This window comes from Streptomyces sp. NPDC058619, assembly GCF_042717785.1.
Taxonomy (GTDB): Bacteria; Actinomycetota; Actinomycetes; order Streptomycetales; family Streptomycetaceae; genus Streptomyces.
In genome coordinates this window covers 1-54,458 of sequence record NZ_JBHXQN010000042.1, presented here as the reverse complement: position 1 = coordinate 54,458, position 54,458 = coordinate 1, and the positions used below count along the sequence as shown (strand labels likewise).

The following is a 54,458-nucleotide window of genomic DNA, read 5'->3' as shown; positions in this document are numbered from 1 at the left end:
GCCCGGGCGCGGGCCGCCCGGGCGCGGGCCGCCCGGGCGCGGGCCGCCCGGGCGCGGGCCGCCCGGGTGGCTGGGTGGGCGCCGTGCCGGGCGGTGTTCTCTTTCGTTGTGGCCGTTCGCGCCGGAAGTGCGATGCGGGCGCGGGCCCCGACTCCTACCGTCGGTGCATGACGTCTTCACCCTGCTCCTCTTCCTCCCCTTCCTCCTCGTCCGGCAGCTCACCGGCGGCCTTCCTGGGCGGGCTCGGCGCGCTGCTCCTCGTCGCGGGCGGCACCGGGCTCCTCCACGAGTGGTTCGGCTTCGTCCGCTTCCTGGGGTTCCTGCGCTTCCTCATCCCCGACGGCCACGAGGTCCTCGGCTACGCCGTCGTGACCGGCCTCGGCTGTGCGGCCCTCGTGGCCGCCGGGTTCGCCCGTGTCCGGGGCGGTCGCTGACCGCGCCGGCCCGCCCCGGACGGCAACCCCCCGGCGTCCGCCCCTGTGCATCTGGCTTCCGCCGCCCTAGCATGACGGACCGTCAGATACGGGGAGGAGCCCGACGATGGATGCCGCCTTCACCGCGGAGCAGGAAGAGATACGCCGCACCCTGCGCGAAATCCTGGGCAAACGCTGCGGCCCGGACGAGGTCAAGGCCGCCGTCCGCACCGCCGCCGGACACGACCGCGAGCTGTGGCAGCAGCTCGCCCAGCGGCTCGGGCTGCCCGGTCTCGCCGTCGCCGAGGAGTACGGCGGCGTCGGCTGTACCCCCGCCGACCTGGCCCTGGCCTGTGAGGAGGCCGGGCGGGTGCTGCTGCCCTCGCCGCTGTTCGCCACCGCCGGGCTCTGCGTACCGCTGATCACCGCGCTCGGCACCGGGGCGCAGCGCTCCGCGCTGCTGCCGCCGCTCGTCGCAGGCGGGCTGACGGCCGCCCTCGCCGTACCCGGCCCGGTGCTCGCCACCGCCCTCGGGCTGACCGGCGACAACACCGACGGCGAGTGGGCCGGCGGCGGCCGGGCGGGCGGGGTCCAGGCCCGCGCCGACACCGACGGCGGCTGGCGGCTGTACGGGGAGGCGGCCCAGGTGCTCGACGGCCACAGCGCGTCGGTGCTGCTGGTCGCCGCCCACACCGGCGGCTTTTCGCGCGCCCGTACGCTGCTGTTCCTCGTACGGGAGGACGCGCCCGGCCTCGTACGCGCGCGGCAGGCCGTGCTCGACGAGACCCGGCCGCAGGCCGCCGTCCAGCTGCGGGACGTCCCGGCGCAGCTGCTCGGCGACGAGGGGGCCGACGTCGCGGCGGCCCTCGCCGCAACCGGGCGCACGGCCGCCGCGGTGCTCGCCGCCGAGGCGGTCGGCGCGGCCGGCCAGGCCCTCGCCCGGACCGTGGAGCACGTGCGCGGGCGCGAGCAGTTCGGCCGTGCGATCGGCTCCTTCCAGGCGGTCAAGCACCGGCTCGCCGACCTCTACGTCCAGGTGCAGGCGGCCCGCTCGGCCGCCTACTACGCCGCCTGGGACCCGGCGCAGGGCGGACTCGCCCTCGCCCAGGCCCTGGAGGCCCTGCGGGTGACCGCCGGCGAGTCCATCCAGCTTCACGGGGGCATCGGCTTCACCTGGGAGCACGACGCACACCTGTACTTCAAGCGGGCGGCGGCCGACGAGCTGCTGTTCGGCCCGGTCCACCGGCTGCGGGCGCACGCCGCGCACCGGGCCGGTCTCTTCAACCCGCCCGCGGGGGCGGAACCCGAGAAGGAGAAGGTGGCCGTCTGATGGCTGTGGATCCCGGAGTCGGCGTCAAGCTGATGCAGAAGGTCTCCTCGACCAGGCTGTTCGCCAAGGTCGCACCGCACTTCATCCCCGCCGTGGACAAGGCGGTGCACAAACTGACCCGCGGCAGGGTCATCCTCAGCGCGCAGATGCTGCCGGGCGTGATCCTCACCGCCAAGGGGGCCAGGACGGGGGCGCCGCGGACCACCCCGCTGGCCTGCATGCCGGAGGACGGCGGGGCGACCTGGCTGCTGATCGGTTCCAACTTCGGCCGGCCCGGGCACCCGGCGTGGACCGGGAACCTGCTCAAGCACCCGGACGCGGACGTGAGTTGGAAGGGCCAGGACATCGCGGTACGGGCCCGGCTGCTGGCGGGGGAGGAGCGGGCGGAGGCGTGGCGGGCCGCCCTGGTGTTCTGGCCGCCGTACGCGGCGTACCAGGCGCGCATCGAGCGCGAGATCCGGCTGTTCCGCCTGGAGCGTCGCTGATCACAGGCGTGCGGCGGCACGAGACCGCCCCGGGACGGCGGACCCTGGAGGGTCCGCCGTTACTTGGTGGGCTTCTTGCCCGTGATGCCGAGGTGGACGAGCAGTGCCAGGTTCGGCTTGAGCTCGGTCTGCTTGACGCCCCAGGTCTGGAACCCCTTCTGGTGCGAGGCGACCGCGGCCAGCATCGCGACGAGGGAGCCGGCCATCGCCGCGGGGCTGACGTCCTTGTCGACCTTGCCCTTGGCCTGGAGGTCCTTCACCGACTCCGTCAGGGAGTTGGTGACGGAGTTCAGGATCTTCATGCGGATCTTGTAGAAGCGCTTGTCGCCCTCGGCCGCGCCGAGGTCGACGACCCGCAGGATCGCGTCGTTGCGCCGCCAGAAGTCCAGGAAGCCCTCGACCAGTTCCTCAGCCGCCGACCACCCGGCCTTGCCGACCCAGGTGCGGCCCTCGACGAGCGACGTCAACTGGGCGCCCTCGGTGGCCATGTGCTCGGCGATCTCCAGGACGGCGCCCTCGACGTCCGGGAAGTACTGGTAGAAGGTCGCGGGGGAGGTGCCGGCCTTGCGGGCGACGTCGATCACCTTGACGTCGCGGTACGGCGAGGAGCTGAGCATCTCGCTGAGGCAGTCGAGCAGCTTCTGCCGCGTCGCCTGGCCGCGCCGGCCGGCGACACGCCCGTCGACGGTGCGTACTTGTCCTGTCATGCCGTCAGCTTACCGAGGGGTGATCGGGGCGCTATTCGGCCGCCTGCAAATGGGGTGACGAGGCCTCCGGCCAGGGCTGGAGCCGGTCCTGAGAGGCCGTGGGGCCGGGTTTCGGCCCGAGGTGGCGGCCCCGGAGGGCCGCAGCGGCCCCCGTGCCGCCCGTGCCCGCCCGTGCGAACCGGTACGGGTCCTGCGCACAGCCGGCGCCCGCCGGTTACCCGCCGGTGTCCCCCGAATAGTCTTATCAACAGGCTGTGGACAAGTTTTCGGGCGGATCATGGCGGGGAGGGGCGAAGAGGGCACGAACCGCCGCACAACGGAAGGAAACGGGCTCATGGCCGCATTCGCGGAAGGCGCACCCTGCTGGGTCGACGCCTCGCTTCCGGACGTCGAGGCGGGCAAGCGCTTCTACGGTGAGCTCTTCGGGTGGACCTTCGCCGCCGGCGCCGGCGCCCGGTACGGCCACTACACGCAGGCCTACAGCCGCGGCCGCAACGTCGCCGCCCTCGCCCCCAAGCCCGACGGCCGCATGCCCACCGTCTGGGGGATCTACCTCTACACGACCGACGCCCACGCCTGTGCCCAGCGCATCCGCGCCGCCGGCGGCCAGATGGTGATGGACCCGATGCCCGTCGGCCCGTACGGGACCGCCGCCCTGGCCGCCGACCCCGGCGGCGCCGTCTTCGGGTTGTGGCAGCCGGGTACCCACCACGGCTTCGACGTGCAGCAGGAGCCGTACACGTACTGCTGGACCGAGGTCTACACGCGGGCCCGCGACGCCGTGGACGTCTTCTACGCCAAGGTCTTCGGCTACGTCCCCCAGGACCAGGACGACGCGGGCGTCGAGTACCGCATCTGGTCCCCGCCCGGCAGCGCGCCCGGCACGCACACCGCCGTGATGGGGCGCAGCCTGATCACCGACGCCTTCCCGGAGGTCATGCCGGCGCACTTCCTCGCCTACTTCGCCGTACCGGACTGCGACGCCTCCGTGGCCGCGGTGCAGCGGCTGGGCGGCCGGGTCACCGCCGATCCGTTCGACACCCCGTACGGGAGGATCGCGGTCGTCGCCGACAATCAGGGGGCGGTCTTCGGGCTGCTCTCGGAGCCGCGCACCCGGTCCGCGGGTTAGCCGCGCGGCGCCCCGGGGCCGTCCCGGGGCCGGACCGGGCGCGGGCCTGACAGAATCGGGGTTGCGCGACCCCGGGCGGCGCCCGGGGGTGAGACGCTGCACGGGGCCCGGCCCCGGGCCGGGCTCGCGCGCGCTGGTGGAAGCGGACCCGGCGAGGGCCCGTACGGGGAGGTGTGGAGGCGAGTGGTGGAGCAGCTGACGCAGCACGACCCGAGACGGATCGGCCCCTTCGAGGTGCTGGGACGGCTCGGCGCCGGCGGCATGGGGCTGGTCTATCTCGCGCGGTCCGCGTCCGGACGGCGGGTCGCGATCAAGACGGTGCGCACCGAGCTCGCCGAGGACCAGCTGTTCCGGGTGCGCTTCACCCGCGAGGTCGAGGCCGCCCGCGCCGTCTCCGGGTTCTACACCGCCGCCGTCGTCGACGCCGACCCGCGCGCCGCCGTGCCGTGGCTGGCCACCGCCTACGTTCCGGCGCCCTCCCTGGAGGAGATCGTCAACGAGTGCGGGCCGATGCCCGCCCAGGGCGTGCGCTGGCTCGCCGCCGGGATCGCCGAGGCGCTCCAGTCCATCCACGGCGCCGGCCTCGTCCACCGCGACCTCAAGCCGTCGAACGTGCTCGTCGTCGAGGACGGGCCGCGCGTGATCGACTTCGGCATCGCGAGCGGCGTCTCCAACACCCGGCTGACGATGACGAACGTCGCCGTCGGCACCCCGGCGTACATGTCGCCGGAGCAGGCGAAGGACTCGCGCAGCGTCCGGGGCGCCAGCGACGTGTTCTCGCTCGGCTCCACCCTCGTCTTCGCCGCGACCGGGCACCCGCCGTACCACGGGGCGAACCCGGTGGAGACGGTCTTCATGCTGCTGCGCGAGGGCCCCAACCTGGAGGGGCTGCCCGACGAGCTGCGGCCGCTCATCGACTCCTGCATGCAGATGGACGCCACCCAGCGGCCGACCCCCGCCGACCTCCAGGCGCAGCTCGCCCCGCACCTCTTCGACGGCGGTGACGACAGCGGCACCGCCTCGGCGTGGCTGCCCGAGCGGGTCGTCGCGATGATCGAGGCCCGCCGGTCGGGCAACCGCACGCCCCCCGCCGCCGTGGTCCGCGCCCCCGCGCCCCGCCCCGGCGGCTCCCGCGGCCCGGATTCCGGGGCCGCTACGCACCGCCGGCCGCGCGGCGCCGAGCCGTGGGTGGACCCGCGCACCGGGCACGCCGTCCCGCAGCGCCCCCACCACCCGCCGATGGCCCCGGTGCCGTCCGGTGAGCCCGTACGGCTCGGCGGGTCCCCGGTGCCGATCGGGCCCGGGCCGCGCGCGACCGCGGCGGCCCCCGCCCGGCAGGCCGGTGCCGCGGACTCGGCCACCGGCTGGATCCGCCCGCCCGGCGGCGCCACCGCGGCCCCCTCCGTGGTGGGAGCCGTGCCGAACCCCGCTCCGGCCCCGGACAGCGGCCGCTGGCGCCCGTGGCGCTTCCGCATGTCCAACGAGGTGTGGGGCACCCCCACCGTGGCGGGCGACCTGCTGTACGTGACCTCCTTCGAGGTCCACGCCCTGGACGTGGCCAGCGGCCGCCGCCAGTTCAAGACCCGCGACGTGGCCTGGTCCATGGCCGTCTCCGAGGGCCGCATCCACGCCTCCGACGGCCCCTCCCTGTACGCGCTCGACGCCACCGACGGCTCGGAGCGGTGGCGGCTGTCCACCGAGGCCTGGGTGTACGCCCTGAGCGCGGAGCGCGGCACCGTCGTCACCGCCACGCGCGGCGGCGGCGTACAGGGCTGGGAGGCGTCCACCGGGCAGCGGCTGTGGGAGCTGTCCGGCGCCCAGACCGACTTCGAGACCCCGGAGGCGGCCCCCGTCCTCCACGACGGCACCGTGTACGTGTGGCAGGACGCCCGGCTGCGCGCCGTGGACGCCCGCAGCGGCCGTGAGTCCTGGTCGTACCCCGTCGGCGACGCGGCCGCCTGCGGGAACGTGCCCGTACGGGTCACCCCCGCCCCCGACGGCAACGTCTACGTCAGCGCCGGCACCCGGGTGCTGTCCGTGGACCGGTCCTCGGGGCGGGTCCGCTGGCACTTCGAGGCCCCGGCGGTGTTCCTGGCCGCCCCCGCGTTCGCGCCGGGGCCCGCGGTGACCGGCGGCGGCGTCTACCTCGCCGACTACCTCGGCACCGTCTACGCCCTCGACGCGGCCACCGGCAAGGACCGCTGGCGGATCGCGACGGAGTCACGGTCCTCCGCGGACCCGGTGCTGGTGGCGAACGGCAACGTGCACCTCGGGGCGGGCAGCGCGCTGTACACCCTCGACGCGGTCACCGGCACCCCGAAGTGGCGCTTCGCGGCGGGTGGCGAGATCACCGGCCTCCCGGCGGTCGCGGACGGCCGGGTGCACTTCGGATCGGCCGACCACTGCCTCTACACACTGGACGCGGCGGGCGGCCAGCTCCGCTGGAAACTGGCCACGGGCGGCGAGATCACGGGCGCCCCGGTGGCGGAGGCGGGCGTGGTCTACGCGTGCAGCAAGGACCGCTGTGTGTACGCCCTTGACGCGGCGAAGGGCACCGGAACCCGTACGGCGGGCTGACGCGACTCGGCCCCCTCCCGGTAGCGGAACGCACCGGGAGTGACAGGATGGACCCCATGAGCAACGTTTTCTTCGACATCACCATCAACGGCGCCCCCGCGGGCCGCATCGTCTTCAACCTCTTCGACGAGGTCGTCCCGAAGACCGCGCGCAACTTCCGCGAGCTGGCCACCGGCCAGAACGGCTACGGCTACGAGGGCTCCGGCTTCCACCGCGTCATCCCCCAGTTCATGCTGCAGGGCGGTGACTTCACCAACCACAACGGCACCGGCGGCAAGAGCATCTACGGCGAGAAGTTCGAGGACGAGAACTTCACGCTGAAGCACGACCGCCCGTACCTGCTGTCGATGGCGAACGCCGGCCGCAACACCAACGGCTCGCAGTTCTTCATCACCACCGTCGTCACCTCCTGGCTCGACAACAAGCACGTCGTCTTCGGCGAGGTCGTCGAGGGCCAGGCGCTGGTCGACCAGATCGAGGCCCTGGGCTCCCAGTCCGGTGCCCCCAAGGGCAAGGTCGAGATCGCGGCCTCGGGCGTCGTCGACGCCGCCTGACCCCCGCACCCCCGTGCCGGCCGGCCCCGCCCCCTCACGGGGGGCGGGGCCGCCGCCGTTACCGGCGCGGGGTGGCGGGGCGGGGCTCATGGGGGCGGGGCGGACGGGTTTACGGCTGCTGGTCCTTGGGAGGTCTCGGGCCCCAGCCGGTGGGGCCTGTGGGGCCTGAGGGGTCTGCCGGGCCCGTGGAGCCTCTGGTGTCCGTGGGTTCCGGCGGGTAGGTCTCGCGCGGGGAGCCGTCCGGGTCCTGGTGGGCGGGCGGGTACGCGCGCGGGTCCTGGTGGGACGGCGGGTACGGGGTTCCGTTCGGTGCCTCGTCCCGGCCGGCGGGCGCGTCCGCGTGGCGACGGCGGCGGGAGGGGCGGCCGCTCATCACGGCCGCGCCCAGGAGCAGCAGCGCGCCTCCGCCGAAGGCGTTGGCGAGGCCGTCCCCGAGGCCCTGCCCGTCACCGCCGACGGAGAGGCCGTCCTGGGCCTGGCCCTGGCGGACCATCCACAGCACGGCGAACCCGAGGACGACGACCCCCGCCAGCCCCATGAGCAGCCGCGACCGGAGCACGACCGCGACCAGCGCGAGGAGGGCGGCGATGAGGAAGGGCAGCAGGATCGACCCGAACAGCGGGGCCCCGTCGTCGGTGATGCCGGCGCCGGAGAACAACTCCTCGACGCGGTAGTCGCGCCCCTGGCGGCTTCCGTACCAGGCACGGAACGGGCTCCAGACGGCGGCGGCCGCGCCGATCAGCCCCAGCAGCGAACCGAGTGCGTTGCGGATCATGCCAGGCCCTTCCGGAGAGCGGCCCCGTACCGACGCTACGCCCGGGCAGCCACCGCCGCACGCGGGCGGAGCGGGGCGCCGGGGTTGCGGAGATGCCGTGCGGACGGTCTGCGCCGGGCGGGTGGCTGGTACCGTGACCCGCCGTTGTCCAGGGGGAGGGGTTTGGCCATGATGGCTGGACGTCGTACGCGGCTCACGGCCGTGCTCATCACCGTCGTCTTCGCGCTGACCGGTTTCTCGTCGACCGGCGGGAGCGGCAGCAGCGGGAAGAGCAAGAGCAGTGGTGGCGGCTGCTCCAGTTCCAAGAGCAGCAAGAAGAAGACGCACAGCGGGAGCGGAAGCGGTGGCAGCGGCAGCTCCGCGAGCGCCACGCCGTCCGCGAGCCCGAGCGGCGACCCGGCCACGGCCGTGGTCGTCTCCTGCGCCGCCGCGACCCCGCCGATCACCACGGTCAGGGTGACCTCCCGGCTCGAGCGCCGAGCCACCTTCGAGGTGGAGCTGTACCGGGAGACCGCCTCCGGCTCCGTCCTGGAGGCGAGCACCGCCCGGGTGACCCTGGAGGCACGCGCGAGCGGCACGGTCGACGTCGCCCTCAAGGAGCCGGCGCGCGCCGCCGAGGTCAAGACCTGCCGGACCGGCTCGGTCTCCGTCGTGTCCTCCTCGGCGTCCGCCACCGGCAGCCCCGCGCCCACCTCGTCCTCGGGCGGCTCCACGAGCGGGTCCACGTCGAAGCCCAAGCCGAGGGCCACCAAGCGGCGCTCCTGAACCCCGGAAGGCCCGGCCCCACTCGGCCCGGCCCGGCCCCACTCGGCCCGGCCCTGCCGTGCCCGTGCCGGCGGTCAGCGCAGCCGGTACTCCCCTCCCGGCCGCCGGGAGGCGAACAGCTCCGCCTGCCGCTCCGGCGCCAGGTTCCCGAGCGTGATCAGCGCCGGCGCCTGGTCCAGGGCCTGCCGGAGCGCGGCCCGCTTCGCGGACCACAGCGCCCGTACGGTGCCCTGCACGGCCTCCGTCGGGAAGCCGGCCAGGGTCTGCGCCGACCGGAGCGCCGCCGGAAGCAGCTCCTCGGGCGCCGTCAGCTCCGAGACGAGGCCGATCTCGTACGCCCGCCGGGCGGAGAGCCGTTCGGCCGTGCCCATCAGGGACATCCGGGCGGCCTCCCCGAAGGGCATCCGCTGCGCCATGTAGACGGCCTCGTACGCGCTGACCATGCCGTAGGCGGTGTGCGGGTCGAAGAACGTCGCGCTCTCGGAGGAGACGATGAACTCCGATTCGCCCAGCAGGTAGAAGGCCCCGCCGCACGCCATGCCGTTGACGGCGGCGACCACCGGTTTCCACAGGTCGCCCGCCTTGGGGCCGATCGCCACCAGGGGATCGTCCACCGAGTACGGGGACCCCGGCTGCGGCACGTCCACGCCCCGGTCGATGCCGGTGCAGAACGCGGCCGTCCCCGCGCCCGTCAGCACGACGGCCCGGACCGCGTCGTCGAAGCGGAACTCCTGCCACACCGCGGTCAGTTCGGCGGCCGTCTCCAGGTCGACGGCGTTGTGCCGGCGCTCCCGGTCCAGGGTGACGACCGCGACCCCGGTGGACGCGTCGCGCTCCACCCGCAGCGTCACGGCTTCTCCAGGACCCAGCGCGGCACGGCCATCGCGCCCGTCCCGGTGAACACCACCTGGACGCGCGCCCCGATGCGCAGCCGCGCCGGGTCCACCGAGTCCAGCGGGGCGTCGGCGGAGGTGACGAGGTTGCCGGCCAGCCGGATGTGCGGGGCGTCGGCGAGCTCCACGAGGATCACGTTGTACGGGGCCTGCGCGGCGTACGCGGGCAGCAGCGGCGGGTACGGGCGTACGTAGGACCAGATGCGGCCGCGGCCGCTCATCGGCCGCCACTCGCTCGCGAAGGACCGGCAGTGCGGGCAGCAGGGGCGGGGCGGGAAGCGGAGCCTTCCGCAGTCGGCGCAGGCCTGGACGCGGAGCTCGCCCCGGGCGGCGTACTCCCAGAAGGGCGCGCCGTCCTCGTCGGGCACGGGGAGCAGCAGCGCGTCGGCGGCCGGGGCGGGCGGGGTGGGCAGAGCGGGCGGGGAGCCCGTTCCCGGCACGGGCGTGGTCACGGGGGTGGTCTGGGGCGCGGTCATGGGTCGGCTCCTTCAGGCTCTCAGCAGGATCGCGGACGTCGGGACACCCTCGCCCGCCGTCACCAGGCAGGTCGCGGCGTCCGGCACCTGGGCGGTGGAGGTGCCGCGCAGCTGCTTGACGCCCTCGTTGATCAGGTTGAAGCCGTGGACGTAGGCCTCGCTCAGCCCGCCGCCCCCGGTGTTGATCGGGAGCCGGCCGCCCATCTCCAGCGCGCTGCCCTCGGTGAAGGCGGCGCCCTCGCCGCGCCCGCAGAAGCCGTAGCCCTCCAGGGAGAGCGGGATGAGCGGGGTGAAGGCGTCGTAGATCTGGGCGACGTCCACGTCCTGCGGGCCGAAGTCGGCCTGCTTCCACAGGTGCCGGGCGGCCGTCCAGGCGGGCCCGGTCAGCGGGTCGTCGTTCCAGTAGTTGACCATCCCGTGGTGCTGGGCGGGCAGGCCCTGGGCGGCGGAGTGGACGTAGACGGGCTTCTGGCGGCAGTCACGGGCGCGTTCGGCGGAGACGATCACGCAGGCCAGCGCGCCGTCGGTCTCCAGGCAGTTGTCGAAGAGGCAGAGCGGGTCGCTGATCATGCGGGAGGTCATGTACATCTCGCGGGTCAGCGGGCGCTCGTACATCATCGCGGCCGGGTTCTCGTTGGCCCGGTTGCGGCAGGCCATCGCCACGTTGAAGAGGTGGTCGCGGGTGGCGCCGTACTCGTGCATGTAGCGGCGGGCCAGCATGCCGATCTCGTCGGCGGGGCGCAGCAGGCCGAAGGGCCGGGTCCACTGCCCGGGGGTGGGCAGCTGGACGGCGGTGTTCTTCCAGGGGCGCGGCCCGGAGCCGCGCTTGCGCGAGCGCCAGGCGACGCCGACGGAGGCCTGGCCGGTGGCGACGGCGGCCGCGAGGTGGCCGACGGTGGCGCAGGAACCGCCGCCGCCGTAGCCGATCTTGGAGAAGAAGGTGACGTCACCGGCGCCGATGGCCTTGGCCACCTCGACCTCGTCGGTCTCCTCCATGGTGTACGAGGAGAACGCGTCGACCTCGGCGGGATCCATGCCCGCGTCGGCCAGTGCCGCCAGAATGGCCCGGCAGGCCAGTTCCTTCTCGGACTGCGGCAGTTGTCTGGCAAAGGCGGTCTGGCCGATGCCGACTATCGCCGTAGCGTCCTTGAGCGTTGCCGCCATCGCCACCTCCGGGTGCACCAGTACTGACAGCCGCGAAGGCTACAGCTAATCTGACGGATAGTCAGCTACTGGTGTCGGGGAGGGCGGACGATGGACGAGGGCGCGAACGAAGAGCTGCACGGGGGCCCGAGCGACGGCCTGCGTGACGGCCCGCGCGACGGCCTGCGCGAAGACCGGTACGAAGACCCGGGCGCGCCCCCGCGCGGACCCGCCGCCCGGGACCCCCGCGCGGGACTGGCTCGGCCCACCCGGCCCACCGGGGCCACCGGCGGCCGGGGCGAGGCCGGCGCGGGTCCGGGCCGCGACAACGGGGGCTCGGGCGAGGCCGCCGCAGGTCCTGACGGGCACGACGGCGGCCCCGGCGGGGATCCGCGGGGCGACCTGCGCTGGGGCAGCATCGCGCGGCTGGTCAGGGAGTCCGCCGCCCGGTACGCCGACCGCGAGGCCGTCGTCGACGGCCGCACGCGGATCAGCTACGCCCAGCTCGGCGAACGCGTCGAGCGCGCCGCGGCCGCCTGCGCCGCCGCCGGGGTCGAGCCCGGCGACCGGGTCGCCGTCTGGGCGCCCAACACCCTCGAATGGATCGTCTCCGCCCTCGGTGCCGTCTCGGCGGGCGCCGTGCTCGTCCCCCTGAACACCCGCTTCAAGGGCGCCGAAGCCGCGTACGTCCTCCGGCGCAGCCGCGCCCGGCTGCTCTTCGTCACCGGCACCTTCCTCGGCACCTCGTACGTCGCCTCCCTGCGCCGCGCCGCCGCCGACGGCCCCGGCGCCGGGCCGCTGCCCGGGCTGCCGCACCTGGAACAGGTCGTGGTCCTCGCCGACGACGCCCCCGACTCCTTCCGCACCTGGAAGGACTTCCTCGCGGGCGGGGACACCGTGAGCGCCGAAGCCGTCCGCGAGCGCGCCGAGGCAATCCCCTCCGACGCCCCCTCCGACATCATCTTCACCTCCGGCACCACCGGCAGCCCCAAGGGCGCCGTCATCACCCACGCCCAGTCCCTGCGCTGCTACGCCGTCTGGAGCGAGCTCGCCGGACTGCGCGAGGGCGACCGCTATCTGATCGTGAACCCCTTCTTCCACACCTTCGGCTACAAGGCCGGGATCATCGCCTGCCTGATGCGTGGGGCCACGATGATCCCGCAGCCCGTCTTCAACGTGGACACCGTCCTCGCCAACGTCGCCGCCGAGCGGATATCCGTGCTCCCCGGGCCGCCCACCCTCCACCAGTCGCTCCTCGACCACCCCCAGCGCGACCACCACGACCTGTCCGCCCTGCGCCTCGTCGTCACCGGAGCGGCCGTGGTCCCGCTCCAGCTCGTCGAACGGCTCCGCGGCGAGCTGCACATCGCCACCGTCCTCACCGCCTACGGGCTCTCCGAGGCCAGCGGCATCGTCACCATGTGCCGCCGCGCCGACCCGGCCCGCGTCATCGCCGAAACCTCCGGCCGGCCCATCCCCGGCACCGAGCTGCGCATCGCCGGCCCCGACGGCACGCCGCAGCCCGCCGGGACGGCGGGTGAGGTGTGGGTACGCGGACACCACGTCATGCGGGGCTACTTCGAGGACGCCGCCGAGACGGCGGCGGCCGTCACCCCCGAGGGCTGGCTGCGCACCGGCGACGTCGGAGTCCTGGACAGGGGCGGGAACCTGCGCATCACCGACCGGATCAAGGACATGTTCATCGTCGGCGGCTTCAACGCCTACCCCGCCGAGATCGAGCAGCTCCTCGGCCTCCACCCGGACATCGCGGACGTCGCGGTGGTCGGCGTGCCCGACCCGCGCCTCGGCGAGGTCGGCAAGGCGTACGCCGTCCGCCGCCCCGGCTCCACCCTCACCTCCGACGACCTGATCGCCTGGTCCCGGCGCGAGATGGCCAACTACAAGGTCCCGCGCGCCGTGGAGTTCGTCGCCGAACTGCCCCGCAACGCGAGCGGCAAGGTCCTCAAACGGGAACTCCGCACCCGCCGGGACCCGGGGGCGGCGGTCTAGGGGTGTGGTGACAGTGCTGCTCCCAGGGGCCCGGCGTGCTCCACCGTCCGCTACGCGGCCGTGTGCCAGGGGCATCCGGACGGGTGAAAGCGTCGACGGTTTCGTGGGGTCGTCGCGGGCGCCGCCGCCCTCTCCGGTCCCACCCGTCCGCACCATCCGCACGGGATTGCGGCATACTCTGCGTGTCCACATGGACACTCACTGTGATTGCCCGACGGAAGGACCCGTCCATGAGCGAGCCGCAGGCCACCGAGCAGCAGATCCGCGAGGCCTTCTCCGCCGCCGCGCCCATCATCCTGGCCCCCGGTCCCAAGGAGCCGCCCACCCAGACCCCGCCAACCCCGAACGACATCTGGGAGCTGCCGGGCGGTACCGCCTGGGTGTACTACGCCGAGGGCAGCAACCGGCTGACCAGGCCCGTGATCGCCGCCGACGGCTTCAACGTGGGGCCGAGCAGCATCGAGATGCTGTGGCAGGGCCTGGACTGGGGGCAGTACGCCTTCTTCAGTGAGCTGCGCCGCCGCGGGCACGACCTGATCGTCCTCGGCTTCCACGAGCGCAGCGCCGCGATCCAGCGGAACGCGGACACCGTGATCGCAGCGATCCTCCAGGCCGTCGCCACGCGGGAGGGTGACCACCGGCTCGCCGTCGGCGGCTTCAGCATGGGCGGCCTCGTCACCCGCTACGCCCTCACCAAGATGGAGCACGAGCGGATCGACCACCAGACCGGCCTCTACTGGTCGTACGACACCCCGCACCGCGGCGCCTGGATCCCCCTCGGCCTCCAGGCGTTCGCGCACTACTCGCGGAAGCTCAACGACGGCTTCTCGAACCAGATCAACAGCCCGGCCGCCCGGCAGCTGCTGGCCCTCCACATCGAGGAGTGGGACGGCAAGCCCCGCCAGGACGAACTGCGCGAACAGCTCCTCGCCGAGCTGGACCGGATGGGCAACTGGCCCGCGATCCCCCTGAAGATCGGCGTCGCCAACGGCGTCGCGACCGGTCAGGGCAACGGCATCAAGCCCGGCGGCCACGCGGTCGAGGGCAAGGGCCTGACCATCCTGGGAACCCACCTCTACGCGCAGCGCAGCGGCGACAACCAGCTCGTCGCGAACCTGCGGCTGGTGACCCCGCCGCCGGCCAAGGAGGTGCGGACCGACGGCCTGCCCGAGATCGACGGGGCCCCCGGCGGCACTCTGGAGGGCTTCGGCATCCTGGCCGACAAGCTCAACGAGCTGCCCCCGTTCCTCGGGTTCAAGACCAACGCCCCCATCCGGCACCACGCGTTCGTGCCCTCCGTCAGTGCCGTCGCCGTCCGCGACGTGACCACCGACGCCGACCTGTACGTCGACATCCACGGCCTCGCGCCGGAGTCGAGCGAACTCGACGACTTCCGGCTCGCCTCGCAGAACCAGCCGCACACCCTGATGACCGCGGAACTCGGTGGCTGGATCGTCGAGCAGATCGAGAACCTCGGCTAAGGCCACGATGCCGGTGCCCGCGGACCGCGTCCGCAACCGGAGCGGGCCCGGCGACCGTGGTCGCGACCGTGCTGGTCGCCGCCTTCATCTAGGGGTGGTGACCAGCGCTTTCACCACACCCCCGGCCGGCCGGTTTCCGGGCCAGGACGAGGCGCCAGCGCGGGGCGCCGCCGGGGAGGCGGCCGAAGGGTTCCAGCGGGGCCGTCTCCACGGTGAAGCCCGCCGCCTCCAGGTCGGCGCGGACCGGGCCCAGGGGGAACGTCCGGTAGTACATGACGAACGGCGGCCGCCAAAGGGCGTTGCGCACCCGCATCGCCGCGTCGAAGCCCGCCAGCGCCCACCACGCGGGGTGGCGGAGCGGGATCGGCGCGCCGATCGGGAAGGCGAACAGGCCGCCCGGGCGGAGCGCGCCGTGCACCCCGGCGAAGAGAGCCGGCCGCTCGGCCGGCAGGAAGTGTCCGAAGGCCCCGAAGCTCACCGCCAGGTCGTACGCGTCCCCGAGCCCTGACGGCAGCGCCAGCGCGTCGGCCCGTACGAAGTCCACCCGCTCGTCCGGATGCGCCCGCCGGGCCTGCGCCAGCATGCCCGCACTGAGGTCGACCCCGGTCACCCGCTCCCGGCAGAGCCGGCGCAGCATGCCGATCGCGGCGCCTGTCCCGCAGCAGAGGTCCAGCCCGGCGCCGAAGGAGCCCTCCCGCGCGGCGAGGGCCTCCTCGACGGCGTCGAGCATCCGGTCGGGGGTGCGGAAGGGGGTGTGGTCGAACTTCGGCGCGAGGAGGTCGTAACCGCGCTCGACGGAGGAAAACGCCTGCACGGCGAGTTCGCGGACGCTCGGCCCCTGGGAGGTGAACACCCCCCCAGCGTAGTGACCGGCCCTGCCCGGCGGGTCCTGTGACCCGGACCGGCGCCGTCCGTACGCGGGATGCCGCCGGCCGCCCGCATCCGGGTCCGGACATGGGCGTGCGGCGGTCGCGATGGCTCCCCCTCCGGGCCACCGCGACCGCCGTCCCCCCCCGTTGTCCCCCGTAAGTCCTCTTAAGCTCTCGTGCCGCGTGCCGTGTCCGCCCGGGTTACGGGCGGGGGCCGGACGCGTGGTTGTCCAGCGTCTGGATCTGCTCCTCCGCGGGCTGGCTACCGTCGAGCGGTACCTCCGCGGGCTGTGCCGCGGGCCTCTCCAGCGGCTTGATCTCGACGCCCGAGGCGTGGTTGTCGAGCGGCACGATGTTCTCGTTCGTCGTCATCGGATCTCCTGATGGGTGGGTAGGGCCCGTTCGGCGATTCCCCCGCGGACCGCCGAACGGGTGGTCCTCCAACCGACCCTCCAGTCCCCCCGGCGCGGCGGGTCGATGCACTAATCGTGCCGGGCGGCGATAAACGAACGATGAACGTCCCGTTCATCGCCCGGCGGCGCAGGTCAGGGCCGCTTCCGGGCGTACGGGTCCGGCGCCGGACCGGTCAGGCGCCGGCCCGGTCAGGCGGCGATCTCGGGGTCCAGCAGCGCCCGTACCTCGGACAGCTCCGCGGAGTCCAGCTGTTCGAAGACCGCCTCGGCGTCCCGCCAGCAGGCCCGCGCCCGGTCCGACTGGCCCAGCCGCAGCAGCGCCTTGCCCAGCACCGTCAGCACGGTGGCCCGGCGCCACTCCCCGCCGATCCCGCGCAGCGCGATGGCCTGCTCGGCGTGCGAGGCGGCCAGCGTCGGCCGGCGCGCGGCCAGATGGGCCTCGGCGAGCCGGAAGTGCGTCACGCCCTCCCACAGGGGCTGGCGGTTGTCGTGGAACAGCGACAGTGCCTCGGTGAGCTGTGCCAGGGCCTCGCCGAGCCGGCCCGCCTGGGTGAGCGCGATGCCCAGCGCGTAGCGGCCGTTGGCCAGGCGCAGGGTCAGGCCCATCCGGTCGTAGACGGCGATGCCCTGCCGGGCGAGGTCGATCGCGCTCGTCAGGCGGCCCAGCTCCACGTGGATGCGGGAGAGGTTGCACAGGGCGCTCGCCTCGCCGATGTGGTTGCCGTCGGCGCGGAAGTTCTCTATGGCCTCCAGCAGGTAGCGCTCGCCGTCCGCGTGGCGGCCCTGGTAGAGGGCGATGATCCCGCGGTCGTTGGGCGCCCAGCAGCTGGGCAGCGGGTCGCCGGCCGCGCGGGCGAGCGCGGTGGCCTGCCGGGCCTCCTCGTCCGCCTCGGCGAACCGGCCGGCGACGAGGTGGGTGTTGGTGAGGGTGGTGCGGGCCCGGCCCTCGGCGCGGGGGTCGCCGGCGCCGTGCGCGGCGTCGCGCAGGGCGGTCGCGGCCGACTCGTACTGCTTGGAGTTGGCGCCGGACTCGGCGAGGTCCTTGGCCGCCCACAGCAGGTCCACGGCCCGGCGCAGGACCCGCGTCCCGTCGCGGTCCTGGCGTACGGCGCCCTGCCGGACGCAGGCCAGCAGCGGGTCGGCCTCGGCGTACAGCCAGTCCAGCGCGGCGCGCGGATCGGTGAAGACCAGCCCGGGGTGGCGGGTGGCGGACAGGTGCGCGGGCAGCCGGTCGCCGGGGCGCTCCAGGGCGTACACCCCGGAGGCGGTGGCCAGGTAGAAGTCCAGCAGCCGGTCGAGGGCGGCCTCGCGTCCGCTCGGGGGCTGCTCGTCGCGCTCGGCGCACGCACGCGCGTAGAGGCGTACGAGGTCGTGGAAGCGGTAGCGGCCGGGAGCGGCGGATTCGAGCAGGGAGCAGTCGACTAAAGCCTCCAGGAGGTCCTCGGTGTCCTGCTCGGGCAGGTCGAGGACGGCGGCGGAGGCGGCGAGGGAGATGTCGGGGCCGTCGGCGAGGCCCAGGAGGCGGAAGGCGCGCTGCTGGGCGGGCTCCAGCTGGCCGTAGCCCAGCTCGAACGTGGCCTTGACGGCGAGGTCGCCGGCCTGGAGCTCGTCGAGGCGGCGGCGCTCGTCGGCGAGCTTCGCGGCGAGGACGGACACGGTCCAGGTGCGGCGGGCGGCGAGCCGGGAGGCCGCGATGCGGATGGCGAGCGGCAGGAAGCCGCAGGCGCCGACCACGTCGAGGGCGGCCTGGCGTTCGGCGCCGACGCGCTCGGCGCCGACGATCCGGGTGAACAGCTGGAGGGCCTCCTCGGGGCTCATCACGTCGAGGTCGACGAGGTGGGCTCCGGCGAGGCCCGCCATGCGGACGCGGCTGGTGACGAGCGCGGCGCAGCCCGCGGTGCCGGGCAGCAGCGGGCGGACCTGGGCTGCGTCGCGGGCGTTGTCGAGGAGGACCAGGACGCGGCGGCCGTCGAGGGTCGAGCGGTAGAGCGCGGCCCGCTCGGCGGGGGAGTCGGGGATGGCGGTGTCGGGGGTGCCGAGCGCGCGCAGGAAGGAGCCGAGGACGGCGACGGGTTCGGCGGGGCGCGGCTCGGTGCCCTGGAGGTCGACGTACAGCTGGCCGTCGGGGAAGTGCGGGCGGGCGGCGTGGGCCACGTGCACGGCGAGGGTGGTCTTGCCGACGCCGCCGATCCCGGCGAGCGCGGAGACGGCCATGACCTGGCCCGCGCCGGCGGTGCCGGACAGGATGCTGCCGAGTTCGTCGACGAAGCTGCTGCGGCCGGTGAAGTCGGCGACGGTGGCGGGCAACTGGGCGGGCCTTACCTGGACGGACGCCGCTGCGGGCGCCGGGTCCTCGGCGCGGGCGAGGTCGGCGTCGGCGTTGAGGATGCGCTGCTGGAGCGCGGAGAGCTCGGAGCAGGGGTCGACGCCGAGCTCGTCGGCGAGGAGCCGGCGGGTGTCGGCGTACACGGCGAGGGCCTCGGCCTGGCGGCCGCTGCGGTAGAGGGCGAGCATCAGCAGCTCGCGCAGGCGCTCGCGCAGCGGGTGCGCGGCGGTCAGCGCGGTGAGCTCGGACACCGCCTCGGCGTGCTGGCCGACCTCTAGGTCGAGGTCGAGCCGGGTCTCCACGAGCTGGAGCCGCCATTCCGCGAGCCGGGTCCGCTCGGTCTCCGCGTGCGGCCCGGGGACCGCGGCGAGGGGCTCGCCGTCCCACAGGTCCAGGGCGCGGGCCAGCAGCGTACGGGCGAGGCCGCGGTCCCCGGCGGTACGGGCCGTCTCGGCTTCGGCGGCCAGGGCGCGGGCCACGCCGAGGTCGAGGGTGGCGGTGGAGCGCAGGCGGATGGCGTAGCCGCCGGACTCGGTGACGAGCAGCCCGGGGTCGAGGACCTTGCGGAGGCGGGAGGCGTACGTACGGATGGTGGCGAGGGCCTGCTGGGGCGGGTCATCGCCCCAGATGGCGTCGATCAGCTCGGGCGCGGTGGCGGTGCGGCCGTCGCGGAGCAGGAGCGCGGCGAGCAGGGCGCGCTGCTGGGGGGTACCGGAGGGCAGCGCCTCGGCGCCGCGCCAGGCCCGGACGGGGCCGAGGACGGCGAACCGGGACCCGGGGACAGGGGTTGGGGGGGCCTCGGGAGCGGCGGCGCCGGTTCCGGGGGCGGTGGCGGCGTGGGCGGCGGGGCCTCCGGCGGGCGTGGCGGGGCCCGCTCCGGCCGTCGCGGGGCCGGAACCGGCGGGGCGGGCTCTGCCGACTGCGGGCCGGGTGGCTTGGGAACGGGCGGCGGCGTGGGTGGCGGCGGCCGTGGTCCCGGCGCCGACGGCCGTGGCCCCGGCGCCGGTGGCCGCGGGGCTGGTGCCCGCGGAGCCGGTCCGGGCCGCCTCGGGGTGGTTCCGCGGCTGCGGGATGGCCGGTACGCCGTCCATCTGTCGTCCCCCCTGCCTTCCGTGGTTGTAAGGGCCAGTCTGCCCTGTGTCGCGCGCACACGTCAGCCCGTCACGTGCCGATCCGCGTCCAACTAGCTGACGGTTCGTCAGATGGGCGCTACCGTATGAGTCATGGAGACCTTCCCGAAGATCATCTCGGTGGACGACCACACGGTTGAGCCCCCCCACGTCTGGCGGGACCGGCTCCCGTCCAAGTACCAGGACGCCGGCCCCCGGGTCGTCCGCGCCCCGCTGAAGGAAATGACCTTCCTCGGCGGGAAGTTCGCCCCCGTCATGGGGGCCAGGGGCGACGACGGCCCGATCGGCGACTGGTGGGTGTACGAGGACCTGCACCGCCCGCTCACCCGGCTGGACACGGCCGTCGGGTACGACCGCGACGAGATCAAACTGGAAGTCATCACCTACGAGCAGATGCGCCCGGGGTCCTTCTCGGTTCCCGAACGGCTCGCGGACATGGACGTCAACCACGTCCAGTCGGCGCTCTGCTTCCCCACCTTCCCGCGCTTCTGCGGCCAGACCTTCACCGAGGCCAAGGACCGGGAGCTGGGACTCCTCGGCGTACGGGCCTACAACGACTGGATGGTGGAGGAGTGGTGCGGCCCCGACGCCCACGGCCGGCTCATCCCCCTCACCCTGGTCCCGCTGTGGGACGCCCGCCTCGCCGCCGCGGAGGTCCGCCGCAACGCCGCCCGGGGCGTGCGTGCCGTCGCCTTCTCCGAGATACCCCCGCACCTGGGCCTGCCGTCCATCCACACGGACGACTGGGACCCCTTCCTGGAGGCGTGCAACGAGACCGGCACGGTCATCGCCATGCACATCGGCTCCTCCTCCCGCATGCCGTCCACCTCGGCGGACGCCCCGCCGGCGGTCGGGTCCACCATCACCTTCGCCAACTGCTGCTTCTCGATGGTCGACTGGCTGATGAGCGGCAAGTTCGAGCGCTTCCCCAACCTGAAGATCATGTACGCGGAGGGCCAGATCGGCTGGATCCCGTACATCCTGGAGCGCGCGAACGTGGTCTGGGAGGAGAACCGCGGCTGGGGCGGGGTCGCCGACAAGGTCCTGCGCCCGCCGTCGGAGCTCTTCGCCGAGCACGTCTTCGGCTGCTTCTTCGACGACGCCTTCGGCCTGAAGAACCTGGACGCGATCGGCGTCGGCAACGTCCTGTACGAGACGGACTACCCGCACTCGGACTCGACGTGGCCCAAGTCCCGCGAGGTCGGCGAGGCCCAGATGGGCCACCTCGCCCCGGACGTGGTGGACCGCATCGTCCGCGGCAACGCGATCGACCTCCTGTCCCTCACCCAGGACGGCCTGTGGCCGGGGCCGGGGGCGTGAGACGGGCCTGATCCCGGGCAACGCCCGACCGCTGCCCGCGCAGGCGCCCGAGCGGGCTGCGGGTCTCGATACCGCCTCCCGCGGTGGGGACCGGACGGCGCGCACGGTGGACCTCGCCGGCCTGCCTCCCTGTCGCGGAGGCGGCTGGTCGTGCACGGGGAGCCGGAGTTGGCGGCGTTGCCGCTGCGGGCGCTGACGAGCGGGTCGTGTTGGAGGGCCCGCTCCTGCTACGGTCACCCGTTCGCCGAGGAGGTCATGATGACTGCTTCCCTGCCTGTCGCTGCCCGCGTGGACCTGCGCCGTCATCCGGTCGAAGACGTGCTGGGGCGCGTGGAGCAGGCCCTGCACGTGCGATTGGATCGGCAGGCGCTGGTACGTAAGCGCCGTTCTTTGGGCGGCCGAACGGAGCGGGATACGTGGGTGCGTATCGAGCGGCGGGGATTCGAGCGGATCGGCCCGCAGGGCTGGAACGGGACGGAGGCCGCCGCCGTCCTGCAAGGGGTCGCGATGCCCGAGTGGTACCAGGGCGTGGCGTGGCGCGAGCCGGGCGAACCGGTGATGTGGCGGGCGGATGAGCTGGAGCTGCTTGCATCGCAGCCTGTCGCCAAGGGCGCCCTGGTGCTCGAAGATCCGGGTCTGCCGGATACGTGGTGGGAGGCGCTGAACGGCTCTCTGGACGCCCTTGCCGGACAACGGACACCGCGGATCGCGACGCCGGACACGGTGACGATCACCCAGGAGCAGGTGACGCAGAAACTCGGCGAGGTCTTCCCCGTTGTCACCGATACGCGGATCGAGCGGTGGGCGCCGGCTCATGCGGATCTGACCTGGGCCAACGTCATGGGACCGGAGTTCTCCGTCATCGACTGGGAGGACTGGGGCGTGGCGCCCCGGGGCCTGGACGCCGCGACGCTGTGGGGCAATGCGCTGGCCGTCCCGGCGCTCGCGGACCGCGTCCACCAGGAGCGGCGTGCGGACTTGGAAGGCCGGGACGGCAAGCTGATGTCGCTGTTCTTCCTGTCGAAGATCGTCGGACCCCACGCGTACGAGGAGGATCCGCTGCTGGTGCCGGCCCGGAAGGAGGCCGAGCGTCTGGTGGCCCAGCTTCAGCTCTGAGGGTGCCCGTGGAGGGCGCGCAGGTACTGACTGACGGCAGTGGTGTCCACCTCCGCGCCCAGGGCCTGGACCAGCTGGGCCAGGTGGCCGGGGTTGTCGGTGCCGACGGCCACCGCGGCAGCACTCGGCAGGTGGAACGCCGTACGGAACGCTGCCTGCACGCGGGACAGGCCATCGTGGGGCGGTCGGAGGAACGGGCGAGGGTCGAAGTCCTCCCAGACCTTTACGTTGCCACCCCCGAAGGGACTCATGCCCCAGGTCTCGCCCGCCTGCCAGGCATGGCGCAGGACCGCCGTGGAGTCGAGGAGGTCGATGCCCACGAGGAACCCGGCCCGGATCATGAGGACGTCCGGAGACGGCAGGTCGTCCACCCTGGCCGTGCCGAGCGGCCGGGTGTCCCAGGAAGACACACCCCATGTGTGGCACAGGCCGTCGCGGGCCGCGTCGACCAGGGCGGTGCAGGCGCTGCCGAGGAGGGCGTGGGCATCGGCCGGGGACAGGCTCGTGAGGCTCCGTTCGGGGTTGTGGAGGAGCACGGTGTCAGGTTCCCTGCCGAGTTCTCGGGCCGCCTTCTCGATGGCCGGGCGCAGCCTGCTCGGATCGAGGGAGTGCTCAACCCCTCCGGCGCCCGGGAAGAAGCCCACTTTCGTGGAGAGGGCGAACTTCGGCAGCAGATCAGCGGCCGTCTCGGCCAGTACCGCGTGTGAGCGGAAGCCGAGGTAGGCAATCGCGGTGTCCAGGGCGGTGACGCCGAGGTCGAGTGCGGCCGTCAGGATGTCGCGGTGGTGACGAGACCGGTGTAGGCCGAGGACAAGGCGGGGGTCAGCTCCGTGCACAGTTCCTCCCTCAGCAGGATCTCGGCGAGCTGTTCCACGTCCAGGCCGGTCTTCTCGGCGGCGTCGGCGATATCGACGGGGTGGCCGCTCAGCAGCAGGGCGAGCGCGGGGTACGCCTTGCCGGAGAAGGAGAGGCTCTTGCCCGCGGCGAGGACATCCACGGTGTCGCGGTGCTGCTCGATCACGGGCTCGAAGTCGGTGACGCACACGACGGCCGCGGGCTTGCCGAACAGGCCGGTGGCCGGGACGTGCCGGGCGGCCAGGCGTTCCCGCTCGCGGGCATCGAAGAAGTCCTGCGGGGTCAGCTTCGTGGCCATCTCGGCGACGGCGTCGGCCAGGAGCCGCTGCTGCCCCTCCCACTGGCCGGGGGAGTTCCATCGGTCCAGGTCGTACCGGAACAGCTCCTGCGTGCGGGCTCGGTCGGCGAGCCAGGCCAGCCAGTTCACTCCGACACGCTTCACGATGCCGAAGGTGGCGTGCAGGCTGTAGCCATCGCCCTGGTCATCCCGGGTGGCCTGGTGCCAGAAGCCGCGGGGGATGTGCATCACGTCGCCGGGCTCCATGACGCCCTGCCACACGATCTCGTCGCTGGGCTCGGAGTTGGGGGCGGAGTCGCGGTACATCGGCGCCTTGCGCGAGGTCTCGCGGACTCCCCAGCTCTTGCGGCCTGCGAGCTGGACGATCACGACGTCGTGGTCGTCCCAGTGGAGCTTGAAGCCGCTGGCGTCCTGCGTGGTCAGATAGGCGTTCACCTGCACCAGCTCACGGGCCCACCACTGGAGCGCGCGGCACGTGGCTTCCATGGCCGGGTCGAAGAAGTCGACCTCGTCCAGAACCATGGTGCAGCCCTCGCGCATCAGCCCACCGACGCGGCGCATGTCGGCCATGGGGATGGCCTGTCCCCGCCGGGTGACGGAGGGGTGGATGTAGCGGCCGGGGTGCAGTTCGGCCCCGTCCTGGAAGATGCGGAACTGGGGCGTGGTGACGCTGCGGCGCATCACCAGGTCCAGCAGCTTCCTGGGGTTGAGCAGGCGATCGAGCAGATCGAGATCTTCGATCGTTCCCCGGGCGAAAGCGGCTCCGAGTTCCCTGGGGCCGTCCCAGCCGAGGGCTTTCTCCATCGCGGTGACGAAGTGGTGCTCCACGTGTTCCTCCGGTCTGCGTCGTAGGCGTGAAGGCCGGGGGCCCGCCGTGGATGACGAGCCCCCGGTTGGTGCTGTGGCGTGCTGGTGGCGCTACTCCTGCGGGAGGTTCAGGCCGTCGCGGTTCTCGCCGTCGTCGCCCGCGGAGGTGCCCGTGGAGTCGGACTCCGCCGCCGCGGCGGTGAAGCGGTCCTGGACCTTGATCAGGCTCTCGACGTCGATCAGCAGGTCCTCCTTCTGCGCTGCCATGTGTGTCTCCGTTTCCTGGAAGTCCAGGGCCGACGGGTGCCGGCCCAGCCCCCGATGGGGCGTGCCCCACCCGCCCTGTTGTGTGCGGGCGGGTGAGGAGCAGGGGTGGCATGAGGCCACGGATCGAGCGACCTCGGGACTGTGCCGGAAGCGGGTTGCTCGTCAGAGGCCGGGATCACCGGCGATGGCCAGGGTGACCACCAGGACGATGACGGCAGCGGCGCAGGGGAGCACCGCGATGTGTTGGCGCCAGCCCCAGGGAGCTCGGCCACGTACCCGGGAATCCCGCTCTCAAGGGGTTTTCACCGTCGGGAAGTGGTCACCGCGCCGTCCCCGGCGTGATGGATGCCGGCCGAAGGGCACCGGCCGACGAGGACGTACCGCCACAGCGGGGGCACTCGCACGGGGGGTAGCGGCCGCGGGTGGAGAGGATGTCGAACGGGTCGCCTTCCAGGACCCGCGTGCTCGGCGACCACGTCCGGCCCGAGTCCCTCGACACCCGGATGCTCATCAGGACGCGGGGTTCTAAGCCCAGGTCAGGGGATCTCCCGAGGGCCGTTCGCTCTGTGTCAGGAGTGCTCGCCCCATGGTTCAAGGTGGTCGTCCTCGGTCGCTTCGCCATGTCCAGAAGCATCGCGATCAGCGCGACGGGGCAGAAAGGCCCAGCGGATTACCCAACTTGGGTAACATCACAGTCGGTTGAGTCCTTGAAGCGATCCGTAGTCTTCCTCCGGAGCGTGCCTGATGCCCGAGTCACGTCGGACGAAGGAGCTACCGGCACGTCTGCTCACTGATCCCGAGATGATCGACGCGTGCCGCGCGCGCGATTGCGCGAGCGTCTTTCGCCTGGTCAAGGGACGCGCAGGCATCTATCCGTCGATGATCGCGCGCCAGTGTGAGCTGACGCCGAGCCGGGTGGGGGAGGTGATCGCGGGCCGGCGGCAGCTCCTCCACATGGACGTGGTCGAGCGGATTGCCGATGGGTTGCGCATCCCGGGGCACATGCTCGGGCTTGCCCGACGGGAGTGGGAGACGCCGGTCGCGCTCGCCGTGGCAGAGCGAGAGCCACCGGAGTCGGTGCACCCGCCTGCCGGGCTCAGGCCGTTTGCAGCCTTACCCGGGGTGGAGGTCGACAGCATCCTTGCCCTGGCTGCCGGGACCAAGCCGAGCCCTTCCACTCTTCAGGCGCTCCGGTCCGCGATCGAGGACTACTGGCGACGCGACGACGAGCACGGAGGGGAGACCCTTCGACCGGCCGTCGTCGGCCAGCTGCGCTACGTCGAAGGGCTTCTGAAGGGCCAGCGGCCGACGCCGATACAGAACGGCCTCTACGGCATCGCGGCGGAGCTGGCGCGGCTGACGGGTTGGACGTACTTCGATGCCCGCCAGTACCAGCAGGCCCGCGCGTACTTCTCGGAGGCTCTGCAACTGGCCAGAGAGACTGACGACCAGCCGTTCATGGCCAACGTGCTGGCCTGCATGAGTCTGCAAGCGACCTACCAGGACAAGCCGGCGGACGCGCTGGCACTGGTGTCTGCCGCCCAGGACCAGGCCCGTACCGCCGGCGGGGCGACGCCGAGAGTGCGGGCGATGCTGGCCATGCGCGAGGCCTTCGCCCACGCGACCTTGGGGGACCGGAAGGCGACGCACAACGCGATCTCCGAGGCCCACAGTCAGTTCGAGCGCATCCACGAGGGCGCCCCGGACCCGGCATGGGTGACGTACTTCGATGAGCCGAAGCTCATCGTGGACACCGGCATTGCGCACGGCCGTCTTGGCGAGGCAGCGATTGCCGAACCGCTGATCGCGGATGCGCTGGCGCGGGAGGATCCCGCGAACCAGCGTGGCCGGGCGTTCCATGCCTTCTGGCTGGCCCGCACGCAGCTCCAGCGGGGCAAGCTCGACCAGGCGTGCCACACGGCGATAGAGGCCCTGGTGCCTGCCGCAGCGGTGTCGTCCGAGCGGGTGGCCGGGCACCTTCGCGAGTTCTACGAGCAGCTTGCGCCCTATCGCGAGGTGCCGGCCGCAGTTGCCTTCGAGGCAAGGCCCATGGGCAGTTCCCAGGCCCACGCGTCCGTGATGAAGCGGTGGCGCCACATCATCAGGACCTCTTGGCGGTCGTTGAGCACGGCGGCCACGGCCAGGTGGCGGAGCTTGACGACGTGGTGTTCCCAGCGGTGGCCGTCCGGCGTCTCGATGTCGGTGAGCCACAGGTTCACCCACTTGTTTTCGTAGATCGGACGTTCCCCGTGGATCTTCCACTGCATCGCTGCGGCCCCTCTCGATCGGCCTCCAGCATCGCAGAGCCAGGCTGAACTCCGGTGGGGTTCAAGCAAATTCGCGTCACAGTGACGAATATGGTGCGGGACGCGCGGAGGGCCGGAGCGACGGGCCACACCCGCTGCGCCCGTGAGGGAATGCCAGGAACATCCCTCGTCCGAGTCGTCGGACGAGGGATGTTGATGTCAGGACGCCGCAGTGGTGGAGGCATCTGACCAGCACCGCATTGGCGTTTCGGCTCGCGAGGATGTGCTCCGGTGTGACCGCACGTGACGGGAGGTGACCCCGTCTTCGCCCAGTGGCTCACCTTGCACCGGGCGGGGGGTGCGGGGCATGCTTCGCCGGGGCAAAGGGGAGTGATCATCGTGCCGGTTGACAAGCGGTCCGTGGTGACGGCGGTGTTGTGTGCCGTGGCGGCGTTGGGTGCCTCCGCCGTCGTGGCCGAGCTGGCGCCGCCGCCCGAGGGGGCCGCTCCCGTACGGGCGAAGGCCGCGCCGACCGCTACCGCCGGGGACTCGTCACGATCGCAAGCGGCGAAGCCGCAGCTCTCGACCCCGCCGACGTTGACCCTGCCGCCCGCCGTGGTGCCGAAGCCGGGCGGGCCCGCGGCGTTCACCGGAGCCCTGTTCACGAAGGGCCTGGACGGCGACCACTTCTGCACCGCGACCGTCGTGCAGAGCCCCGGCCGCAACCTCGTCATCACCGCCGGGCACTGCCTGCTCGACGGGGAGCAGGGTGAGGGCGGTGCCGTCTTCGCACCCGCGTACGCGAACGGTGTCGCGCCGTACGGCACGTGGAAGCTGGAGCGGGTCTTCGAGGACGACCGCTGGTCGGAGGGCACCGACGACGCCTACGACCTGGCCTTCGCCCGCCTCGCCCCCGACGACCGGGGCCGGGCCGTCGAGGACGTGACCGGCGCCGCGCCGCTGGACACCAGCGGCCGGGTCGGCGAGGAGGTCACCGTCACCGGCTACCCCGCCGACCGCAAGGTGCCCCGTACCTGCACGGCGGTCGCGGTCCGCGAGAGCGCCACCGAGCAGCGCTTCGACTGCGCGGACTTCCCCGGCGGTACCAGCGGCAGCGCCTGGATCGCCCGCGACGGGAAGATCATCGGCATCCTGACGGGCGGCGACACCGACGACGTGTCGACCAGCACCGTCCTGGGGCCGTACGCGGCCTCGCTGTACGCCAAGGCCACCGCCGGCCGGTAGTGCGGCAGCGGGGCAGCGCGGCAGCGGGCGCGCCGGGGCTCAGGCCGGCAGGCCCAGGTGGACCGGTTCCGCGGGGGTGTCCGCGAGGAGCTCCGGGAGGCGCGGGGGCCACAGCGGTTCGCCGAGGGCGGCCAGGTGCTCCGGGGAGAGCCACTGCCAGTGGATGCCGGGGGACTCCAGGACCGGTTCGCGCCGCGGGCCGGTGGTGACGTAGATGTGCTCGTGCTGGCGGACCGGGACGCCCTGGTGCAGGGCGAGGGTCGGCGAGAGGCGGGCGGTGCGGACCGCGGGGTAGAGGCCGGCCACCGTGCCGATCGCCAGGGTGGCGGCGAAGCCGCCCGTACCGCCCAGAGGGGGACCACCCAGGGGAGGTCGCCCGCCGCGGCGTACACGGCCGTGGCCGCGCCGCCCAGGGCGATGCCGGCAAGGCCGCCCAGCCCGGACAGGATCAGGATTGAGCAGGTGTGGGAGGACGGCACGAGCTACTCCACCAACGCCGTCCGGGTCACCCTCAGCAAGCTCCGCGTGAAGCTGGGCGAGCCGCCGCTGATCGAGACCGTGTCCGGCGCGGGCTACCGGATCGCCCGGTGAGGCGCCGGCCCCGCCTCCTGCCGCGGACCGAGCGCGGCCGCCTCACCGCCCTGTACGGGTCGCTGCTGCTCCTCGCGGGCGGCGGCCTGGTGGCGCTGGTCTACGTCCTGGTCGGGCAGGGCCTGTACTCCAGCGTCACCGGCGTCGTCCGCACGGTGAGCCCCGCCTACCAGGACCTCACCAAGGGCGCCGCGGTGGAACCGGCGGGGGCGTGGGCACCGGCGCAGAGGCTCCCCCCGGGCGCGGCCCCCACCGCCGACCAGCTGAAGAGCTACGCCTTCACGCGCAACGTCTCGGACGCCGTCACCGACGCCACGCAGCACCGGCTGCTGGTCGTCTCGCTCCTCGCCCTCGCCGTCTTCGCGGTGCTGTCGATCTGGCTCGCCTGGTGGATGGCCGGCCGGGTGCTGCGCCCCGTCGGGGTGATCACCGAGACCGCACGCCGCCTCTGCGGCGAGAACCTCGACGAGCGGATCTCCCTCGACGCGCCGCCCGGCGAGCTCAAGGAACTCGCCGACACCTTCGACGCGATGCTGGGCCGGATGGAGCACCTGGTCTCCGCCCAGCGGCGGTTCGCGGCGAACGCGGCGCACGAGCTGCGCACGCCGCTGGCGGTGCAGCGGGCGGCCGCCGAGATCGGGCTGGCCGGGGACCCGCCGCCGGAGAAGGCCGCCCGCATCCGGGACCGGCTCATCGGCGTCGCCGAATCCGGCGAGCACCTCGTCGAGTCGCTGCTGCTCCTCGCGGTGTCGCAGGAGGGGCTGGAGTCCACCGGTCCGGTGGACCTGGCGGATCTGGCCGCGGCCGAGCTGGCGGCCTGCCCGCGGGAGGGCCTGACCGTCGTAGGGACCCTCGCGCCGCTGACCGTACGGGGCGACCGGGCCCTGCTGGGCCACCTGGTGCGCAACCTCGTCGGTAATGCGGTGCGTCACAACCGCCCGGACGGCCGGATCGTCCCGGAGGTTTCCGGAGAGGGGGAACTGACGGTGTCGAACACGGGTCCGGTGGTGGATCCGGCGGACGTCCCGCGGCTGCTGGAGCCGTTCCGACGGGGCGCCGAGCGGCGGCACACCGCAGGTGAGGGGGCCGGTCTGGGGCTGTCGATCGTCGCCTCGGTCGCCCGGGCGCACGGGGCCGAACTGGTGGCGCGGGCCAACCCGGAGCCGGAGGGCGGGCTGACGGTCCGCGTCCGGTTCCCGGTGTTCCGGGCCACGGGGGGCGGCGGTTCAGCGCCGCTGAAGACCGGCTGCTGTACGGTCGGTTCAATGAGCAAGCACGCCCGGGCCCGCTCCCGCCGACCCCGTACGTCCCGCGCCTCCCGCCGGGTGGTGCTGGCCGCCACCCTCGGCCTGCTGGCCTCCGGGGCCTGCTGGGTTTACCTCGCCCAGGGCCCGGACAAGGCGGCCGCCGCGGCCACCACCCGTTCGGACGCCCGCCCGCAGGCCGCCGGCCGCGCCGCGCGCGACGCCCAGCGGGACCTCCTCCAGGGCCTGTCCGGCATCAGCGAGGAGACCCGCAACCGCATCCCGGCCGACTCCCGCCAGCTCATCCTGGTCACCGGTAAGGGCCGCGACTCCTCGGAGTCCACGGCCGCCCTGTACACCCGTCCGGCGGCCGGCGCCGACTGGGTCCGGGCCGAGAGCTGGCCGGCCCGCAACGGCGCCAAGGGCTGGTCCACGGAACGCACGTACGGCGATCTGACGTCCCCGCAGGGCGTCTTCGCGCTCACCGACGCGGGCGGCCTGCTGGCCGCCCCGGCCGGCACCCGCCTCCCGTACGACAAGGACGCCTCCTTCGTGGCCTCGGGCCGCGGGGTGAACGGCGAGTCCCTGGCGGGCTCCTTCGACTACGTGGTGGCGATCGACTTCAACCGCAGGCCGGGCACCTCGCCGCTGGACCCGTCCAAGCCGGAGGGCGAGGAGAAGGGCGGCAACATCTGGCTCCACGTGGACCACGACGGCCCCTCGCAGGGCTGCGTCGGCATCCCCAAGGAGGCCATGAAGAAGGTCCTGGAGACCCTCGATCCGGCGGCGAAGCCCTTCATCGTGATGGGGCCGGAAGGGTTCTGACCCGGCCCCGCCCGGCGGCCGAGGCCGCCCGGTCCCGGAGCAGCAGCCCGATGTAGGCGAGGTCGAAGACCGAGCACGGGACGCCGAGCCCGAGGATGAACGGCGCGTCCTCGACCACGCCGAACAGCACGGTCGGCGCGAGGGTGCCGAGCCATTTGGCTACGGCGATGAGCAGCGACCGGCCGTGCGCGCCGCCGCGGCTCGCGAAGAGGGCGATGAACAGGCCCGACATCAGCAGGTTCTGCAGGAACGCCGAGTACCGGGTCGCGTCGTGCGTCCCGAAGTGCGCCAGGAACAGCCATTGGACGGCGAACGCGCTGCCGAACACCAGTGCCGTCCAGGTGGCGAACACCGGCCGGGTGACGAAGCCGGCAGCTCGGCGCGGCCGAACCGCACCCAGGCGCGCCCGGCCCGCGGGGTGCACGGGGTGCGCGGGATCGGGCCGCCGGGCCACCGTGGTCGGCCGTACCCCTTGCCTGACGGACCGTCAGCTACGACGATGGCCCGGCACCGGTATGGCGAATCGGCGGACGAATCGGCAGACGAAGGCGAGGCGGGTCCGGCATGGCGCGCGTGTTTCCGGAAGGTCGGCTGGTCTACGGGATGCAGCTCCCGATCCAGTCGCAGAGCACCATCTACGCCGAACCCTGGGAGGCGTCGGCCACCGCCCTCGACCTCGCCGAGGTGGCCCGGGCCGCCGACCGGGCCGGCTTCGGGTACCTGGCCACCTGTGACCACGTGGCCATCCCGCGGCGGCTCGCGGGGCCCATGAGCACGGTTTGGTACGACCCGGTCGCCACCCTCTCCTTCCTCGCCGGGATCACCGGGCACGTGCGCCTGCTCAGCCACGTCGCGATCCTCGGCCTGCGCCACCCCCTGATCAGCGCCAAGCAGTACGCGACGCTCGACCACCTCTCCGGCGGCCGGCTGATCCTCGGGGTGGGCGCCGGGCACGTCCAGGAGGAGTTCGAGATCCTCGGCGTGGACTTCGCGCGGCGCGGCGCCGTCCTCGACGAGACCCTCGACGCGCTGCGGGTGGCGCTCGGGCCGGAGGAGTACCCCGAGTTCGAGGGCGAGCTGTTCTCGTTCAAGGACCTGGGCCAGCTGCCCCGCCCGGTACAGCGGCGGATCCCCGTCTGGGTCGGCGGCTCCTCGGGCCCCGCCGTGCGCCGGGCCGCCGTCCGCGGCGACGGCTGGCTCCCGCAGGGCGACCCGCGCCACGCGCTGCCGGCGCAGATCGCCCGGATCAGGGAACTGCGCGCCGCGGCGGGGATCGGGGAGCCGATCGAGATCGGCGCGATCACCGAGGCGCTGTACGTGGGCGAACCCGGCTGGGACACCGGCCGCCGGACCCTGACCGGCAAGGCGGAGGCGCTCGCCGAGTCGCTGCGGGAGTACAAGGCACTCGGCGTGGACCAGATCCAGGTCCGCTTCCGCAGTCGCGACCGGGCCGAACTGACGGACCAGATGGCCGCGTTCGGCGCCGACGTCGCGCCGCACCTCAACGACTAGCGCCGACGGCCAGCGCCAACGAGCAGCACCAACGACCACCACCTCAAAACCACCACCCCAACGACCAGGGAGACACCGGCATGGGCAAGCTGGACGGGCGCGTCGTCATCATCACCGGTGCGGCACGCGGCCAGGGCGAGCAGGAGGCCCGCCTGTTCGCCGCCGAGGGCGCCCGGGTGCTGCTCGGCGACGTACTGGACGACCAGGGCGCGGCCGTGGCCAAGGAGATCGGCGAGGACCGGGCCCGGTACGTACGGATGGACGTGAGCCGGGAGGAGGACTGGGCGGCCGCGATCGCCGCCGCCAAGGAGTCCTTCGGCCCGGTCGACGGACTGGTCAACAACGCGGGCATCCTGCGCTTCAACGAGCTGACCGGGACCCCGCTGGAGGAGTTCCGCCAGGTGGTCGAGGTCAACCAGGTGGGCGCCTTCCTCGGCATCAAGTCGGTGGCCCCGGAGATCGAGGCGGCCGGCGGCGGCACCATCGTCAACACCTCCTCGTACACCGGGCTGACGGGCATGGCGTACGTGGGCGCGTACGCCGCGACCAAGGCGGCGATCCTGGGGCTGACGCGCGTCGCCGCCATGGAGCTGGCGGGCAAGGGGATCCGGGTCAACGCGATGTGCCCGGGCGCCGTGGACACCCCGATGGCCAACCCGGGGCTGCTGGACCCGGCCGGGATGACCGGCGAGGCCCGGGAGGCGATGGCCGAGCTGTACCGGCGGGTCGTGCCGATGGGGCGGGTCGGGCGGCCGGAGGAGGTCGCGAAGCTGGCCCTCTTCCTGACCGGCGAGGACTCCTCGTACATCACCGGCCAGCCGTTCGTCATCGACGGCGGCTGGATGGCCGGCGTCAGCATCGCCTGAGGCCCCGGCAAGTGATCTGATGGGGCGTCAGGTATTGACGCTCCGGCCCTGGCGGTGGAACAGTCGGGGCATTCAATCTGACGGTACGTCAGAAATCAAAGGACGGTGAACCCCCTTGGAATTCGGGCTCTTCGTGCAGGGATACGTGGCCGAGTCACGGTCCAAGGTCGACCCCGAGGCAGAGCACAAGGCGCTGATCGAGGAGACCGAGTACGTCATCCAGGCCGACAAGTCGGGCTTCAAGTACGCCTGGGCCTCCGAGCACCACTTCCTGGAGGAGTACTCGCACCTCTCGGCGAACGAGGTGTTCCTCGGCTACCTGGCCCACGCCACCGAGCGCATCCACCTCGGCTCCGGCATCTTCAACCCCCTCGCCCCGGTGAACCACCCGGTGAAGGTGGCGGAGAAGGTCGCCATGCTCGACCACCTCTCCAAGGGCCGCTTCGAGTTCGGCACCGGGCGCGGTGCGGGCAGCCACGAGATCCTCGGCTTCCTCCCGGGCATCGAGGACATGAACGGCACCAAGGAGATCTGGGAGGAGACCATCGCGGAGTTCCCCAAGATGTTCCTCCAGGAGGAGTACGAGGGGTTCCAGGGCAAGCACTGGTCCCTTCCGCCGCGCAAGATCTTCCCCAAGCCGTACGGCAAGGCCCACCCGGCCATGTGGTACGCCGCCGGTTCCCCCTCCTCGTACGCGATGGCGGCGAAGAAGGGCCTGGGCGTGCTGGGCTTCAGCGTGCAGAAGGTCTCCGACATGGAGTGGGTGCTGGAGCAGTACAAGACGGCGATCCAGGAGGCGAAGGCCATCGGCGCCTTCGTCAACGACAACGTCATGGTCACCTCGACCGCGATCTGCGCCGAGACCCACGACAAGGCGGTGGAGATCGCCGTCAACGCCAACATGAACCGCTTCCAGTCGCTGGTCTTCCGCTACCACGACACCTTCCCGCGGCCCGAGGCGATCCCGCAGTGGCCCGAGCTGCTGCCCGAGTACAACGCGGAGATCATCGAGCTGCTGATCGCCGAGGAGCTGATGATCTGCGGCGACCCGTCCGAGGTGCGCGCCCAGTGCAAGCGGTGGGAGCAGGCCGGCGCCGACCAGCTGTCCTTCGGACTGCCGACCGGGGTCTCGCCCGAGGACACGCTGAACACCATCAAGCTCATCGGTGAACACGTCATCCCGCACATCGACACGGACCCGGTCCACCGCACGACCCGCTTCCGCCAGGCCGTCTGACCCGGCGGGGAAACAGGGGCGGCGTCTTCCCGGACCGCCGTCCCGCACGTGCCCCGGCCGGGCGGCCTCCGGCCGGGGCACGCGGGGGCTCCGCGGGGGCTCCGCGGGGGCTCCGCGGGGGCTCCGCCCCCGTACCCCGGGGTCCGGGGCGGAGCCCCAGAACACGGCCCGCACCGCGAAATCCGGCAGAAGGGACGTCATGCTCGACCACCTGATCAAGGGCGCGACCGTCGTCGACGGGACCGGCGCACCCGCGCGCGTCGCCGACGTCGGCATCCGGGACGGCCGGATCGTCGCCGTCGGCGACCCCGGCACCGTCACCGAAGAGGCCCGTACCGGCGAGGACGCCACGGGCCTCGTCCTGACGCCCGGCTTCGTCGACCCCCACACGCACTACGACGCCCAGCTGTTCTGGGACCCGTACGCCACCCCCTCCATGAACCACGGCGTCACCACCGTCGCCGGAGGCAACTGCGGCTTCACCCTGGCGCCCCTGCACCCGGACCGCCCCGAGGACGCCGACTACACCCGCCGCATGATGAGCAAGGTCGAGGGGATGGCCCTCAAGGCCCTCGAAGAGGGCGTCGACTGGACCTGGTCCACCTTCGGCGAGTACCTCGACGCCCTCGACGGCCGCATCGCCGTGAACGCCGGCTTCATGGTCGGCCACTGCGCCCTGCGCCGCCACGTGATGGGCGAGGCGGCCGTCGGCGGACAGCCCACCCCCGAGCAGCTGGACGAGATGCTCGCCCTCTTCCACGACGCCATGGACGCCGGCGCGTGGGGCCTGTCGACCACCCAGTCCTCCACCCACTCCGACGGCGCAGGCTCCCCGGTCGCCTCCCGGCACGCGAAGCCGGAGGAGCTCCTCGCCCTGTCCCGGGCCGTCTCCGAACACGAGGGCACCCAGCTCGAAGCCATCGTCGCGGGCTGCCTCGACCAGTTCTCCGACGACGAGATCGACCTCTTCGTCGACATGAGCGCGGCCGCCGGCCGGCCCCTGAACTGGAACGTCCTCACCATCGACGCCTCCGTCCCCGAGCGCGTCCCGCGCCAGCTGATCCCCAGCGAGCGGGCCCGCAAGGCCGGCGGCCGGATCGTCGCGCTCACCATGCCGATCCTCACCCCCATGAACATGTCGCTCGGCACCTTCTGCGCGCTCAACCTCATTCCCGGCTGGGGCGAGATCCTCTCCCTGCCCGTCCCCGAACGGATCGAGAAGCTCCGCGACGCCGACGTCCGGGCGCGGATGCTGCGCCGCGCCGACAGCAAGGAGGCCGGCGTCTTCCGCCGCCTCGCCCGCTTCGGGCGGTACGTCATCGGCGACACGTACAGCAAGGAGAACGAGGGCCTCTCCGGCCGGGTCGTCGACGACATCGCCGCCGAGCGCGGCCAGGACGCCTTCCACTGCCTGGTCGAGATATGCGCCAACGACGACCTGCGCACCGTCCTGTGGCCGATGCCCACCGACAACGACCCCGCCAGCTGGGCCCTGCGCCGGGAGACCTGGCAGCACGAGGACGTCATGCTCGGCGGGTCCGACGCGGGCGCGCACCTGGACCGCATGTGCGGGGCCCCGTACACCACCCGCTTCCTCGGCGACTGCCTGCGCGGGCGCCGGCTCGTCCCGCTGGAGCAGGCGGTGAAGATGCTGACGGACGACCCGGCGCAGCTGTTCGGGCTGCGCGAGCGCGGCCGGATCGCCGAGGGGTACCACGCCGACCTGGTCCTCTTCGACCCGGAGCGGATCGAGGCCGGCCCGGCGACGCTCGTCCACGACCTGCCGGGCGACAGCCCGCGCCTGGACGCGCGGGCCATCGGCATCGTGTCCGTACGGGTCAACGGGGTGGAGACCATCCGCGACGACGAGGTGACGGGCGCGATCCCCGGGATCGTGCTCCGCTCGGGCCGGGACACGAGGACGGTGAGCACCCGTTGAGCGCGCAGCAGCCCGGCGGCCCCCAGCGGCTCTACATCGGCGGCGCCTGGGTGGAGCCCGACGGCGGCCACTACGAGGTGGTCAACCCGGCCGACGAGTCGGTGGTCGGGCTCGCGCCCGAGGCCTCCCGCGGCCAGGTCGAGGAGGCGGCGCGGGCCGCGGCCGACGCGTTCGCGTCCTGGTCCCGCACGGCGCCCGAGGAGCGGGCGGCGATCCTGGACCGGGCCGCCGACATCATCCAGCGGGAGTACGAGCCCTGGTCCGAGCTCGCCCGGGCGGAGACGGGCGCGCCGACCGGGATCGCCCGCGGCATGCAGGTCGGCGTCGGGGTCGCCCGCTTCCGGCGGTACGCGAAGGGCGCCCTGGAACCGGTCGAGCGGGGCCTGCCCCCGCAGGTGACGGACGCCGGACCGATGGGGCGGGCGAGCATGCTGGGCGCGCTGGAGGTGCGCCAGCCGGTCGGCGTGGTCACCTGCATCACCTCGTACAACAACCCGTGGGCGAACCCGGCGGGCAAGGTGGCCCCGGCCCTGGCCATGGGCAACACGGTGGTGGTCAAGCCCGCCCCGCAGGACCCGCTGTCGGTGTTCCGGATGGCGCAGGCGCTCGACGAGGCCGGGGTCCCGGCGGGCGTGGTGAACGTGGTCTCGGGCACCTCGGTCGAGGTGGGTGAGGCGGCCGTGGACTCGCCCCAGGTCGACATGGTGTCCTTCACCGGCTCCACGGGCGTCGGCCAGCGCATCGCCGAGGTGTGCGGCCGGACGATGAAGCGGCAGCTGATGGAGCTCGGCGGCAAGGGCGCGGCGATCGTCCTGGAGGACGCCGACCTGGACGCGGCCGTGATGGGGATCGGGACGACGTTCGCCTTCTACTCGGGGCAGATCTGCACGGCCCCGACCCGGGTGATCGCGCACCGGTCGGTCTACGACCGGCTGGTCGAGAAGCTCACCGGCTACCTGGCCTTCATGCAGGTGGGGGACCCGGCGGAACGCGGCACGGTGGTGGGCCCGGTGATCTCGGCGGCGCACCGCGACCGCGTGGAGTCGTACGTCGAGCTGGGGCGCAAGGAGGGCGCGCGGATCGCGTACGGCGGTGAACGCCCGGTGGTGGGCGGCGGCCGCGGCTTCTACGTGGCGCCGACCCTGCTGGTGGACTGCACCAACGACATGCGGGTGGTCCGGGAGGAGATCTTCGGCCCGGTGGTCGTGGTCGTCCCCTTCGACGGCGGCGAGGACGAGGCCGTGGCGCTGGCCAACGACAGCGACTACGGCCTGATCAGCTACGTCTGGTCCGGGGACTCGGCGCGCGCGTTCCGCGTGGCGCGGCGGCTGCGGGCGGGCGGCGTGGGCGTGAACACCGTCGGCCGGAACATGGAGGCGCCGTTCGGGGGCTTCAAGCGGTCCGGCGTGGGCCGGGACGTCGGGTCGTACGCCCTGCACGCGTACAGCGAGGTGCAGTCGATCGTCTGGACGGGCTGACCCCGGGCCGGCCGGTGCCCCGTCCCCCGCCCCGCCGGGGGGCGGGGGTACGGGTGCACGGGGCGGGCTCAGGGGGTGGCGTCGAGGGTGAAGGCGGCCTCGCCCCGCACCCGGCCGTTGACCTGGAGCTGCACCAGGTGCTCGCCGGAGTGGTAGCGGCGGGTGGTGATCGGTTTGAAGGAGTGCCGCTTGGTGCCGGTGAGGGTCTCGCCGGGGGCCATGCTGCGGGTCGTGAGCTTGAAGACCTTCGGGGTGCGGGCGCCGTTGGCCTTGACGTGCTGGACCACGTAGTCGACGACCAGTCCGGCGGGGAGCGCGCCGGTGTGGGTGACCGCGTAGTCGAAGACCAGGTACTCCCCGACGACGACGTGCGGGGTGGTGACGACGGGGCCGGTCACCGTGACCTCGACGTCGGGGGAGTGGCCGAGCAGGGTGAGCGCGTCGGGCCGGCCGGCCTTGATCAGGGTGCGCAGTCCGTGCCGGACGACGCGATCCGTCGTGGGGGCGGGGTCCGTGCGCCACTTCGCGGCGATCTCCACGGCGAGCGCGGGGTGGTCGCGGCTGATGTCGTTGAGGTGGTTGGCCACGGAGCGGCGGACGTACTCGGACCCGTCGCGGTGCAGGGCGTCGAGCAGGGGCACGGCCGGCCGGGGGTCGGCGATGAACGCGGGCAGCTGCGGCGCCCACGGCAGGCGCGGCCGGGTGCCCTCGCTGACCAGGCGCCGCACGTGCGGGTCGGGGTCCCCGGTCCAGCCCTCGACCACGGCGAGGGCGCGGGCGGGATCGGCGCGCAGGAAGGGGCGTACGGCGGATTCGGCGGTCAGCCGGGGCGTGAGGTCGCGCAGGAGCGCCAGGCCCGGCTCGAAGGCCGCGAGCCCGCGGACGCCGACGGCCTCGTTCACGGGGAACGTCATCCAGCCGGTGAAGCCGGGGTCCTCCAGGGCGGTGCGCAGGACGGCCTCGAAGGCGGGCCAGTCCTCCGGGAGGTCGGCGAGGACGGCGTCGCGGACGGCGGCGACGCGTCCGCTGAAGGCGAGGCCGCCGAGGGTCGCGGCGCGGGCGCGAAGCGCCGGGGAGTCGGGTCTGCGGGCCGCGCGGGCGAGCAACCGGGCCAGGTTACTGACGGTATCCGCGCTGAGAAGCTCGTCGGCTGTGGGCATGGGGCCAGTCTGGCGGACAGGGCCCGGGTTTCGGGGGCCCTTGAAATTGGCACGGGAAACTTTTGAATGGTGCAAAACGGACACGCCTGCGGTTTCCGTATGCCGGAAGCTTTGGTCTCAGGCCTTCCGAACCGTGAATGGATGCCTAAGTGAACCTTGTATTGCGGGAGTGTGAACACATTCGGCCTCGGGATTCCAAGGATTTTAGCCCTGTGAAGTATCGGACTTAAGCCCTCCGTATGAGGAAACCGCACCCTCTAACGTCCTGACCCATGACTCAGCTGGACGTCCGGCCTCAGGTCGGAGACACGGTAAGCGGCGTCGCCGAGGGCGATGTTCGCGGTAAGGGCCTCGGCAAGGGGTCCGTCGGACTGGTGGGAAGTGCCGTCATCGGCATCTCCACGGTCGCCCCCGTCTATTGCCTGACCTCGACCCTCGGCTCGACCGCGGGCGAGGTCGGCGTCCAGATGCCGGCGGTCTTCCTCGCCGGGTTCCTCCCGATGCTCTTGGTCGCATTCGCCTACCGCGAGCTCAACAAGGCGATGCCGGACTGCGGCACCTCCTTCACCTGGACCGTCAAGGCCTTCGGCCCGCGGATCGGCTGGATGTGCGGCTGGGGCCTGGTGATCGCCACGATCATCGTGCTCTCCAACCTGGCCGGCGTCGCCACCTCCTACTTCTGGCTCCTGGCGGGCGAGATCACCGGCAACGGGTCGATCGCCGCCCTGGACGACAACAAGTTCGTCCACATCGCCACCTGCCTCACCCTGATCGCCGTCGCGACCGCCATCAGCTACCGCGGCATGACCGCCACCAAGGGCGTCCAGTACGCCCTCGTCGGCCTCCAGCTCGTGGTCCTCGCCCTCTTCGTCGCGATGGCCTTCCAGAAGGCCTCCGCCGGCAGCTTCGACACCGGCCTGGACTTCTCCTGGTCCTGGATGAACCCCTTCGCGGTCGAGTCCATGGCGGCCTTCACCGCCGGACTCTCGCTCTCGATCTTCATGTACTGGGGCTGGGACGCCTGCCTGGCGACCAACGAGGAGACCACCGGGTCCACGAAGACCCCCGGCCGCGCCTCGCTCATCGCCATGATCGTCCTCGTCGGCTCCTACCTGGCCACCGGCATCGCCGCCCAGATGGCAGTCGGCTCCGGCGCCACGGGCCTCGGCCTCGCCAACCCGGAGACCTCCGACAACGTCTTCGCCGCCCTCGCCGGCCCGGTCATGGGCCCGATGCTCGGCATCCTGCTCTTCGTCGCGGTCCTGGCCTCCGCCACCGCGTCCCTCCAGACCACCTTCATCCCGGTGGCCCGCACGGTCCTCGCCATGTCGGCGTACGAGGCCCTGCCGCCCTCGTACGCCAAGGTCCACCCGAAGTTCAAGACCCCGGGCCGCGCCACCGTGATGGCGGGCGTCGCGACCGGCGCCTTCTACACCGTGATGACCCTGCTCAGCGAGAACGTCCTCACCGACACGATCTTCGCGCTCGGCCTGATGATCTGCTTCTACTACTCGCTGACCGCCTTCGCCTGCGCCTGGTACTTCCGCGGCGAACTGCGCCGCTCGGCGCGCGACCTGTTCTTCAAGGGCGTCTTCCCGGTCCTCGGCGGCCTGCTGCTCGCGGCGGTCTTCTGCAAGACCCTGATCGACATGTGGGACCCGTCCTACGGATCCGGCTCCACGGTGCTCGGCGTCGGCAGCGTCTTCGTCATCGGCGTCGGCCTGCTGGCCCTCGGCCTGGTCGTCATGTTCGTCACCGAACGCCGCAGCCCGGCCTTCTTCCGCGGCGAGGTCCTGACGAAGTCCACCCCGGCCCTGGTGGTCGAGAACTGACCCCACCCGCCCCGCCCCACGGCTGAGTCGCCCCCGGGCCACCCCCCCCGGCCCCGGATCGAACCCCGATCCGGGGCCGCGGCCGTTGCGGGCCCCTTCGGCTGCGGGGCACGGTCGGCGAGTGGCAGGGTTGGTATCGCAGGGCGATCCCCGTCGCCGAGCAGAAGGGCACACCGTGAGCCAGCACCAGGGCCCGGCGCCGGGCGGCCGAGCCAAGGCCGCAGCCCGCTGGGACGACCTCGTCGAGGAGTTCGAGTTCTCCCCCGCCGAGCAGGCCGAGATCGACCGCGGTGCGGCGGAGATGATCGCGGCGGTCCGCGCCCACCGCCTGGCGGAGGTCCGCAAGCGACAGCACACGACCCAGGTACAGGTGGCCGAAGCCATGGGAGTCACCCAAGCGCCCGTCTCCCGGATCGAGAACGGCGAACTGGAGCGCAGCGAGGTCGAAACGCTGGCCGCCTACGTCCGCGCCCTCGGCGGCAAGCTGAAGATCGTTGCCGAGTTCGGGGACGAACAGTACGTACTGGGCTGACCGTTCCCGCGCCGCCGTGCTGCGATGGCGCGCTGGTGAGAGGAGGGCGCGATGCCGCGTACGCGCGTGCTCGCGGAGGCAACGCGTCTGACGCCGGCCGAGGCGGCGGAGGTGCTGGGTCTGTCCCGGCCGTTCACGGTTCGCCTGCTGGACTCGGGCGACATCCCGTCGGACCGTCCGCCGGGCAGTCGCCGTCGCCTCGTACGGCTCGCGGACGTCCTTGCCTTCCCGGAGCGGCGCAACCGCCGAAGGGAAGGACGCCGACGCATCGCCGACGCATCGCCGAAGCTGCGGAAGAGGCCGGGCTGCCGTACTTAGGGCGCGGCCGGGGCCGGTGTGGGCCGTTCGCGGAATGCGGGGCCGACCGGTGACCCGGGGAGCGGGCGGGTCGTTGGGCGGGGCATGAACGCCATGAAGCGCACCCTGTCCGCCCTGGTCCTCACCGGCGGCGCCGCCCTCGCCCTCACCCCCCGTCGCCGCCCACGCCGCCGACGAGCCCGCCGTCCAGGGGCCGCCGATCACGCAGCGCGTCACCGACATCGTCGACCACCCCGGACAGGCGATCCAGGACACGAAGACGGCCGTCGAGGTCACCGGCTCCGCGGCCGGTTCCGCCACGGGTGCCATGGACAGCTCCCTCGCCGGCGCCCTCGCGGGGGGCCTCCCGAAGGCCCCCAAGGTCGGCTGACCGCCCTAAGACTTGTCTGATAATTGATCTTGTGGCAGGTCGAGGTGAGTTGACGGACGCGGCGTGGGAGCGGATAGAGCCCTTGTTGCCGCAGGTGGACGGGCGTGGTCGGCCGTGGCGTGATCATCGGCAGGTGGTCAATGGTGTGCTGTGGCGGTTGCGGACCGGGGCTCCGTGGTGTGACCTGCCGGGGCGGTATGGGCCGTGGCAGACCGTCTACGATCGGTTCGCCCGCTGGGAAGCGGATGGCACGTGGGCAAGGCTGTTGGAGCATGTGCAGGTTCGTGACGACGCGGTGGGCCGGGTGGAGTGGACCGTCGCCGTCGACTCCACGGTCAACCGGGCCCACCAGCACGCCGCCGGGGGCACCCGCCTTCGGCAAGGAGGTCTACCGCGACCGCAACGTGGTCGAACGATGCTTCGCACGCCTCAAGGAGTTCCGCGCGTTCGCGATCAGGTTCGACAAGCTCGCTGACCGCTACCGCGCCGGCGTCGTCCTGGCCTCGCCGATCCTCTGGCTCCGCGAACCAGCCACATGATCACTTGTCAGGCAGGCCCTAGCCCCAGGTGCGGGAGCACAGTACGAGGCGGTAGCCGTCGGGGTCGGCGACCGTGACCCCGTGCTCGTCCCAGTACGGGTTGTGGGAGGCGACGCGGGTCCCGCCGTGCTCCACGAGCCGCCGGACGAGGGCCTCGTCGGGCACCTCGCCGAGGTACACCACGAACAGGTCGTCCACGGTGGGCGCGGGCGCCACCGGGTTCTCCGCGTCCCGGGTCAGCTCGAAGTGCCACCCGCCCCCGGCCGGACCCGCCATCAGCAGGTCGTGCTCCCCGGGGCCGCTGTCGGTGCTGCGCCACTGCACGTCGAGCCCGAGCCCGTGCACGTAGAACCGCTCGGCGGCGTCCAGGTCGAGGGACGGGCGGGCGACGCGGATGTGGGTACCGGCATTGATGATCATGGGGGCAGCGTAGGCGCGGGCCCCCGCGTCGCGGCAGTCGCGGAAAGTCCGGCGAAGGCGCGGGAAACGACAAAGGCAAGGAGAAGCCCTCTCCTTGCCACGTTCAACTTATAGCCCGTCGGGGGGCTTGCCGCAAGGCCCGGGCCCTGGCGCAGAATCATCGGCCTGTGCCACCACCTGCGGAAAACGGGGCTTCACCATGCTTGAGCAGTACGTGCTGGACCTGCACGAGGTCGACGCGACACAGGTCGCGCTCGTCGGCGGCAAGGGCGCGCACCTGGGCGGGCTCACGCGGATCGAGGGCGTCCGCGTGCCGGGCGGCTTCTGCGTGACGACGGACGCCTTCCGGCGGGTCCTGGAGGGGGCGCCGTCGGTCGACGGCCTGCTCGACCGGCTGTCGCGCGTGGTCCCGGACGACCGGGAGGCCGTCCGCACGCTCAGCGCGCAGCTCCGCCGGACCGTCGAGGCGATCCCCGTCCCGGACGGCCTCGCGGCGGCGATCACCGGCGCGCTCGCCCGCCTCGGCGACCGGACCGCCTGCGCCGTCCGCTCCAGCGCGACGGCGGAGGACCTGCCCACGGCCTCGTTCGCCGGCCAGCAGGACACGTACCTGAACGTCGTGGGGCCGGCGGAGGTCCTCCGGCACGTCAGCCGCTGCTGGGCCTCGCTGTTCACCGAGCGGGCCGTGGTCTACCGGCGGCGCAACGGCATCGACGACCGTACGGTCCACATGGCCGTCATCGTCCAGGAGATGGTCTTCCCGGACGCGGCCGGCATCCTGTTCACGGCCGACCCCGTCACCGGCAACCGGAAGCTCGCCACCGTGGACGCCGGCTTCGGCCTCGGCGAGGCCCTCGTCTCCGGCCTGGTGAATCCGGACGTCTTCACGGTGCGCGGCGGCGAGGTCGTCGCCAGGGCGATCGCCGCCAAACAGCGTGCCGTTCACGCCCTGCCGGACGGCGGTACGCGGGAGGTGGCGGTCGACGCGGGGAGGCAGGAGGAGCCGGCGCTGACGGATGCGCAGGCCGTACGGCTCGTGGAGCTCGGGCGGCGGATCGAAGCGCACTTCGGCCGCCCGCAGGACATCGAATGGTGCCTGGCCGACGACGGCTTCCAGATCGTCCAGAGCCGGCCGATCACCACACTGTTCCCCGTGCCCGTGCCCGAGACCGGCGACCACGGGAACCGCGTCTACGTCTCCGTGGGCCACGGGCAGATGATGACCGACCCCATGAGGCCCCTGGGGCTCTCCATGTGGCAGCTGACGGCCATGGTGCCGATGCAGGAGGCCGGCGGGAGGCTGTTCGTCGACGTCACCGCGCGCCTCGCCTCGCCCGTCGCCCGCGCCGGTTTCCTGGACGCCATGGGGAAGGCCGACCCGCTGGTCAGGGACGCCCTGGAGACCGTCCTCGACCGCGACGGCTTCGTCCCGTCGCCCCCGGACGCGGGCCCCGACGGGCCCCCGGCCGCCGCCCCGCCCGCCCCGCCCGCGCCTCTCACCACGGATCCGGCCGTCGTCACCGCGCTGATCGAGCGCAGCCGTACGTCCGTCGCCGCCCTGGAGCGCGACATCCGGACGAAGAGCGGACCGGCGCTGTTCGACTTCCTGCTGGAGGCCTTCGAGGAGCACAAGCGGGTCCTTTCCGACCCGCTGAACCTCCAGGCGATCATGGCGGGGATGGAGGCCACCTGGTGGCTCAACGACACGCTGCGGGAGTGGCTGGGCGAGAAGAACGCGGCCGACACGCTCACGCTGTCCGCCCCCGACAACATCACCTCCGAGATGGGACTGGAGCTGCTCGACGTCGCGGACGTGGTCCGCCGGCACCCGGAGGCGGTGGCGTTCCTCCAGGGCGTCGAGGACGACACCTTCCTGGACGGCCTGGCGAAGGTCGAGGGCGGGACCGAGGCGCGCGACGCCATCGAGGGCTACCTCGACCGGTACGGCATGCGCTGCGTCGGCGAGATCGACATCACGCGGCCGCGCTGGCGCGAGCGCCCCACGACGCTCGTGCCCGTGATCCTCGACCACGTCAGGAACTTCGGACCGGGCGCCGCACGGCGCCGCTTCGAGCAGGGCCGGCAGAAGGCCCAGCAGAAGGAACAGGACGTGCTGTCCCGCCTGCGGGCCCTGCCGGACGGGGACCGCAAGGCCGACGAGACCCAGCGGATGATCGACCGCGTCCGGACCTTCATCGGGTACCGGGAGTACCCGAAGTACGGCATCGTCAGCCGCACTTTCGTCTACAAGAAGGCCTTGCTGGAGGAGGCCGAACGTCTCGTGCGGGCCGGCGTGCTCGCCGAGCGGGAGGACGCCTTCTACCTCACGTTCCAGGAACTCCACGACGCCGTGCGCTCGCACCGGGTGGACGAGCGGCTCGTCCGGGAGCGCAGGGAAGCGTTCCGGTCGTACCACGCGCTCACCCCGCCCCGGGTGCTCACCTCGGACGGCGAGGCCGTCACCGGGGCGTACCGGCGCGACGACGTGCCGGAGGGCGCCCTGACCGGCGTACCGGTCTCCGCCGGGACCGTCGAGGGACGCGCCCGCGTCGTCCTCGACATGGCGGACGCCGACCTCGAAGCGGGCGACATCCTGGTCACGGCCTTCACCGACCCCAGCTGGTCACCGCTGTTCGTCGGCATCGCGGGCCTGGTGACGGAGGTGGGCGGCCTGATGACCCACGGGGCGGTGATCGCCCGGGAGTACGGCTTGCCGGCCGTCGTGGGCGTGGAGCAGGCCACCCGGCTGATCCGGGACGGGCAGCGGATCCGCGTGCACGGAACCGACGGGTACATCGAGATCCTGTCCTGACCGGTCAGCCCCTGCCGGACGCGACCCCGCTCACGAAGGCGGTCCAGGTACGGGGGGCCACCGCCAGCTCGGGGCCCGCCGTCACCTTGGAGTCCCGGACGTGGACGGCGTCGGCGCAGGCGGCGACCTCGACGCAGTTGTCGCCCTGGCTGCTGCTGTAGCTGCTCTTGAACCACCGCATGGGGGAGCTGTTCACAGGGAACCTCGCATTCGCATCAACAGGCCCACGCTGTCCGTGGGATTGAGGGCCTGGATGCGAAGTTTGGCATATTGCTGGTGAAGATCGCTGACAGCTTTCGGGTCTGAGATGACCTGGCCCGTCTGAGGTCCTTCGGTGTAGCCCATCCACTCGTGTTCCTCGGTTTCCAGGAGGCAGAAGGGGCCATCGGTGCCGGCATGCTCCGAACAGACCGTCGGCATGATCTGGAGGTCGACGTTCGGCAGTCTCGCGCACTCCAGCAGGTGGTCGATCAGCTCCCGCGTCACCTCTGGTCCGCCCGTCTGCCGTTCAATCACCGACTGCTCGATGATGAAACTGAAGGCAACGAACGGCGTCTTGGCCAGGACGGACTGGCGGGCCAGCCGCCGGGTTACGCGCGCATCCGCGTCCTCCGGGGTGGCCACCGGCGGTACGCCTCGGATCTGGGACCGGGCGTAGGTCTCCGTCTGTAACAGTCCCGGAACCGACCTGCACTCGTACGTGTCGAGTGCGATCGCTTGTTGCTCCAGCTCTGCCCACCGGCGGAACCACCTCGCTAGCCCGCGCCTCCGCGTCATCCGCTTCGCCGCGATCTCGATCACGCCGAAGGTCTTGAGCTGCTGCTCCGCCCTGGTGATGAAGACGGCCGACGGATGACGTCGGCCTTGCTCGACCGAACCGATGTACTGGATGGAGTACTTCACCAGCGGGGCCAACTGCTCCTGTGTCAGGCCAGCTCGCTTGCGCGAGGCCGCCACCACCTCGCCGAACTCCTTGAGGTCCGGATCCGGCTCCGTGTCGCCGGGCACGCTCTCATCGGTACTCGCCATGGGCGATCACCTCCCGGGGCCATCCTCACGATCGGTGACCGCGCCTGTCCAGAGAGTGGACTCGTACAGAAAATGAGTAGCGGTTCGTGTGCTGGGAACTCCCTGCTCAAGGCCGGACGTTGGCGTCATGACCGCACCCTTCGGGCCGCCCGCGGCCCTCGTACGTCTGTTCACTCAGCGTTTCAGCGCCACCCGTCGCGGTGCCCGCCTCGCGCGCACGCTCGCCCTCCACGAGCTGCACGACTGGGGGTACCCGCCCTCGGCCCCGCTCGCCGCCGACGCCGGGCTGCTCATCGGGGAGCTGGCCGCCAACGCCGTCCTGCACGGCCGGGTTCCCGGGCGGGACTTCGAGCTGCGGCTGGTCCTCCTGGACGCCGTGCTGCGGATCGAGGTGTCCGACGCGCGGGCCGACCGGCGGCCCGCCGTGGGGCCGTACACCGACCAGGCCGAGTCGGGGCACGGCCTGCGCATCGTCGCCGCCCTCGCCGCCGGCTGGGGGGTCGTGGACCGGCTGGTCGGCAAGACGGTCTGGGCCGAACTGCCGCTCGCGGGCCGGTCAGCCGGGCAGGTCCCGCCGGCGGGGGGCCTCGTAGCCGGGATGGTCGGGGGCCACGTACCGCCCGTGGACGATCAACTGGGCGTCCTGGAGGACGTACCCGTCGACCTGGGCGCGGATGTCCGCCGGGAGCGCGTGCCGGACGGCGGTCACGATCCGGCCCGGGGGGACGGGGCGGAGGCGCCGACGAGGTAGGCGACCCCGTCGAGCAGGCGGCCGTACGGATTTCTTCCCGCGCGGCGCGGCGCGGGGCCGTCGGGACGGGTCAGGGGTTCAGAGGTACTGGGCGAACGCGTCCAGGGTGCGCAGGATCTCCGGCTCCGGCGCCGAGGGCAGCTGGAGGACGACCTCCTCGATGCCGAGGTCGGCGTAGTGGCTCATCTTGCCGGGGCTCGGCTGGACGGCGTACGGGACCACCTGGAGGGTCTTCGGGTCGCGCCCGGCGGTCTCCCATACCTGGCGCAGCACCGGGAGCGACTCGGTGAGGCCGCCCCCGCCGATCGGGAGCCAGCCGTCGGCGTGGTCGGCGATGGCGGTGAAGAGCTTCGGGCCGGCCTGGCCGCCGATCAGGGTCCGGGGGCCGTACAGGGGGACGCCGGGGGCCAGTTCGCGTGGCGCCTGCACCGGCTTGGGGTGGGCGGCGCTGGCCCGGACGGAGGAGAACGCGCCGACGTACGCCGTGGGTTCGGGCGCCCACAGGGCACGCATCAGGGCCATCCGGTCCCGGACCAGGTCGCGGCGGGTGCGCCACTCGACGCCGTGGTCGGCGGCCTCCTCGACGTTCCAGCCGTAGCCGATGCCGAGGGTGACGCGGCCGCCGGAGAGGTGGTCGAGGGTGGCCACCTGCTTCGCGAGGCCGATCGGGTCGTGCTGGGCGACCAGGGTGATGCCGGTGCCGAGGTGGAGCCGCTCGGTGACGGCGGAGGCCTGGCCGAGGGCCACGAAGGGGTCGAGGGTGCGCCCGTACATCTCGGGGAGCTCGCCGCCCATGGGCGCGGGGGTGTCCCGGGCGGACGGGATGTGGGTGTGCTCCGGGAGGTAGAGCCCGGAGAACCCGCGCTCCTCCAGGCTGCGTGCGAGGCGGACGGGCGAGATGGTGCGGTCGGTGAGGAAGACGGTCGTGGCGATCCGCATGGGCGCTGGCACCTCCGAGTCGTGGGAACGGCCACGGTACGGGCTCGGGGCACGAATGTTGAGGGGGTGTCAGGTGGGCGGCGCGCGCGATGGCCGAGTACGGCACGGTCGTGCGTACGGGCGGGCGTACGGGCGGGCGGGCGCGCGGGGGTCAGCCGCGGGGGTAGCGGGCCAGCCAGCCGGGGGCCGAGCCGGCGGGGCCGTGCAGGGACGGGCCCTGGGTCATCTCCAGGGAGAAGTCGTCGGCGAGTTCCAGGATCGTGGCGCGGCCCTCCAGCTCGGTGAGCCAGGCGGCCGGGAGGGCCGTCTCGCCGTGCTGGGCGCCGAGGAGGGCCCCGCACAGGGCGCCGGTGGCGGCGGAGTCGCCGCCGTGGTTCACGGCGAGGCGCAGGCCGTGCGGGACGTCCTCGGCGACCAGGGCGCAGTAGACGGCGACGGCGAGGGCGGTCGCGGCGTCGTCGGTGCCGCCGGCGAGGGCGGTGAGGGTCTCGGGGCCGGGCTGGCCCTGGGTGACGGCCGCCGTGGCGCGCTGGAGGGCGTCCGTGACGGGCTGGTGCCCCGGGCGGGCGCCGAGCAGGCCGAGGGCGCGCTGGACGGCGGAGTCGAGGGAGTCGCCGCGCGTCAGGCCGTGCACGATGACGGCGCACGCCCCGGCCGCGAGGTAGCCGGTGGGGTGGCCGTGGCTCTGCGCGGCGCACTCGACGGCGAGTTGGAGGACGAGGGCGGGCTCCCAGCCGACCAGCAGCCCGAAGGGGGCCGAGCGGGTGGCGGCGGCCGCGGTCCGGGCGGTCGGGTTCTTGGGCTGCTCCAGCGTGGCGAGGACGCCGTCGGCGAAGCCGGTCAGGCAGGCGCGGTCGGGGCCGCGGCGGGCGTAGAGCCACTCCTCCTGCGCGAGCCAGCCGTTGTCCTTGCGGCGCTCGTCCGGGCCCCAGTCGCTCTGCGTGGCGGCCCAGCGGAGGTAGGCGCGGTGGACGTCGGTGGGCGGGTGCCAGGCGCCGGTGTCGCGGCGCACGTGGGCGCGTACGAGGCCGTCCACCGTGAAGAGGGTGAGCTGGGTGCGGGCGGTGACCGTGCCGCGACGCCCGTGCGCGGAGGCGGGCGCGGGGGCGGGCGCGAGCAGGCCGGCCGGGCCGTGGGCCTCGCGGATGCCGTCGAGGGAGAGCCCGGCCACGGGGGCGCCGAGGGCGTCGCCGATCGCGGCGCCGAGGAGGGTCCCGCGGACCCGGCTGCGGAAGTCCTGCTGCTCGGCGCGGCCCCACAGCCCCGTGATGATCCCGCGCCCGGAGGTGCGCCCGGCGGCGGCGTCCGGGCCGCGGTGCGGGGCCTGCGGGGCGCGGGCGGCGGCCGGGTGGGGTGCGACGGGGGGCGGGGCCTGGGGGTTCTGCGGGGTTTGGGGATTCTGCGGGTTCTGCGGGGGCAGGCCGGGTGCCGCGTCGGCGGCGGCCGGTATCGGGGCGGCGGGTAGGCCGGCGGTCGGTGTGCCGGGGCCGGGGATCGGGCGGAGGATCGGGCCGGGGGTGCCGGCCCGGGCGGCCGCTCCGGGCAGGTCCGGGACCGGCGGGTGCGCGGCGAGCGGGCCCGCGCCGAGGTCGAGTCCCGGGGGAGTGTAGTCGGGGCCCAGCCCGGACCGGACGGCGGGACCGAGGACGTGCATCGCGCCGGACGCCGGCGCGGGCGGGGCCGGGGGTACGGGGGGTACGGGGGACGGCGCGGGGTGCGGGCCCGGGGCGCCCGTACCCGGAGCGTGGCCGGTTCCGGCCGCCCGCTCGTCCGGGCTGCCGCCGCCCGTAGGGACCTGGCTCGTATCCATCACTTCGTCCACCCCCGCCACCGTGCCCCGTCAACGCAACCGTTCACCCGCGTCACCCGCGCGCAGGTGAACCCGAACTGTAGTGGACAGCTTCGGTCAATTCCGGAAGGTGTCCGGCAAGCGACCCGGAGGCGCACGGCCAACGACCGGAATGCGAATGCCCAGCTCGGACCGGACGGTTCGGCTCCGGACGGGGGTTCAGGGGCAGCGCTCCTCGACCTTCACCGTGCCGAAGTCGAGCTTCGTGTCGGCGCCGGTCTTCGTGCCGGCGGCCGGGGTCTGGCTGCACACCCGCCAGTTCCGGTCGAGGACTTGGAGGCGGTTCTTGCCGAGCGCGTCGTGCGAGGTCATCAGGAAGAAGCCGGCGGCCTGGGCGCCGTCCTGCGCGGACTGGAGGACCATCCCGACGAAGTTGGGCACGGCGGCGGTGGCCGGGGCGGGCGGCGGTGCGGGGGCGGCCGGCGGCGGGGTGGTGCGCTGTGCGGTGGGCGCCGCCGGGGTGGGCGTGGGCGGTGCGGGGGTGGGCGGTGCGGGCGGTGCGGGCGTGGGCGGTGTGGCGGGTGTGGAGGCCACGGGCTGGCCGTCCGGCTGCGGTTCGCTCGTGACCGGTGCGCAGGCGGCGAGGCCGAGCAGCGCGGTGGCGGCGAGGAGAGCGGTGGTGCCCCGGCGGGCGGTGCGGCGGTGTGTGTGCATCGGGCCATGCTGGCCGGGGCGGGGCCGCCGGGTACGGGGAGTGACGCGTTCGTGACGAAACGGGGGCGCGGGGGCGGGGGCCGGGTGGAGCCGCGCCGCACCCCCGCCGGGGTTCCCTCCCGGGGCTCCGCCCCGGGCCCCTTCGACCGGTACCTCAAGGACGGGCTCGGCATCGACTCCCGCGAGCTGAAGCAGCCTCCGCCGGGACCTCCTCGTCGGCTGACCCGGGGAGCAGGGGCCCGACCGGGGGTCATCCGGACGGGCGCCCGCCCCCGTCAGTCCAGTACGGGCAGCAGGGCCGGCAGGTGCCCGTCCGAGGCGCGCGCCGCGTCCTGCCGTTCCTGCGGGACCTCGCCGTACAGCGTCGTACGGGCCTTCGCGGGCCGGCCCGCGGCCTCCGCGACGGCGATCAGGTCCTTGACCGACTTGTACGAGCCCCAACCCGACCCCGCCATGCGGGAGATGGTCTCCTCCATCAGGGTCCCGCCGAGGTCGTTCGCCCCGGACCGGAGCATCTCGGCCGCGCCCTCCGAGCCCAGCTTCACCCAGCTCGTCTGGATGTTGGTGATGTGCGGGTGCAGCAGGATCCGGGCCATCGCCGTCACCGCCCGGTTGTCCCGCGCCGTCGGGCCGGGCCGCGCGATGCCCGCCAGGTACACGGGCGCGTTGGTGTGGATGAACGGGAGCGTCACGAACTCCGTGAACCCCTCGACGCCCTTGGCCCGCGCCTCCTGCTGCATGCGCGCCAGCGTGCGGAAGTGGCCGAGCCAGTGCCGCGGCTGGTCGACGTGGCCGTACATCATGGTCGACGAGGACCGGATGCCCAGCTCGTGCGCCGTGGACACCACGTTGATCCAGTCCGCCGTCGGCAGCTTGCCCTTGGTCAGGACCCAGCGCACCTCGTCGTCCAGGATCTCCGCCGCCGTACCCGGGATGGAGTCCAGCCCGGCCTCCTTGGCCGCCGTCAGCCACTCCCGTACCGGCATCCCCGTGCGCGTCGCGCCGTTGACGACCTCCATCGGCGAGAACGCGTGCACGTGCATGCCCGGGACCCGCTCCTTCACCGCCCGCGCGATGTCGAAGTACGCCGTCCCCGGCAGGTCCGGGTGGATGCCGCCCTGCATGCACACCTCGACCGCGCCCACGTCCCACGCCTGCGCGGCGCGGTCCGCGACCTGGTCCAGGGAGAGCGTGTACGCGTCGGCGTCGGTGCGGCGCTGCGCGAAGGCGCAGAAGCGGCAGCCGGTGTAGCAGACGTTGGTGAAGTTGATGTTGCGCGTGACGATGTAGGTGACGTCGTCGCCGACGACCGACTTGCGCAGGTCGTCGGCGATCCGGCACAGCGCGTCCAGCGCCGGGCCGTCCGCGTGCAGCAGGGCCAGCGCCTGCGCGTCGGTCAGCCGCGTCGGGTCGTCGGCGGCCTGCGCCAGCGCCGCCCGTACGTCCGTGTCGATGCGCTCCGGGACCATGCCGGGCGCCGCCGCCTCGCGCAGGGCCTCCCAGTCGCCGTAGACGTGGTCGAAGTCGTCGCGCCGGTCGCCGGTGCGGCCCTCGGTGTCGATGGTGGCGTGCAGGTCGGTGCGCCCGTACGCGGCGAACCCCTCGTCCGGCTCCTGCCACGGCCGGCCCTCCACCGTCGCGGCCTCGTCGGCGAGCCCGGTCGCCGGATCGGCCAGCGCCCGTACGTGCGGCAGCAGCCGGGGGTCCAGCCACGGCTCGCCGCGCTCCAGGAACTCCGGGTAGATCGTGAGGCGCTCGCGCAGCTCGAAGCCGGCGGCGGCGGTCCGCGCGGCCAGCTCCTCGATGTGCGGCCAGGGGCGCTCCGGATTGACGTGGTCGGGGGTCAGCGGCGAGACCCCGCCCCAGTCGTCGATGCCGGCGCCGATGAGGAGGGCGTACTCCTCGTCCACCAGGTTCGGCGGGGCCTGGATGCGGGCGCTCGGGCCCAGGATGTGCCGGGCGACGGCGATGGCGGCGGCCAGCTCCTCCAGCTCCGCGTCCGGCATGCCGCGCATGGCGGTGTCCGGCTTGGCGCGGAAGTTCTGGACGATGACCTCCTGGACGCCGTGGTAGCTGCGCTGGACGCGGCGCAGCTCGAAGAAGGCGTCGGCGCGCTCCTCGTAGGTCTCCCCGATGCCGATGAGGACGCCGGTGGTGAACGGGACGTTCGAGCGGCCGGCGTCCTCCAGGACGCGCAGCCGCACGGCCGGGTCCTTGTCGGGGGAGCCGTGGTGCGGGCCGCCGGGCTCGGACCACAGACGGGTCGCGGTGGTCTCCAGCATCATGCCCATCGACGGGGCGACGGGCTTGAGGCGCTGGAGGTCGGACCAGGTCATGACCCCGGGGTTGAGGTGGGGGAGCAGGCCCGTCTCCTCCAGCACCCGGATGGCCATGGCCCGTACGTAGGCCAGGGTGTCGTCGTAGCCGTGCGCGTCGAGCCACTCGCGGGCCTCGGGCCAGCGGTCCTCGGGGCGGTCGCCGAGGGTGAAGAGGGCTTCCTTGCAGCCCATCGCCGCTCCCTGGCGGGCGATGTCGAGGACCTCGTCGGGGGACAGGTACATCCCGTGCCCGGCCCGGCGGAGCTTGCCGGGGACGGTGACGAAGGTGCAGTAGTGGCACTTGTCGCGGCAGAGACGGGTGAGGGGGATGAAGACCTTGCGCGAGTACGTGATGACGCCCGGCCGGCCGGCGGCGGCCAGCCCGGAGTCTCTTACTCGTGCGGCGGACGCGGAGAGGTCCGTGAGGGCCTCCCCGCGCGCCTGGAGGAGTACGGCCGCCTCGGTCGCGTCGAGCGCGACGCCGTCGCGGGCCCGCCGGAGCGCGCGGCGCATCGCGTTTTCGGTCGGAGCGTCACTCGGAGTGGTCATGCGGTGAGCATACGATCCGGTGGTAGGTGCACGGGATGGTGTGCCGGACGGTGCGCGGGCCGGCGCACGGGCCGGCGCACGGCCGGTGCGCGGATCGGTTCATCGCATCAGCTCACCGGCGTTGACCAGCAGTGACTGGCCGGTTATCGCCCGCGCCCGGTCGGAGGCGAGGAACACGGCGGCGTCGGCGACGTCCCTGTCGGTGGCGAGGTCGGGCAGCGCCATCCGCTCGGTGAGACGGGCGTGCACCTCGGCCTCGGGCACGTCCTCGGTGTGCGCGGTGAACGTGACGAACGCCTGGACCGGCGGACCCCACATCCAGCCGGGGAGCACGGTGTTGACCCGGATGCGGTGGGGGCCGAGCTCGCGGGCCATGGAGTACATGGCGGAGGTCAGCGCCCCCTTGGACGCGGCGTACGCGGCCTGCTGGACCTCGTTGGGGGCGGCGACGGCGGACTGCGTACCGATGATCACGACGGAGCCGCCGCCGGCCTTGAGGGCGGGCAGGCAGGCCCGGGTCATGCGGAGGGTGCCGAGCAGGTTCACGTCGAGGATCTGCTGCCAGGTTCCGAAGTCGGCGTCCTGGAGGCCCCCGAAGGACGAGTCCCATGCGGCGACGTGCACGACGGCGTCCACCCCGCCGAACCGCTCCTGCGCGAGCGCGGCGAGGGCCTCGCACCGGGCCTCGTCGGTGATGTCGGTCGGCAGGTACGCGGTGTGCGCGCCCTCGGGGTCGATCTCGGCGGCGGACTTGGCGAGGTTCGCCTCGGTCCGCGCCCCGAGCACGGCGTTGCCCCCGTCCCGTACGACGGCGGCGGCGACCTGGTGGCCGAGTCCGGCCCCGACGCCGGAGACGATGACGGTCTTCCCTTGCAGCAGCATGACGGCCTCCGCGCGACGCAGCAATCTGACGGTGCGTCAGGCTACGGCGCGCGGCAGGGCTTGTGAAGGGGCCGGGCCGCCCCGCGGGCGGCCGCCAGGCCCCGGCGGCGGCGGTCCCTGCCCAGGCCCCGGCGGGCGGCCCCGGCGGCGGCGGTGGCCACGGCCCCGGCGGCGGCCCCGGC

Annotated in this window: 45 protein-coding genes and 3 pseudogenes; 26 read left to right on the top strand and 22 right to left on the bottom strand. The window is 73.2% G+C overall.

Annotated elements, in window-relative coordinates; all coding sequences use genetic code 11:
* Positions 1 to 167 precede the first annotated feature (167 nt).
* The 3 genes from ACFWTC_RS29390 to ACFWTC_RS29380 all read left to right on the top strand — a co-directional run bounded on the left by ACFWTC_RS29390 (position 168) and on the right by ACFWTC_RS29380 (position 2,228).
* A complete protein-coding gene (locus ACFWTC_RS29390; protein ID WP_383921584.1) occupies positions 168 to 434 on the top strand; it encodes a hypothetical protein in 267 nt (88 codons plus the stop codon).
* Positions 435 to 540: 106 nt separating this feature from the next.
* Positions 541 to 1,743 carry an acyl-CoA dehydrogenase family protein gene (locus ACFWTC_RS29385; RefSeq protein WP_383921587.1) on the top strand — a complete coding sequence of 401 codons (1,203 nt, stop codon included), beginning with the start codon at positions 541 to 543 and terminating at the stop codon, positions 1,741 to 1,743.
* Positions 1,743 to 2,228 carry a nitroreductase family deazaflavin-dependent oxidoreductase gene (locus ACFWTC_RS29380; protein WP_383921590.1) on the top strand — a complete coding sequence of 162 codons (486 nt, stop codon included), beginning with the start codon at positions 1,743 to 1,745 and terminating at the stop codon, positions 2,226 to 2,228. The genes ACFWTC_RS29385 and ACFWTC_RS29380 overlap by 1 nt, the downstream gene beginning before the upstream one ends.
* A 59-nt stretch (positions 2,229 to 2,287) precedes the next feature.
* Here the strand turns inward: ACFWTC_RS29380 and ACFWTC_RS29375 are convergent, their stop codons facing one another.
* The gene (locus ACFWTC_RS29375) at positions 2,288 to 2,935 is read right to left on the bottom strand and encodes a TetR family transcriptional regulator (RefSeq protein ID WP_383921593.1); all 648 of its coding nucleotides are present in this window, start codon (positions 2,933 to 2,935) and stop codon (positions 2,288 to 2,290) included.
* A gap of 334 nt (positions 2,936 to 3,269) precedes the next feature.
* Between ACFWTC_RS29375 and ACFWTC_RS29370 the strand changes: the two genes are divergently transcribed.
* From ACFWTC_RS29370 to ACFWTC_RS29360, 3 genes are all read left to right on the top strand, one after another.
* On the top strand, positions 3,270 to 4,064 hold the full coding sequence (locus ACFWTC_RS29370) for a VOC family protein (protein WP_384028501.1): 795 nt from the start codon (positions 3,270 to 3,272) through the stop codon (positions 4,062 to 4,064).
* A gap of 183 nt (positions 4,065 to 4,247) precedes the next feature.
* Positions 4,248 to 6,641, top strand: a complete 2,394-nt coding sequence (locus ACFWTC_RS29365; RefSeq protein WP_383921599.1) for a PQQ-binding-like beta-propeller repeat protein — start codon at positions 4,248 to 4,250, stop codon at positions 6,639 to 6,641.
* A 56-nt stretch (positions 6,642 to 6,697) separates the two neighbouring features.
* Positions 6,698 to 7,195 (top strand): peptidylprolyl isomerase, encoded by a 498-nt coding sequence (locus tag ACFWTC_RS29360; protein ID WP_383921602.1) that lies wholly within the window; start codon positions 6,698 to 6,700, stop codon positions 7,193 to 7,195.
* A gap of 109 nt (positions 7,196 to 7,304) precedes the next feature.
* Here the strand turns inward: ACFWTC_RS29360 and ACFWTC_RS29355 are convergent, their stop codons facing one another.
* Positions 7,305 to 7,970, bottom strand: coding sequence for a hypothetical protein (locus ACFWTC_RS29355; RefSeq protein WP_383921605.1), 666 nt, complete (start codon positions 7,968 to 7,970; stop codon positions 7,305 to 7,307).
* 168 nt (positions 7,971 to 8,138) lie between these two features.
* Between ACFWTC_RS29355 and ACFWTC_RS29350 the strand changes: the two genes are divergently transcribed.
* On the top strand, positions 8,139 to 8,735 hold the full coding sequence (locus ACFWTC_RS29350; RefSeq protein WP_384028503.1) for a hypothetical protein: 597 nt from the start codon (positions 8,139 to 8,141) through the stop codon (positions 8,733 to 8,735).
* Positions 8,736 to 8,809: 74 nt separating this feature from the next.
* Here the strand turns inward: ACFWTC_RS29350 and ACFWTC_RS29345 are convergent, their stop codons facing one another.
* From ACFWTC_RS29345 to ACFWTC_RS29335, 3 genes are all read right to left on the bottom strand, one after another.
* Complete coding sequence (locus tag ACFWTC_RS29345) at positions 8,810 to 9,586, bottom strand: enoyl-CoA hydratase/isomerase family protein (protein ID WP_383921610.1); 777 nt, start codon at positions 9,584 to 9,586, stop codon at positions 8,810 to 8,812.
* Positions 9,583 to 10,008 (bottom strand): Zn-ribbon domain-containing OB-fold protein, encoded by a 426-nt coding sequence (locus ACFWTC_RS29340; RefSeq protein WP_383921698.1) that lies wholly within the window; start codon positions 10,006 to 10,008, stop codon positions 9,583 to 9,585. The genes ACFWTC_RS29345 and ACFWTC_RS29340 overlap by 4 nt, the downstream gene beginning before the upstream one ends.
* A 108-nt stretch (positions 10,009 to 10,116) precedes the next feature.
* Positions 10,117 to 11,268, bottom strand: coding sequence for a lipid-transfer protein (locus tag ACFWTC_RS29335; protein ID WP_384028505.1), 1,152 nt, complete (start codon positions 11,266 to 11,268; stop codon positions 10,117 to 10,119).
* Positions 11,269 to 11,358: 90 nt separating this feature from the next.
* On the opposite strand from ACFWTC_RS29335, the gene ACFWTC_RS29330 reads away from it, so the two are divergent.
* The gene (locus ACFWTC_RS29330) at positions 11,359 to 13,257 is read left to right on the top strand and encodes a FadD3 family acyl-CoA ligase (protein ID WP_383921615.1); all 1,899 of its coding nucleotides are present in this window, start codon (positions 11,359 to 11,361) and stop codon (positions 13,255 to 13,257) included.
* A gap of 230 nt (positions 13,258 to 13,487) precedes the next feature.
* Entirely contained in the window at positions 13,488 to 14,738 is a 1,251-nt protein-coding gene (locus ACFWTC_RS29325; RefSeq protein WP_383921617.1) for an esterase/lipase family protein, read from the top strand.
* Between the two features lie 88 nt (positions 14,739 to 14,826).
* Here ACFWTC_RS29325 and ACFWTC_RS29320 read toward each other — a convergent pair whose 3' ends face one another.
* From ACFWTC_RS29320 to ACFWTC_RS29310, 3 genes are all read right to left on the bottom strand, one after another.
* A complete protein-coding gene (locus ACFWTC_RS29320) occupies positions 14,827 to 15,591 on the bottom strand; it encodes a class I SAM-dependent methyltransferase (RefSeq protein WP_383921620.1) in 765 nt (254 codons plus the stop codon).
* Positions 15,592 to 15,808: 217 nt separating this feature from the next.
* Positions 15,809 to 15,979, bottom strand: coding sequence for a hypothetical protein (locus tag ACFWTC_RS29315; RefSeq protein ID WP_383921623.1), 171 nt, complete (start codon positions 15,977 to 15,979; stop codon positions 15,809 to 15,811).
* 230 nt (positions 15,980 to 16,209) lie between these two features.
* Positions 16,210 to 19,437, bottom strand: coding sequence for a BTAD domain-containing putative transcriptional regulator (locus tag ACFWTC_RS29310; protein WP_383921626.1), 3,228 nt, complete (start codon positions 19,435 to 19,437; stop codon positions 16,210 to 16,212).
* A 132-nt stretch (positions 19,438 to 19,569) separates the two neighbouring features.
* Here ACFWTC_RS29310 and ACFWTC_RS29305 point away from each other — a divergent pair, with 132 nt between their 5' ends.
* Positions 19,570 to 20,796: an amidohydrolase family protein gene (locus ACFWTC_RS29305; RefSeq protein ID WP_383921629.1), complete on the top strand. Its 1,227-nt coding sequence runs from the start codon at positions 19,570 to 19,572 to the stop codon at positions 20,794 to 20,796.
* Positions 20,797 to 21,054: 258 nt separating this feature from the next.
* Positions 21,055 to 21,912, top strand: a complete 858-nt coding sequence (locus tag ACFWTC_RS29300) for a hypothetical protein (RefSeq protein ID WP_383921701.1) — start codon at positions 21,055 to 21,057, stop codon at positions 21,910 to 21,912.
* Here ACFWTC_RS29300 and ACFWTC_RS29295 read toward each other — a convergent pair.
* The 3 genes from ACFWTC_RS29295 to ACFWTC_RS29285 all read right to left on the bottom strand — a co-directional run bounded on the left by ACFWTC_RS29295 (position 21,903) and on the right by ACFWTC_RS29285 (position 24,139).
* Complete coding sequence (locus ACFWTC_RS29295; protein WP_383921632.1) at positions 21,903 to 22,748, bottom strand: aldo/keto reductase; 846 nt, start codon at positions 22,746 to 22,748, stop codon at positions 21,903 to 21,905. The genes ACFWTC_RS29300 and ACFWTC_RS29295 overlap by 10 nt on opposite strands.
* Positions 22,682 to 23,893: a JmjC domain-containing protein gene (locus tag ACFWTC_RS29290; protein ID WP_383921634.1), complete on the bottom strand. Its 1,212-nt coding sequence runs from the start codon at positions 23,891 to 23,893 to the stop codon at positions 22,682 to 22,684. Before ACFWTC_RS29290 ends, ACFWTC_RS29295 begins: the two co-directional genes overlap by 67 nt.
* Positions 23,894 to 23,983: 90 nt before the next feature.
* Positions 23,984 to 24,139 (bottom strand): hypothetical protein, encoded by a 156-nt coding sequence (locus tag ACFWTC_RS29285; RefSeq protein WP_384028507.1) that lies wholly within the window; start codon positions 24,137 to 24,139, stop codon positions 23,984 to 23,986.
* A 744-nt stretch (positions 24,140 to 24,883) separates the two neighbouring features.
* Here ACFWTC_RS29285 and ACFWTC_RS29280 point away from each other — a divergent pair.
* On the top strand, positions 24,884 to 26,374 hold the full coding sequence (locus ACFWTC_RS29280) for a hypothetical protein (protein WP_384028509.1): 1,491 nt from the start codon (positions 24,884 to 24,886) through the stop codon (positions 26,372 to 26,374).
* Between the two features lie 410 nt (positions 26,375 to 26,784).
* Positions 26,785 to 27,630, top strand: coding sequence for a trypsin-like peptidase domain-containing protein (locus ACFWTC_RS29275; RefSeq protein ID WP_384028511.1), 846 nt, complete (start codon positions 26,785 to 26,787; stop codon positions 27,628 to 27,630).
* A gap of 246 nt (positions 27,631 to 27,876) precedes the next feature.
* On the opposite strand, the pseudogene ACFWTC_RS29270 reads toward ACFWTC_RS29275, so the two are convergent.
* Positions 27,877 to 28,082, bottom strand: a pseudogene (locus ACFWTC_RS29270) (ABC transporter permease); the annotation flags it as partial.
* A 1-nt stretch (position 28,083) separates the two neighbouring features.
* Here ACFWTC_RS29270 and ACFWTC_RS29265 point away from each other — a divergent pair.
* Both ACFWTC_RS29265 and ACFWTC_RS29260 read left to right on the top strand, forming a co-directional pair.
* Positions 28,084 to 28,221, top strand: a pseudogene (locus ACFWTC_RS29265) (helix-turn-helix domain-containing protein); the annotation flags it as partial.
* Positions 28,218 to 30,290 (top strand): ATP-binding protein, encoded by a 2,073-nt coding sequence (locus ACFWTC_RS29260; protein ID WP_383921646.1) that lies wholly within the window; start codon positions 28,218 to 28,220, stop codon positions 30,288 to 30,290. The pseudogene ACFWTC_RS29265 and the gene ACFWTC_RS29260, both read left to right, overlap by 4 nt.
* On the opposite strand, the gene ACFWTC_RS29255 is transcribed toward ACFWTC_RS29260, so the two are convergent.
* Positions 30,262 to 30,642 (bottom strand): hypothetical protein, encoded by a 381-nt coding sequence (locus ACFWTC_RS29255; protein ID WP_383921648.1) that lies wholly within the window; start codon positions 30,640 to 30,642, stop codon positions 30,262 to 30,264. The genes ACFWTC_RS29260 and ACFWTC_RS29255 overlap by 29 nt on opposite strands.
* Before the next feature lie 212 nt (positions 30,643 to 30,854).
* Between ACFWTC_RS29255 and ACFWTC_RS29250 the strand changes: the two genes are divergently transcribed.
* The 5 genes from ACFWTC_RS29250 (at position 30,855) to ACFWTC_RS29230 (ending at position 37,322) form a co-directional block, all read left to right on the top strand.
* The gene (locus ACFWTC_RS29250; RefSeq protein ID WP_383921651.1) at positions 30,855 to 31,802 is read left to right on the top strand and encodes an LLM class F420-dependent oxidoreductase; all 948 of its coding nucleotides are present in this window, start codon (positions 30,855 to 30,857) and stop codon (positions 31,800 to 31,802) included.
* An 80-nt stretch (positions 31,803 to 31,882) separates the two neighbouring features.
* Positions 31,883 to 32,668: an SDR family NAD(P)-dependent oxidoreductase gene (locus ACFWTC_RS29245; RefSeq protein WP_384028513.1), complete on the top strand. Its 786-nt coding sequence runs from the start codon at positions 31,883 to 31,885 to the stop codon at positions 32,666 to 32,668.
* 115 nt (positions 32,669 to 32,783) lie between these two features.
* Complete coding sequence (locus ACFWTC_RS29240; RefSeq protein ID WP_383921656.1) at positions 32,784 to 33,905, top strand: LLM class flavin-dependent oxidoreductase; 1,122 nt, start codon at positions 32,784 to 32,786, stop codon at positions 33,903 to 33,905.
* A 199-nt stretch (positions 33,906 to 34,104) separates the two neighbouring features.
* Positions 34,105 to 35,844 (top strand): amidohydrolase family protein, encoded by a 1,740-nt coding sequence (locus ACFWTC_RS29235; RefSeq protein WP_384028515.1) that lies wholly within the window; start codon positions 34,105 to 34,107, stop codon positions 35,842 to 35,844.
* Complete coding sequence (locus ACFWTC_RS29230) at positions 35,841 to 37,322, top strand: aldehyde dehydrogenase family protein (RefSeq protein ID WP_384028517.1); 1,482 nt, start codon at positions 35,841 to 35,843, stop codon at positions 37,320 to 37,322. Before ACFWTC_RS29235 ends, ACFWTC_RS29230 begins: the two co-directional genes overlap by 4 nt.
* Before the next feature lie 68 nt (positions 37,323 to 37,390).
* On the opposite strand, the gene ACFWTC_RS29225 is transcribed toward ACFWTC_RS29230, so the two are convergent.
* The gene (locus tag ACFWTC_RS29225; RefSeq protein ID WP_384028519.1) at positions 37,391 to 38,482 is read right to left on the bottom strand and encodes a DNA alkylation repair protein; all 1,092 of its coding nucleotides are present in this window, start codon (positions 38,480 to 38,482) and stop codon (positions 37,391 to 37,393) included.
* Positions 38,483 to 38,754: 272 nt separating this feature from the next.
* On the opposite strand from ACFWTC_RS29225, the gene ACFWTC_RS29220 reads away from it, so the two are divergent.
* The 4 genes and pseudogenes from ACFWTC_RS29220 (at position 38,755) to ACFWTC_RS29205 (ending at position 42,073) form a co-directional block, all read left to right on the top strand.
* Positions 38,755 to 40,314, top strand: coding sequence for an APC family permease (locus ACFWTC_RS29220; RefSeq protein ID WP_383921668.1), 1,560 nt, complete (start codon positions 38,755 to 38,757; stop codon positions 40,312 to 40,314).
* 175 nt (positions 40,315 to 40,489) lie between these two features.
* Positions 40,490 to 40,846: a helix-turn-helix domain-containing protein gene (locus ACFWTC_RS29215; protein WP_384028521.1), complete on the top strand. Its 357-nt coding sequence runs from the start codon at positions 40,490 to 40,492 to the stop codon at positions 40,844 to 40,846.
* Positions 40,847 to 40,897: 51 nt separating this feature from the next.
* The gene (locus tag ACFWTC_RS29210) at positions 40,898 to 41,164 is read left to right on the top strand and encodes an excisionase family DNA-binding protein (RefSeq protein WP_384028523.1); all 267 of its coding nucleotides are present in this window, start codon (positions 40,898 to 40,900) and stop codon (positions 41,162 to 41,164) included.
* Between the two features lie 401 nt (positions 41,165 to 41,565).
* Positions 41,566 to 42,073: pseudogene (locus ACFWTC_RS29205) on the top strand (IS5 family transposase).
* An 18-nt stretch (positions 42,074 to 42,091) separates the two neighbouring features.
* Here the strand turns inward: ACFWTC_RS29205 and ACFWTC_RS29200 are convergent.
* Complete coding sequence (locus ACFWTC_RS29200) at positions 42,092 to 42,493, bottom strand: VOC family protein (RefSeq protein ID WP_384028525.1); 402 nt, start codon at positions 42,491 to 42,493, stop codon at positions 42,092 to 42,094.
* A gap of 199 nt (positions 42,494 to 42,692) precedes the next feature.
* Between ACFWTC_RS29200 and rph the strand changes: the two genes are divergently transcribed.
* Positions 42,693 to 45,305, top strand: a complete 2,613-nt coding sequence (gene rph, locus ACFWTC_RS29195) for a rifamycin-inactivating phosphotransferase (protein WP_384028527.1) — start codon at positions 42,693 to 42,695, stop codon at positions 45,303 to 45,305.
* A gap of 4 nt (positions 45,306 to 45,309) precedes the next feature.
* Here the strand turns inward: rph and ACFWTC_RS29190 are convergent, their stop codons facing one another.
* Both ACFWTC_RS29190 and ACFWTC_RS29185 read right to left on the bottom strand, forming a co-directional pair.
* Positions 45,310 to 45,501 (bottom strand): DUF397 domain-containing protein, encoded by a 192-nt coding sequence (locus ACFWTC_RS29190; protein WP_384028529.1) that lies wholly within the window; start codon positions 45,499 to 45,501, stop codon positions 45,310 to 45,312.
* The gene (locus ACFWTC_RS29185; protein ID WP_383921680.1) at positions 45,498 to 46,334 is read right to left on the bottom strand and encodes a Scr1 family TA system antitoxin-like transcriptional regulator; all 837 of its coding nucleotides are present in this window, start codon (positions 46,332 to 46,334) and stop codon (positions 45,498 to 45,500) included. Before ACFWTC_RS29185 ends, ACFWTC_RS29190 begins: the two co-directional genes overlap by 4 nt.
* A gap of 127 nt (positions 46,335 to 46,461) precedes the next feature.
* Here ACFWTC_RS29185 and ACFWTC_RS29180 point away from each other — a divergent pair, with 127 nt between their 5' ends.
* Positions 46,462 to 47,085 (top strand): ATP-binding protein, encoded by a 624-nt coding sequence (locus ACFWTC_RS29180; RefSeq protein ID WP_383921682.1) that lies wholly within the window; start codon positions 46,462 to 46,464, stop codon positions 47,083 to 47,085.
* A 78-nt stretch (positions 47,086 to 47,163) separates the two neighbouring features.
* Here ACFWTC_RS29180 and ACFWTC_RS29175 read toward each other — a convergent pair whose 3' ends face one another.
* The 5 genes from ACFWTC_RS29175 to ACFWTC_RS29155 form a co-directional block, all read right to left on the bottom strand.
* Positions 47,164 to 48,024: a TIGR03619 family F420-dependent LLM class oxidoreductase gene (locus ACFWTC_RS29175; RefSeq protein ID WP_383921685.1), complete on the bottom strand. Its 861-nt coding sequence runs from the start codon at positions 48,022 to 48,024 to the stop codon at positions 47,164 to 47,166.
* Positions 48,025 to 48,175: 151 nt separating this feature from the next.
* Entirely contained in the window at positions 48,176 to 49,297 is a 1,122-nt protein-coding gene (locus ACFWTC_RS29170) for an ADP-ribosylglycohydrolase family protein (protein ID WP_384028551.1), read from the bottom strand.
* A 735-nt stretch (positions 49,298 to 50,032) separates the two neighbouring features.
* The gene (locus ACFWTC_RS29165; protein WP_384028531.1) at positions 50,033 to 50,527 is read right to left on the bottom strand and encodes a PASTA domain-containing protein; all 495 of its coding nucleotides are present in this window, start codon (positions 50,525 to 50,527) and stop codon (positions 50,033 to 50,035) included.
* Between the two features lie 275 nt (positions 50,528 to 50,802).
* A complete protein-coding gene (locus tag ACFWTC_RS29160) occupies positions 50,803 to 53,394 on the bottom strand; it encodes a bifunctional FO biosynthesis protein CofGH (RefSeq protein WP_383921691.1) in 2,592 nt (863 codons plus the stop codon).
* Positions 53,395 to 53,493: 99 nt separating this feature from the next.
* Positions 53,494 to 54,276 carry an SDR family oxidoreductase gene (locus ACFWTC_RS29155; protein ID WP_384028533.1) on the bottom strand — a complete coding sequence of 261 codons (783 nt, stop codon included), beginning with the start codon at positions 54,274 to 54,276 and terminating at the stop codon, positions 53,494 to 53,496.
* Positions 54,277 to 54,458 lie beyond the last annotated feature (182 nt).

Excerpts from the sequence above, each read along its gene's own strand:
- ACFWTC_RS29390 (WP_383921584.1), top strand. The coding sequence starts at position 168 with ATGACGTCTTCACCCTGCTCCTCTTCCTCCCCTTCCTCCTCGTCCGGC.
- ACFWTC_RS29385 (WP_383921587.1), top strand. The coding sequence starts at position 541 with ATGGATGCCGCCTTCACCGCGGAGCAGGAAGAGATACGCCGCACCCTG.
- ACFWTC_RS29380 (WP_383921590.1), top strand. The coding sequence starts at position 1,743 with ATGGCTGTGGATCCCGGAGTCGGCGTCAAGCTGATGCAGAAGGTCTCC.
- ACFWTC_RS29375 (WP_383921593.1), bottom strand. The coding sequence starts at position 2,935 with ATGACAGGACAAGTACGCACCGTCGACGGGCGTGTCGCCGGCCGGCGC.
- ACFWTC_RS29370 (WP_384028501.1), top strand. The coding sequence starts at position 3,270 with ATGGCCGCATTCGCGGAAGGCGCACCCTGCTGGGTCGACGCCTCGCTT.
- ACFWTC_RS29360 (WP_383921602.1), top strand. The coding sequence starts at position 6,698 with ATGAGCAACGTTTTCTTCGACATCACCATCAACGGCGCCCCCGCGGGC.
- ACFWTC_RS29355 (WP_383921605.1), bottom strand. The coding sequence starts at position 7,970 with ATGATCCGCAACGCACTCGGTTCGCTGCTGGGGCTGATCGGCGCGGCC.
- ACFWTC_RS29350 (WP_384028503.1), top strand. The coding sequence starts at position 8,139 with ATGATGGCTGGACGTCGTACGCGGCTCACGGCCGTGCTCATCACCGTC.
- ACFWTC_RS29335 (WP_384028505.1), bottom strand. The coding sequence starts at position 11,268 with ATGGCGGCAACGCTCAAGGACGCTACGGCGATAGTCGGCATCGGCCAG.
- ACFWTC_RS29330 (WP_383921615.1), top strand. The coding sequence starts at position 11,359 with ATGGACGAGGGCGCGAACGAAGAGCTGCACGGGGGCCCGAGCGACGGC.
- ACFWTC_RS29325 (WP_383921617.1), top strand. The coding sequence starts at position 13,488 with ATGAGCGAGCCGCAGGCCACCGAGCAGCAGATCCGCGAGGCCTTCTCC.
- ACFWTC_RS29315 (WP_383921623.1), bottom strand. The coding sequence starts at position 15,979 with ATGACGACGAACGAGAACATCGTGCCGCTCGACAACCACGCCTCGGGC.
- ACFWTC_RS29310 (WP_383921626.1), bottom strand. The coding sequence starts at position 19,437 with ATGGACGGCGTACCGGCCATCCCGCAGCCGCGGAACCACCCCGAGGCG.
- ACFWTC_RS29305 (WP_383921629.1), top strand. The coding sequence starts at position 19,570 with ATGGAGACCTTCCCGAAGATCATCTCGGTGGACGACCACACGGTTGAG.
- ACFWTC_RS29300 (WP_383921701.1), top strand. The coding sequence starts at position 21,055 with ATGACTGCTTCCCTGCCTGTCGCTGCCCGCGTGGACCTGCGCCGTCAT.
- ACFWTC_RS29285 (WP_384028507.1), bottom strand. The coding sequence starts at position 24,139 with ATGGCAGCGCAGAAGGAGGACCTGCTGATCGACGTCGAGAGCCTGATC.
- ACFWTC_RS29280 (WP_384028509.1), top strand. The coding sequence starts at position 24,884 with ATGCCCGAGTCACGTCGGACGAAGGAGCTACCGGCACGTCTGCTCACT.
- ACFWTC_RS29250 (WP_383921651.1), top strand. The coding sequence starts at position 30,855 with ATGGCGCGCGTGTTTCCGGAAGGTCGGCTGGTCTACGGGATGCAGCTC.
- ACFWTC_RS29245 (WP_384028513.1), top strand. The coding sequence starts at position 31,883 with ATGGGCAAGCTGGACGGGCGCGTCGTCATCATCACCGGTGCGGCACGC.
- ACFWTC_RS29235 (WP_384028515.1), top strand. The coding sequence starts at position 34,105 with ATGCTCGACCACCTGATCAAGGGCGCGACCGTCGTCGACGGGACCGGC.
- ACFWTC_RS29225 (WP_384028519.1), bottom strand. The coding sequence starts at position 38,482 with ATGCCCACAGCCGACGAGCTTCTCAGCGCGGATACCGTCAGTAACCTG.
- ACFWTC_RS29220 (WP_383921668.1), top strand. The coding sequence starts at position 38,755 with ATGACTCAGCTGGACGTCCGGCCTCAGGTCGGAGACACGGTAAGCGGC.
- ACFWTC_RS29210 (WP_384028523.1), top strand. The coding sequence starts at position 40,898 with ATGCCGCGTACGCGCGTGCTCGCGGAGGCAACGCGTCTGACGCCGGCC.
- ACFWTC_RS29200 (WP_384028525.1), bottom strand. The coding sequence starts at position 42,493 with ATGATCATCAATGCCGGTACCCACATCCGCGTCGCCCGCCCGTCCCTC.
- rph (WP_384028527.1), top strand. The coding sequence starts at position 42,693 with ATGCTTGAGCAGTACGTGCTGGACCTGCACGAGGTCGACGCGACACAG.
- ACFWTC_RS29185 (WP_383921680.1), bottom strand. The coding sequence starts at position 46,334 with ATGGCGAGTACCGATGAGAGCGTGCCCGGCGACACGGAGCCGGATCCG.
- ACFWTC_RS29180 (WP_383921682.1), top strand. The coding sequence starts at position 46,462 with ATGACCGCACCCTTCGGGCCGCCCGCGGCCCTCGTACGTCTGTTCACT.
- ACFWTC_RS29175 (WP_383921685.1), bottom strand. The coding sequence starts at position 48,024 with ATGCGGATCGCCACGACCGTCTTCCTCACCGACCGCACCATCTCGCCC.
- ACFWTC_RS29165 (WP_384028531.1), bottom strand. The coding sequence starts at position 50,527 with ATGCACACACACCGCCGCACCGCCCGCCGGGGCACCACCGCTCTCCTC.
- ACFWTC_RS29160 (WP_383921691.1), bottom strand. The coding sequence starts at position 53,394 with ATGACCACTCCGAGTGACGCTCCGACCGAAAACGCGATGCGCCGCGCG.
- ACFWTC_RS29155 (WP_384028533.1), bottom strand. The coding sequence starts at position 54,276 with ATGCTGCTGCAAGGGAAGACCGTCATCGTCTCCGGCGTCGGGGCCGGA.